Genomic DNA, 57671 nt, shown 5'->3' with positions numbered 1-57671 from the left:
CAATTTCTGCCATCGCCGTCCTCGCCCCGGCAATCTCGGGACGACGCGAGCGCCGCCTTCTGGCTGCCGCGATCGCGGCGGCCGTCGAACAAGACCGAGCCCGACGACGGCGGTGCTCGCCGTCCGCCGCGGAACTCGTCCATGCCGTCGGCTCAACCGCTTTCACCTCAGGAAATCATGGGCGAAAGCAGTCGACGCTGCCAAGAACCTATACAACGCAAGGGAGGTCGGAGAGCGGCGGTGTCTGGCTCCGGCTCGGAACGGCCCCGCAGCACGCCCGGATTGCACTCGATCCACCGGACCCAAACTTCCAGCCACCGCAGTTGGGTCCGGGCCCGGTAGTTCTGGATCCCTCGATCCAGACCGCCACCTTCGCCGGACCGGAAGCCAAAGTCCATGGAATGTTCAGATTCCTGCTCATGCAGCTGGCGGTCTTTCCCAATGCAATCAACCACCGTGTCCTCATACACGGACCGATCACTCTCTTGCCGTTGAGCGCCCGGTTCCTCCCCCGCGTCACGTTGACCACGGACACCTCTGCAGCCGCGGCTGTTCTTTCCGCGCTCACGGACGGACCGGGAGCGCTGTTTCTCCTCGGGTATGAGCGTGATCCCGCCGTCGCCTCCCTGCGGCGGGCGGCGGTCGAATCCGGCTGGCGGGTCTTCCAACGCACGGCGAGCGGAGATGAAAGCGATTCCGCAGTCGAACTTTGGAACAAACGCGCAGTCCTCCGCTCGCATCTGTCCGAAACGGAATTCGACCCTGACCTCGTCCCGTTCCCGGTGTTCGACCGCTACTGCCGCTCGCTGGCAAGCGTGCCGGGCTTGGCGACGGAAAGGGCTCCGCTTCTCCCCTCCACCTGCCGGCTGTCCGAACTGGTTCCCGCCGACCCCTCAAGCATCTCGGCCCGTTGGAGCGAATCCTTTGCGGGTGGTGGGCTGTCCGCGGTCATCGGACAAGGAGCCGACGGGCCGCGGTCCCTCGACCTCGTTTCGGACGGCCCGCATCTCCTCGTCGCTGGAACTACGGGATCGGGAAAGTCCGAGCTCCTGCGCACAATCGTTGCGTCGATCGCATTGACCCACAGCCCGGACAGGGTCAACTTCCTGTTTGTCGATTTCAAGGGAGGTTCGGGGCTCGGGCCATTGGCCGATCTTCCGCACTGCGTCGGGATGCTTACCGACCTCAACGAACACGAGCTCGAACGTAGCCTCACGTCCCTCCGTGCCGAAGTTCGGAGACGGGAAGCGATCCTTGCTAAGGCCTCTGTCCCCGATGTGCCCGCGTACTGGGCCACAGCCGGAAAAACCGCGGACTGGGCCGCGGCGGGACGAAGAAACCAATCTCCAATACTGCCCCGGCTGGTCCTTGTGATCGACGAGTTCAGGATGCTCATTGAGGACGCCCCGGACGCCCTGGCCGAATTGATGCGGATCGCCACCCTGGGCCGATCCCTGGGTATCCATCTGATCATGGCAACACAACGTCCGCAGGGCGCACTGAGTGCGGACATCCGGGCCAACGTCACCACCAGTATTGCCCTTCGCGTCCAATCGGAACTGGAATCCCGCGACATCATCAACTCGCCAGCCGCGGCATCGATTCCAGTGTCCCTTCCTGGCCGCGCCTACATGGTTCGCGGAGTGGACGATGCGGGGCCATTTCAATCAGCGACGCTCTCAAGCAGCGAAACAGCCCGGCCACCCACGAAGACCGTTACCTTGGCGAAAGTAGGCTCGCTCCGCTTCAGTGGTTGGTTTGAACCCGCGGAAGCAAAGACTCAGTGTGCCGCTGCAACCCCTGCGGAAGCGGCCCGCCCCATCATTAGGGCAATCGACCGGGTTTGGGACATCCACGGGCGTCGGCCGCTCCGAAGACCTGTTGCGCCTCCGCTCCCGGAGTCCATCTCCCTTGACAAATCCCCCGGCGTCAGCGCACTGGCAGGCAAGCACGCGGCAAGCGGAACGTCAGCAGGCCCGACGGCCCACCTTGGCTTGGCCGACCTGCCGACGCAGCAACGAGTCGCCGGACTGTGCTGGAACCCGCTCGTCCATGGGAATCTTGGACTCGTTGGCCCTCCTGGGAGCGGAGTTGAAGATACTTGTCGTGCGGCAGCGGCGCAGCTTCTTGGAAGTGCCGAGGAACTCCATCTGTACGTCCTTGACGGAGACGGTTCATTCACCGACGTGGGATCCCAAGGCCGCGTAGGGGCAATTGCTTCCCTCAGCGACATCAGAAGGGGCGTTCGCGTCCTGGAAAGGCTCGCGGCTGAAATGTCGGCGCGGCAATCCTTGGGGACGAGTGTCGGGCAAGTCCCCCTTTTGCTGGTGATTTCGAGCTGGGGTTCGTGGATTTCCGAATTGCGCACCGGGCCGCTGGCCTGGGCAGAAGACCTCGTCCATGCCATCGTCCGCGACGGACCGAAGTCAGGACTGACTGTTCTTGTGACGGGCGACCGCGAACTGGTGACGTCGCGTATGTTCCCGTCCATCACCAACCGGGCGTTCTTTCCCGCTGGGACCACCGAAGAAGGTCGGTTGGCATGGCCCCGTTTCGTGGCAATGAAGCCCGTGAAGGGCCGCGCCGTCGTGGTTGGCAACTTCATCGACGTTGACGCGTCAGTGGCCCAGCTCGTGGCGCCCGGTCCGAACGCGGCTTGGCCGTACTGTGTGCCCCCGGAACCTGCACGCCGCCCGTTCCGGGTGGATCCTTTGCCGCAATTCCTCCGGGCGACGGACCTCGCAGCGTCCGGTCGAGCCGAAGCCGCTGCAGATTCCAGCGCTCGTCCGCGGGGATCGGCGCTCCTCGGCGTCGGAGGGGACGAGAACGAACCTGCATGGATTACGCTGCCGCACTCGGCAGTCCTCCTCGCCCTCGGCACCCCCGGTTCGGGCAAGTCATCCCTCCTCACGGCATTGGCCCTGCTCAATCCCGGCCATCGGTGGCGGACACCACCCAGAGATGCCGATCCTGACGCCTATTGGGAGGAATTCCACCGCGAAGCAACCCGCAAGCGCGTGAGTACACAGGTCATCCCGCTCGTGGACGACGCCGAGCGCCTCAGCAGCGAAACGGGGATACTCCTGGCTGAACTTCCCGGCATGGGTTTCACCGTAGTGGCAACTGCCGGGTACAGTCCGGCCCTCCTGCAACGGACGCCCCTTGCTTCCCTGGCCCGAAACCATGGAAGCGGAATCCTCTTGGGCGACAGACCGCCGACCGCCGGGGATTTGTTCGGCGTCCGCGTCGACGTCGAACAAGCGGCACCGCCGGGGCGTGCCGTCCTGATCGAGAACGGACAAGCACGTTCTCTCCAAATCGCGGCTCCGAGCTAACGGGATGCGCCGCAGTTATATCCGTCAGAGCGCGGCGCGGGATCCGCCCGTTCGGGACGCGAAGGCAATGACCCGTTTGTCGAACAAGAAGAGAATCCCGGCCAGAGCCGGCACCACCATGGCCAGGCCGGCGGGAACCACCCCTCCGGTCATGGTGGGAACGCCGATCGTCAGGGCAAATAGCTGGGCAACCAATGCGGGTGCCCGGGTCCAACGGTAGCCACGGAACAGGAAGTGTCCCACGGCAAACAACAATGCAGAAAAGGCCAGCAGAAGACCCAGAGTAAATACGGCACCCCAGAAGGAGGCCACCGGAGCTCCAGTCACCAGTTCGTATATATACAGTGCCGCCGCTGCCAATAGCGCAAGGGCTTCCAGCACCACCACGATCGAAATGACAACGATTCCCACAGGACGCGTCGCTCCGCCAGAGTTGTCGTGGCCGGTCCCTTGGCCGTCGTCGCCGGGCGCCGCTGGGTCATGGTTAGGGTTCAGAGGGGGTCTTGACACACTGGCACACTACCGGACATAGTCGAATACCTGTGAGTAGCCCGCCATCCAGTGTGATGCATCGCTCACGGTTTCAAACGCTTGAACCCCTTGTTTACATGGCGTTAACATGACACGCTTGACTCAGACGACCAAGGGGGCCCAATGGGTCCCCTTTCCTATGAAGCCTCTCGTGAATATTTTCACAAAAGGCTTAACTAGTACTCACGAATGGAGTGACTGATCAGCATGGATTGGCGTAACCGCGCAGCCTGCCTTGACAAGGACCCGGAGCTTTTCTTCCCAGTAGGCAACACCGGCCCTGCGCTTCTCCAGATCGAGGAAGCGAAGAGTGTCTGCCGCCGCTGCCCCGTCGTGGACACATGCCTTCAGTGGGCCCTCGAATCGGGCCAGGACGCCGGCGTCTGGGGCGGAATGAGCGAAGACGAGCGACGCGCACTCAAGCGTCGCGCCGCCCGCGCGCGCCGCGCTTCCTAAGCATCGAGTCCTAAGCGCCTGAGGCTGACAAAGCCCGGCGCCACAGGCAAAAAGACATACGAAGATGGCCCGGACCGAAAGGTCCGGGCCATCTTCGTATGTTCAACGGTTGGCGTCAGCTTCGCACCAGGTTCAGGACGATCTCGACGGCGGTGCCACCGCCGTCGCGCGGCATCCACTGGATGCTGCCACCCAATTCGCTCGTGACAAGTGTCCGCACAATCTGAAGGCCGAGACCTTCCGTGTACGAGCCCTCGGGCAGTCCGACGCCGTCATCGGCTATCGTCACGGTCAGGAGTTCGTCGCCGCGCTCCCCCGTCGAACGATCGGCCATCAGCCATACCGTTCCGGCCCGTCCTTCGAGGCCGTGCTCCACGGCATTGGTCACGAGCTCATTGATGACCAGCGCGAGTGGCGTCGCGAAGTCGCTCGGCAATTCGCCGAACAGGCCGGCCCGCTCGGTTCGGACATGCTGCGAAGGGGACGCCACTTCCGCTGAAAGCCGGAACTGGCGTCCGATGAGTTCATCAAAATCAACGCTCTGAGTGAGCCCCTGCGAAAGCGTCTCGTGTACCAAGGCAATCGTCGCCACTCGCCGCATTGCCTGTTCCAGGCCCTGTTTCGCCTCATCGCTCACCATGCGTCGCGACTGCATGCGCAGCAAAGCAGCAACCGTCTGGAGGTTGTTCTTGACGCGGTGGTGGATTTCACGAATGGTCGCATCCTTGGTCACCAGCTCGAGCTCACGGCGTCGCAGTTCGGAGACGTCGCGGCACAGAACCAAGGCACCGAAGCGATGCTTCTCGTCGCGCAACGGAATCGCCCGCAATGACAAGCTGACTCCGCGGGACTCGATCTCGCTCCGCCATGGCATCCGGCCAGTCACGACCAGCGGCAAGGTCTCGTCCACCATCCGCCGGTCCTTGAGGAGTCCTGCGGTGACTTCCGCGAGGGACCGCCCTTCCAAGGTTTCCACCTCGCCGAGGCGGCGGAAAGCCGAGACGCCGTTCGGACTCGCATATTGGACGATGCCGTCGGCGTCGAGCCTGATCAGGCCATCACCCACGCGGGGAGCGCCGCGGCGCGAACCCGTCGGAGAAGCGAAGTCCGGCCACAGTCCCAGCGTGCCCATCCGAAGCAGGTCGTAGGCGCATTGCCTGTACGTGAGCTCCAGGCGTGAAGGCATCCGCGAGCTGGATAGGTCCATGTGCGAGGTGACGACGGCGAGGGTCCGTCCGTTCCTGACCATGGGTACCGCTTCAACCCGCAGGGCCATCTCGCTGCTCCAGCTTGTTTCGCTGGAGCGCTCGATGGAACGGCTGGACCACGCCTTGTCCACTATCGGTTGCAGATCCGAGCGGATGCCTTCCCCGACGAAGTCCGCATGAAACACCGTGTGGCTCGTTGACGGCCTGACGTGCGCAAGCGCGATGTAGCCGAATTCAGGATGCGGAAACCACAGGGCCAAGTCCGCGAACGCCAGGTCGGCGACCATCTGCCAGTCGCCGACCAGGAGGTGCAGCCATTCAGCATCTCCAGGCCCGAAATCAGCGTGCTCCCTGATGGGGTCTGTAAAGATTGCCACTGCACCTCCATATAACGCGCGGGCTTGTCCCTAGCGTCGAACGATTGACCTCAAGAGCCTCAATGCTACCGACAGAGAAGCCATGTCGTCGGCCTCCAACGCGTTGACCTCGTCGAACATGCTCTTCGCACGCCCCAACTGCTCGGCGTTGAGATCCTCCCAAGCCTCCAAACGGGCCTCGGCGTCGAGGCCTGCGTCGGTCGATTCGAGCACCGACATCGTCATGTCCGCCACCGTCGAATAGAGGTCGTCGCGCAGGGCTGCCCGGGCAAGCGCCTGCCAGCGGTCATCACGCGGGAGCGCCGTGATTCGCTCCAGCAATGAGTCCACGTGGAAGCGGTCGAACACCGTGTAGTACACGTGGCTGACCTCTTCGACACGGGCCTCGCGGCTTTGCGTGATCTTGGCGATGTCCAGGAGCACGAAACTCTCGAACAGCTCGGCCCAGCGATGGGCCAGCGTGTCGGGGAGGCCCCAAGAGCGTGCCCTTTCAAGCCAACCGGTAACCCGTTCCTTGTCGCTCCCGCGCAAGTAGTCGAGCACCCTGGCCCGCATTGGATCCATCATCGGCTTGAATTCCGCGACGATCTCCGAGATCGGCTTCGAAGCGTTGCCCTGGCTGAGCAACCAACGAACGGCACGGTCCAGAAGCCTCCGGATGTCGAGGTGAACGGTGCTCCAGTGTTCCGTGGGGAACGAGGCAGGCAGGGCATTGAGCTCGCGCACCATCGAGTCAAGTTCGTAGATCTCACGGAGGGCCACGAACGCCTTCGCGACGGCCACCTCGGTGGCCGAGGTTTCCTCCATGGTGCGGAACGCGAAGGTGATGCCACCCAGGTTGATCATGTCGTTGGCCACCACGGTTGCGATGATCTCGCGACGCAAGGGATGTGTGTCCAGTTCGGCGTCGAACCGTTCGCGGAGCTGCTCCGGGAAGTACGAGCGAATCGTCTTACGGAACCACGGATCATCCGCCAGATCGCTGTCGCGCAATGCCGAGCCCAGTTCGATCTTGGCGTACGCGGCGAGGACGGACAGTTCCGGGGACGTCAGGCCCTGGCCCTGCTCCAGCCGCTCACGAAGCGTGTCGGTGGTGGGCAGCGCTTCAAGATCCCGTTTGAGATCTGCGGACTTCTCGAGCCAGTCCATCAGGCGCTCGTAGCTCGGGCTCCATTCGGCGACGCGCGTGCGGTCGTTGAGCAACAGGATGTTCTGGTCGATGTTGTCTTCGAGCACAAGCCGCCCCACCTCGTCGGTCATGTCGGCGAGGAAGGATGTGCGCTCGGATGCGTCCAGCTTCCCTGCGGCAACCATCCGGTCCACGAAGATCTTGATGTTGACCTCATGGTCGGAGCAATCCACGCCGGCCGAGTTGTCGATCGCGTCGGTGTTGAGGATGACGCCTTGCAGTGCGGCCTCGATGCGTCCGCGCTGCGTCATTCCGAGATTGCCACCTTCGCCGACAACCTTCACGCGAAGCTCGCGGCCGTTGACGCGGATGACGTCGTTTGCCTTGTCCCCCACCTCGGCGTGGGACTCGGTGCTGGCCTTGATGTACGTTCCGATCCCGCCGTTGTACAGGAGATCGGCCGGGGCGAGGAGTATCGCACGCAGAAGTTCCGGAGGACTCAGCTGAACCGTTCCATCCGGCAGGCCGAGGGCCCTGCGGACCTCTGGCGAGATCGGGATGACCTTGGCCTGGCGGGGGTAGACCCCGCCACCAGCGCTGATGAGCGAGCGGTCGTAGTCGTCCCAGGACGAGCGGGGCAGCTCGAAGAGGCGTTGGCGTTCATCGAAGGACGAAGCAGCATTCGGCGTCGGATCCAGGAAGATGTGGCGGTGGTCGAAAGCGGCCAGCAGGCGGATGTGCTTGGAGAGCAGCATTCCGTTGCCGAAGACGTCGCCGGACATATCGCCGACACCGACCACGGTGAATTCCTCGGTCTGCGTGTCAAGGTCGAGCTCGCTGAAGTGGCGCTTGACCGACTCCCAAGCGCCACGGGCCGTGATGGCCATGGCCTTGTGGTCGTATCCGACCGATCCACCGGAGGCGAATGCGTCCCCGAGCCAGAATCCATACTCGGCGGCCAGTCCGTTCGCGGTGTCCGAGAAGGTAGCCGTGCCCTTGTCAGCTGCAACCACCAGGTACGAATCGTCGTCATCCTGACGTACAACGTCCGACGGCGGCACAATCTTCTCGCCGTCGGCCGTAGTCACGAGGTTGTCGGTGAGGTCGAGCAGGCCGCGGATGAAGGTCTTGTAGCTTTCGATACCCTCGGCCATCCAGGCGGCGCGGTCAAGTGCGGGATCCGGAAGTTGCTTCGCGAAGAACCCGCCCTTCGCACCGGTCGGCACAATCACGGCGTTCTTGACGGTCTGCGCCTTGACCAGCCCGAGGATCTCGGTCCGGAAGTCTTCACGGCGGTCCGACCACCTCAAACCGCCACGGGCCACCTTGCCGAAGCGCAGGTGCACACCTTCAACGCGCGGCGAGTACACCCAGATCTCGTACTTTGGCCGCGGGAACGGCAAGCCGTCGATCGTGGTCGGATCGAGCTTGAAGCTGACGTAGGACTTGCCTTGGAAGTAGTTCGTGCGCAACGTCGACTCGATGAGGTTGACAAACGTCCGCAGGACCCGGTCGGCGTCGAGCGTGGCCACCTGGTCGATTGCGTCGGCCAGTGTTGCTCGGGCGCTCTCCTGGCGGGCCGGACGGGCGGCGTCAGGCGAAGAAGGATCGAAGCGGGCCCCAAAGAGGTCAATCAGGCCGCGGGCCACCTCAGGGTTCGCAAGGAGCGTATCGGCGATGAACTCGAATGAGTTGGTGTTCCCCATCTGGCGCATGTACTTCGCATAGGCGCGGAGCATGACGACCTGACGCCAGTGGATGCCTTCCCGGAGCACGAGCCGGTCGAAACTGTCGGATTCCACCGACCCGGTCACCGCGGCACTGAAGGAGTCCGCCAGGAGCTGGCCGGTTGCCACGGGATCGACACCGGCGGGGTACTTCAGGCCAAGGTCATAGAGGAAGAAGTCGCGGTGGTCCGCAGTCTCGATCTCGAACGGCCGCTCATCGAGAACCTCAAGGCCAAGATTGTGGAAGTAGGGCAGGATCTGGCTCAGGCTCTTGGGTTCCAGGAGGTAGAGCTTGACGCGGGCATCCTCTTCGAGGAGTTCGCCGGCACCGTTGGGCAGGTAGACGTGCACTCCGGGGATCGCCTGGACAGCGACGGCGTCGCGATCGGTTGTGGCGGCGTACTTCTCGAAACGCTCAATGTCCTTGAGGGCGTCCTCGACTTCGTAGTCGACACGGTAGCCGGCCGGGAACGCATCCCCCCATTGGGCGGAAAGCCGCTCGGCATCCAAGCCACTGGTGTTCTCGCGGAGCACCTCTGCGATTCCCTCGGCCCACGACCGTGAAGCCCGGACAAGCCGCTCTTCGAGTTCACCGGCGTCGACGTCGCGGAGCTCAGCTTCGCGGGGCAGCCGGATACGGAAGAACACCCTCGAGAGTGCGGACTCCGTGATTCGGGCCTCGTAGTCGATGCTCTCGGCTTCGAAAGTCTCGCGAAGTTCCTGCTCAATTCGTTGCCGGACGTTGGTGGTGTAGCGGTCACGGGGCAGGTAGACCAGTGCCGACATGAACCGTCCGTAGATGTCCGGGCGCAGGAAGAGCTTCGTGCGGCGGCGCTCCTGCAGACGCTGGATGCCCAAGGCCGTTGCGGCCAGGTCCTCGGTCTCGATCTGGAAAAGCTCGTCGCGGGGGTAGGTCTCGAGAATACCGACGAGGTCCTTGCCGGAATGCGAGTCCTGCGGGAACCCGGCAGAGCGGAGCACGGCGTCGACCTTTTCCCGAACGATGGGGATGTTCCTTACGGAACCGGTGTAGGCGCTCGTGGCGAAGAGGCCGATGAAGCGGCGCTCACCGTTGACGTTGCCTGCAACGTCGAAGCTCTTGACGCCGATGTAGTCCAGGTACGCGGGGCGGTGCACGGTGGACCGCGAGTTGGCTTTGGTGATGACCAAGGCACGCTTCTCGCGAGCCTTCCTGCGTCCGGCGTCGGTGAGGTGCTGGATCTGGTGGGGATGGTCCCCCGCCCTCAAAAGTCCCAAGCCGCTCTCTTCGCGCAACTCAAGGACGTCCTCACCGCTCTCGGTGATGAGGTCGTATTCCCGGTAACCAAGGAAGGTGAAGTTTCCGTTGTCCAACCACCGCAGAAGATCCTGCGCCTGCCTGAGCTCCGCGATGTCTTCCGGGTGGGCTACCTTGTCCAGGGATGATGCCAGCTCGAGTGCCTTCGTGCGCATTTTGGGCCAGTCTTCGACGGCGGCGCGGACGTCTTTCAGGACGCGGTGGATCCCGTCCACGAGTTCCGTTTGGAAGTCGTCGGCCACCCTGTCGACCTCGACCGCGATCCACGACTCCATGTGGGAGACGTTGTCACCTTGCGAGATCAGGTGGGCGATATTGGGCATCGCCGCGGTGTCGCCGCTTGAGATGCCGATGTTCGACGGCACCCGGGCGATGTCCGACAGATCGCCCGTGACGTGATCACGCGAAACCACGAAGAGCGGGTGCATGACCAGCCGGATAGCGCAGTTCTGGCGGACGAGTTCGGCGTTCACGGAGTCCACCAGGAACGGCATGTCATCAGTGACGATGTACAGAATGCTGCGATCACCCTCGTTGGCAATCTTGACGTTTGCGGTGCCCGGCTTACGGCTCTGTCCCGCTTCCCGGTGGGCCGCCGCCCTGGAGGTCAATTGCTCGGCAGCGTATCCGCGGGCGTCCTCCTCTGCGAGATGCTCGTAGTAGTCTCCGAAGAACCCTTCCCGGACTACTGCAGGTTTAGAACGATCCTCCACGCTGGATCCTGACGACATCGACAAACGCCTCCATCACATCTCGATTGCTGCGTCCTTGCAGCCCACATGGCGAGCCTAACGCTTTAGACTTCGCCTTGCTCTGGAATAAATGACAGAGGATTTACGATTTTGCTGGACAGGTGCACAGACCATTTTTGCAATTGCGAGCCGCAAGGCAGATTCGGGCGCAGCTTCAAAGAGCACGGCGCCGGATAGCAGGGCGGAGTCGCACGCTCCAGGATCGGCCGGAAGGAATACCTCGATGCTGTGGCCCGGGCCGTAGCGCTCCCATGCTTCGCGGAGCTCCCGTTCGGGCGATCGGCCCGCGGATGCTGCCCGCACCTTGTTCAAGACCACTCTGGGAGCCGCCTGAGGGACTGCCCGTTCAAGTTCCGCGAGGCCACGCACGAGTCGCGGAACCCCGATGGCATCGGCCGCGCCCACGGCGTAAACGGTGTCCGCCAGTTCGATGCTTCGCAGGGTTGCTGCGTTGCGTCGGGGGGCCATCGTGTCGAAGCTGAGTTCCTCGTCGGCTTCAAGGCAGAAACCTGCATCGACCACCACGATGTCCGCGATCTCCTTGGCGAGTTCAAGCACCGAGGAGAGCGCGGCGGCCCGGAGCTCTGTCCACCGATCCGAGCGCGTAATGCCCGTGAGAACCCGGAAGCTGGTCCCTTTGGCGAAGACAGGCGCGGCGATCCGCTTCAGGGATTCGGCATCCAACAATCCTTGATCCGCCAGCCGACAAGCCTGCGCCAGTCCGGCAGATTCGTCGAGCAAGCCCAGCGACGCCGCGACACTTGCCCCGTAGCTGTCAGCATCGAGAAGGATCACCGACTTGCCTTCAGCCGCCAGCTCCGCGGCGATATTGACAGCCACAAGAGTCCTGCCCGGCGCCCCGGTTGGCCCCCAGACCGCGACGATCCGCCCGGCACCAGCCGGCGCGTGTTCCGGCTCTTCCGGAACATGAGCGGGACGGAGTTCTGCAGCGGTGTCCGCATAGCCGGAGTCCGGCGGTTCCGCGCGTCGCCTTCCTTGTCCGGGCAGCTGGCCTACGGCATCGGAGATCTTGGAAGCCAACGTTGCCGAGTCCACCTCCAACGACGCCGTCACGACGCCGATGCTGCGCAGGCGGCTAGCCTCCCCCGGGTCGTCGCTGAGGGCGACGATGGAGACTCCGACGGCCGCGAGCCGGTCGACCAGCGATGCCGTCAGCTCCCCCGCACCTTCGGCTATGACCGCTGCGCGCGCCAGGCCGCTTTGGCAAGCAGCCAGAAGTTCCGCGAGTTCGCCGCACCGGCGCACCACAGTCACCGGCCCGTGGAGCCGCTCGAGTCCCCCGACCAAGTCTTCCCGGGACTGCCCGACTGTGACAACGGGGATGCTCATTTGCCGGCACCGCCCGGGTTCCACACGACAGCAATCTTCGCTTTGTTCGCCTGCGCCCCAAGGAGTTTCGGCATGTGCTCATCGTTCACGAGGACCAGAACCACTTTCTCCTTGGACGCTCCAAGGGTGGATGCACCTTCCGTGACCTGGGCGATCTCCGCGCCGGGCAACAGCAATTGTGGCGTGCCGAAGCCGTTGCGCGCATCGGGGAGGGCAACCCAGACGTCAACGCGGGATCCTGCCACCGCCTGGGGAGGCAGTGATTCCTGGATCGCGATCGCCACCGGCTTGCGGTCAAGGGAGTCTGCGGCCCCCAGGCTTTCCTGCGGGACGAGTTGGTTCTTGGCAATTCTTTGGACGGCGACTCTTCCCTCAGGCAGGCCGTCCGCCAGGGTAACGTAACCGGACTCAACGTCGTCGAGCCGGACGTTGACGATCGCAAGATCGTCCTTGCTGACTCTTTGGCCCACTGCAATCGGCTCCCGCGCTGCATACACCTGTATGGTGCGGTCCGCTGTTCCAACGAGTGCGATGACTCCAGCCAGCGATGCCAAGACCAGGAGAATCCCCACCAAAAGTCGCGGATCCCTCCATGACGGTTTCCTGAGCCGCGCTCCAGCAGCCGCCGTAGTTACACCCATCTTGCTCCCCCATTTGCGTAGTTTGTCGGCGTCGACCTCCACTGGCCTTTATTCTGACCGCATTTTGATCGCTTCCGAAAGCCAAATGGCTCAAATTACGTCAACTGTGGATAACCCCGGCAAGTGGGTCGAACAGTGGCAAAATGGATGCATGCCCCGATTCCTCACTCTGGCTGATGTCGCCGAACAGCTTCAGATCAACTCTCCGCAGGCCTACGCCTTGGTGCGCAGCGGAGAACTCAAGGCCATCCAAGTGGGTGGCAGGGGCCAGTGGCGCGTCGAAGAGAAGATGCTGGAGCAGTACATCGAGGAACGCTATGCCGAGGCCAGCAGGATCATCCAAGAGGCCAAGTCCAAGTCGTCCTGATCTCCGTCCAGCCCCCAGGGTCGCGGCGGCGGGAAGTCCCGCGGGGCTATGAGTCCTGGCCCCGCAATGAACGCAGCGCGGCGAGTGACTGGAACGGAACCGTCGCCACTGACACGACATTGCCGGCCCGGCGGACTTCGCCCGGCAACATCACGGCGAGGTCAAAGTGGTCCTTGCCCACGCGATCAATGACGCCCCGCATAGTCCGCTCCTCCCGCGCCGACTCAAGCAGATGAACAGCTAGTTCCGCCCTGTCGCGGGCCAGTATTCGGAGTGCGCTGGCCAGGCCCAGCCGCTGCGACACCTTCGCCTGTCCCGCCAGTACGTGCCGGCCCAGGCCCTGATATGTCAGGGCGCCCGTTACAGGCACCAACCATTGGTGGCGTCCTTCGTCCAGGACCAACGTTTCCCGTCCGACATGGCTAAGCGTCCCGGACACCTGCGTCCCGGACCGGAGCTTCACCTCAATCTTTAGGCCGATGGCTCCCCGCAGCCTGTCGAACACCTCGATGCCGGCGATCTCCACCCGCGCCCGCTCTGAAATTTCGGATTCAAGTCCCAGTAATCGCTCGGAGGCCAGTTGCGCCTCCATGTCTTCAAACAGAGCATCCCAACGCATTGCGTCAGCGTAAGCGGGCACTCCCCTCCGGTCAATCCTTCTTCACAGTGAAGCAAACTCCTAGACAAACATCACTTATTGTGGTCAAAATAAATCAATCGCCATCAAAATGCATCAAATGACATCAAACGGGTAAGGGGAACCCATGGAACAGAGCAAAAGACTCCTTCGGAACGACGTTGCGATGGCAGTGACCATCCTGGTGCTCTCTCTTTTGCTCGCTGTCGCGGGCTTGATCTTGATAGACCGATGGCACTCCGCGGCGGAACGACTCCAGGCACCCATGTTCGACGACTTCCTGGGATTCATCGCAATTGCCGCCGGACTGGGAATCGGGGGTTGGTGGATCGCGACATTCCTTCTGGCAATGGCCGCCGCGCTCCTCCGGCAATCAGGCAAGGATCGTTGCGCCGGCGTCGCCGCCAAACTCAGTCCGGCCTTCATGCGCAGACTGGCCGTTGCGATTCTGGGCCTGAATCTCTCGGGGATTCCGTTGGCGAGTGCGTCACCCACGGCTCAGCTCGAACCGGAGTGGAGCCCGACACACGACTCCGCGACGTCCAGCAGCATCCCTGCCCAATGGATGCCTGCCCAATCGACTCCCGCCCGCGGCCTCTCTGCCCATCTCTCAGCCGTTCCCTTGAGTGAGTCCGGATCATCCGAGATCGACCCCCATTGGCAGCCACGGCCACCCGTCGCCGACCCGGGCCTTCTGGGAACCAGGCCACAGCGGGCAGCCGAACAGCATGCCTCACCGGATCGAGGCGAAGTGGTGGTGAAGCGGGGAGATTCGTTGTGGTCGATTGCCGCCCGGCAGCTCGGCCCCATGGCCAGCGACGTCGACATTGCCCTCCACTGGCCGAAATGGCACGCCGCGAACCGGAACGTCATCGGAGGCGACCCGGGTCTCCTTATCCCGGGCCAGATCCTGCAACCGCCACCCAGGTAGCCGGCCAGCCGAACCACCGCCATCCGCCACAGACCAGCGATTCGCAACCGAGGAAGCCCATGAGTGCATCACCAGCCATCTACACCGAGCCGCATGCAGACCGACTGGCAGTTTCGCCACCCGTCGCCTCCGGTTCGACAGTGGTTTCGCCTCGTGCAAAGGCCGGGGTGGGCGGGCCTTCCGATCAGGGGCCATCATCTACCAGCAAAGCGGCTCGGATCCTTAGCCTCGACGGGGAAATCCGGGCACTGGCCCGCACCATCGCCCAAGCGGCGGTCGAAGTCCTTGCCGGTACCCGGCCGGTGCAACAGCTCTCACGGACCCTGGATCCGGGCTGCCTCGCCGCATTGCAGCACCGGGCCGCACTGACGAGGGCCCATGCCGCCAGTGCCCAGGGCGGGCAATCCAGGCTTCACCGAAGTCCGATGGTCCGCTCCGTGCACCTCTGCGCGGTGACGGACGGAGTGTATGAGGCCAGCTTGGTCGTCTCGGAAGAACTCCGCTCCCGCGCCGTAGCCATGAGGCTTGAAGGGAACAACGGCGCGTGGAAGGTCACCGCCCTCGAAATCGGCTGACAGCGGGGTTCAAAGCAGCAAACGGAGAGGGACCAGAACTCGTGTTCTGGTCCCTCTCCGTTTTCGCTGCGGTATTAGCGGCGCTTCCTCTTGTTGGATCCACGCTGCTTGTCGTCGGCGGCGGCTTTGGCCGGGTTGCCGGAGCGTCCCGAGGTCCGCCCCTCAACGCGGGTCTGGCTCGCGCCGTCTTCACCAGGTGCCGTGTATTGCAGCTGGACAGGCTTCTCCGGAGCTTCGAGGCCGGCCGCGCGGATCTGCGGATCGTGATGTTCGACGTGACCGCCTTCGGGGCTGCCGTCCACCACCACCACGTCTTCGGCGGGCGTTACTTCCACTTCCAGGTTGTAGAGGAAACCGACGCTCTCCTCGCGGATGGCCTCCATCATGCTCTGGAACATCGTGAATCCCTCACGCTGGTACTCGACCAGCGGATCCCTTTGGGCCATGGCGCGCAGGCCGATGCCCTCTTTGAGATAGTCCATCTCATAGAGGTGTTCCTGCCACTTGCGTCCAAGGACCGAGAGGACAACCCTGCGCTCGAGCTCGCGCATGTTCTCGGCGCCGATGGCTTCTTCCCGTTCCTTGTAAACGAGCTGCGCGTCCGAAAGGATCTCGTTTTTCAGGAATTCAACGGAGACGCGGGCCTTGCCGCCGGCTTCGTCAATGATCTCCTGGGCCGTCACGGTTACCGGGTACAGCGTCTTGAGGTTGGTCCAGAGTTGGTGGAAGTCCCAATCATCGCCGGTTCCCTCCGCCGTGGCGGCATCGATCAGGGCGTTGATGGTGTCCTCCAGGAAGAACTGGACCTTCTCGTGCAGGTCGTCGCCCTCCAGGATCCGCCGGCGGTCGCCGTAAATGGCTTCGCGCTGGCGGTTCAGGACGTCGTCGTACTTGAGGACGTTCTTGCGCTGCTCGGCGTTGCGCCCTTCAACCTGGCCCTGGGCCGAGGCAATTGCGCGGGACACGAGCTTGGATTCGAGGGCAACGTCGTCCGGCACCGAGCTGTTCATCAGCCGCTCGGCTGCACCCGAGTTGAAGAGCCTCATGAGGTCATCGGTCAGCGAGAGGTAGAAGCGGGACTCCCCCGGGTCACCCTGGCGCCCGGAGCGGCCACGGAGCTGGTTGTCGATTCGACGGGATTCGTGGCGTTCCGTGCCCAGGACATACAGGCCGCCAAGCTCAAGCACTTCCTCATGCTCGTCCTTGACTGCCTGCTTGGCCGCTTCGAGTGCTTCCGGCCACGCGGCCTCGTACTCCTCGGAGTTTTCTTCAGGATCCAGGCCGCGCTTTGCCAGTTCGGCGATGGCCGTGAACTCGGCGTTACCGCCCAACATGATATCAGTACCACGGCCGGCCATATTGGTAGCGACGGTGACGGCGCCCTTGCGTCCCGCTTGCGCGACAATCGCGGCCTCCCGCGCGTGGTTCTTCGCGTTCAGGACCTCGTGCCGGATGCCGTCCTTGGCCAACAGTTTGGCAAGGTATTCGCTTTTCTCAACGCTCGTGGTGCCGACGAGCACGGGTTGGCCCTTTTCGTGCCGTTCCGCGATGTCCTTTACCACAGCTTCGAACTTCACGATTTCGTTCTTGTACACGAGGTCCGACTGGTCGATGCGCTGCATGTCCCGGTTGGTGGGAATGGGCACTACGCCAAGCTTGTAGGTGCTCATGAACTCCGCGGCTTCGGTTTCGGCCGTGCCGGTCATGCCCGAGAGCTTGGAGTACATGCGGAAGTAGTTCTGCAGGGTCACCGTGGCGAGAGTCTGGTTCTCGGCCTTGATCTCGACGTTTTCCTTGGCTTCGATCGCCTGGTGCATGCCTTCGTTGTAACGCCTTCCGGCAAGGATGCGGCCGGTGTGTTCGTCGACAATGAGGACTTCGCCGTCCAGGATGACGTAGTCCTTGTCCCGCTTGAAGAGCTCTTTGGCCTTGATGGCATTGTTCAAGAACCCGATGAGCGGGGTGTTGGCGGATTCGTAGAGGTTCTGGATGCCGAGGTAGTCCTCGACCTTCTCGATGCCGGCTTCGAGAACACCGACAGTGCGCTTCTTTTCGTCGACCTCGTAGTCGGTTTCAGCCTGGAGACGCTGCACGACCTTGGCGAATTCGCTGTACCAGCGGTTGGTGTCGCCCTGGGCCGGACCGGAAATAATGAGCGGGGTACGGGCCTCGTCGATGAGAATGGAGTCCACTTCGTCGACAATCGCGAAGTGGTGGCCGCGCTGCACGAGCTCGGACTTGTCCCACGCCATGTTGTCGCGCAAGTAGTCGAAGCCGAATTCGTTGTTCGTGCCGTAGGTGATGTCCGCCGCGTACATCTGGCGGCGCACTTCGGGATCCTGGTTGGACAGGATGCAACCGCTGCTGAGGCCAAGGAAGCGGTAGACGCGGCCCATGAGTTCGGACTGGTATTCGGCGAGGTAGTCGTTGACTGTGACGACGTGAACGCCTTTGCCGGTCAGCGCGTTGAGGAAGGCCGGAGCCGTGGCCACGAGGGTCTTTCCTTCACCGGTCTTCATTTCGGCGATATTGCCGAGGTGAAGAGCGGCCCCGCCCATGAGCTGGACATCGAAGTGGCGCATCCCCAAGGTGCGGGAGGAAGCTTCACGCACGGCCGCGAAAGCCTCCGGCAAGAGATCGTCCAGCTGCTCGCCGTCCTCGTGACGGGCGCGCAGCCTGTCCGTCTCCTCGCGCAATTCGGCGTCTGAGAAGGTCTTGAAAGAGTCTTCGAGGGCGTTGATGGAATCGGCATAGGTCCGCAGTTGCCTCAGGGTTTTTTTGTCACCCGTGCGGAGAAGTTTTTCGATAAGTGATGCCACGTAAAGTTGCTCCCAGTCTCAAGCTGCCGAATTCTGGCGGTTTCAGTCTACGGGAGAGACCAGCACCACGCGGCCCCGTTTCCCTGAGAGCGGAGCGCGGGCGCAGGACAGGCCGCTGCCGGCCCCTCCGGATCTCAGCCGCGGGCCAGTTCCGAGGCGAGCGCCGGCGAGAGATCGCCCATCGGTGACACGACGACGTCGTCCAGCCCCAGCCACTCGGCCATCAGCCGCAGCTCGGCGGAAAGCTCGACGGCGGTGTCCGCCGGGGCGTCCGGCTCGGCATGGGCGGCACGCACCAGAAGCTGCTTCGCCGCGCGGTCCGCCTTGAGATCCACGCGTGCGACGACGGCGTCCCGGAGGAGGAAAGGCAGCACGTAGTAACCGAACTTTCGCTTCTCCGCAGGTGTGTAGATCTCGATCCGGTAATGGAAACCGAACAGTTCCTCGAGCCTTCTGCGCTCAAAGACGAGGGAATCAAACGGGCTGAGCAGTGCGCGGCCCGTGGCCGCCCGCGGAAGCCTGGCGTCCACATGCCGGTACAAGGCCCGGTCCCAGCCACGCACGGTGACCGGCTCCAGACGCCCGGCGGCAACGAGCCTGTCGATCGATGCCGCAGCCGCCTTCACCGGAGTCCGGAAATAATCGGCGAAGCAACGGATTGTTCCGATGCCGTGGGCCTGGGCCGCGGCATCGATCAGCCGGTCCATGGCCGCTACCGACAGAGCGGAGTCCCCGTCCGGGAGCGATCCCGCGCGGGCGGTGACTGCAGGCAGTCCCGGAGGCAGAACCCTCGAGGTCAGCGTGTATCGGCGCTCGAACTGCTCCGTCCTCGACGCAGCCGTCACGAGTCCTTCTTCAAACAAGTGCTCCAAGACCCTTTTGACGAGGTTCCAGTTCCAACCCCAGTTATCGTGCTGCCGATCTTCCTGGTGCCCCAGGTGCGCGGTCAATTGGGCGGCAGTCATGGGACGCCCTGAGGCGAGCGCGCCGAGAATCCGGTCGGCCATGTCCTCCCGGATTCCGCGTTCCAGGTGGGCAGCGCCCACCCAGGCACGGTTTTGCCAAAGAAGCAGATCTTGAAAGTGTTCCGGGCGGATGAAGCTGGCCTCATGCGCCCAATACTCCATCATGCGCCGGGGACTTCGCCCGGCCATGGCGTGAAGGATGCTTCGGTCGTAATTGCCAAGCCTTGAGAAGAACGGAAGGTAGTGACTGCGGGAGAGGACATTGACGGAGTCGATCTGCACCACCTGGAGGCGGGCAAAGGTGCGGCCCACCGCCCGTGAAGTCACGGGGCCGGTGGGCCGTTCCTTGTCCAGTCCTTGGGCTGCCAATGCAATCCGCCGTGCCTGCAACAGGCTCAGCGAAGCGGCCATGCCAGTCCTTTCATGGGAATACGAATGCGGCCTAGGCCGTGGCGGCCTGGTCCTTCGAACGGTAAGCGTGGATCTTTTCCTCCACGGGTTCGTCTCCTGGTTCGCATGTGGAGTCCAGAGTGATTACTCCATATGTCCAGCCACGGCGACGGTAGACAACCGACGGCGTGTTGGTTTCCTTGTCCACGAACAGGTAGAAATTGTGGCCCACCAATTCCATGTTGTCCACCGCGTCATCAAGGGTGAGCGAAGCGGCGGGGAAAACCTTGCGACGAATCAGGACCGGGGAATCACCGGCCGGAATGTCGTTGTCGACGTCGTAGGGCGAACTCTCCACCGGTGGCGTCGTTGGCTCCTGGTGGTTGCTGGCCTCTACATAGATGGGTTCGCTTGCGCTGGCAGGCTCAAGCGTCGCAGTAGCCTCACGAACGGCTTTGGGGGTGTGGCGGCCGTGGTGGACCTTCTTGCGGTCCTTGGCCCTGCGGAGTCTTTCCAGCAGCTTGCTGTAGGCGAGATCAAAGGCGGCAAACTTGTCAGCGGCGCTCGCTTCGGCCCGGATCACAGGGCCCCGGCCCAGAACTGTCACTTCCACCGTGAGCTGGCCCGGTGTCTGGCGCGGGTTGGTTTCCTTTGAAACCTTCGCGTCGACCCTCTGGACCTTGTCCCCAAGCGATTCAATCTTTGAAATCTTCTCGCCGGCATACTCGCGGAAGCGATCCGAAACGGTCAGATTACGGCCGCTGATCATGAACTCCATGGTGCCCTCCAAACAACTCAGGTGACACGATAAGGGCGCTTCTCGGGGCTGATCTGACGGACAGTCGAGCCCCTTTCCGAGCCGCTATCGACAGGTACATCTGTTCTTGGTACCCATAACCGACGTTAGTTCATCGCCACGGGTAATTCATCCTTTCGTCACTTATTTTTTGTTTGAGTCGGTTCGCGCAGGGTGTCGGCTCCGCCTGTAGGAAGGTCGCTTCCGGCCGGTGGCCGGGTGGCTGCAAGGACCACAGCGCCACACACCACCCCTCCAGCCGCTGACACTGCCCGGGCGGCTTCGGCGAGGGTGGCACCGGTGGTGAGGACGTCGTCGACGATGACGCAAGCCCGGCCCTCCAGGGAACCTTTTTGGAGCGGCCGAACCGTCATGGAGCCGCGGACACGACGCGCACGCTCTCCGCGGCCCAAACCCTTTTGCCCGTTTCCCGGTCCGGGCGCCTTCTTCAACGCATCCGCCAGATGCATGCCCGGCAAGGCGTCCAGGCGCCGCAGGCGGCCGAGCAGGAGATGGACCGGGCTGAATCCGCGACGCCGGAAGGCCGCATTGCTGCTGGGGACAGGGACAAGGCAGATGCCTAACCCGTCTCCCACGGCAGACCGGATGGCCTTGCCCAGTGCGGGCGCGAGCACCGAGGCAAGCCGTCCCTGGCCCAGATGCTTGAAGGAGAGGAGAGCCTGGGCCAATTCATCCCGATAGTGTCCGCCCGCGACAACGGGCAGGAGCACGGTTCCATCCACTGTGAGCAAGGCCGGGGCTTGGCCTTCAGCGCGGAATGGACGGGAGCACAGAAGACGCAACTGCCGTGCACAGGCGCCGCAGAGCGCCGAATCCTCGGAACCGCAGCACACACATTCCACCGGGGCCAGAACGGCCAGCAACTCGGCGAAGGCGTCCCCGACGCCCTGAGCGAACCTCGCCAATCGGGCATGATGGACTCCCCGATGACGCGCGCCGTCACCCGAAACGGCGGCAAGGTCGGGGTCGCGCTCCCGGCGCCGGCTGTCAGTTCCCATGCCCCAAGCATCCGGCTCATCGCCGACGGCAAACACTCCCCAAGCGGGCTATGTGGAGAACCGCGAGTCGAAAGACGGCGTCTAGCCCGGGAAGGAGGGGTCTATCGGGCCTTTGAGTTGCAGTTCCCAGCCGTTGCCCACTCGTTGGAACACGCCGGCCCCGGACTGTCCGAAAATCTGCTCAGGTCCGTTGCCCGCGCTGATGGTCGTCAGGTTCGGCCATGCAGGCAACAGCTGCGGCTGGCCCGACGTCAAGGACAACAGTTCGGGAACCACGTTGTCGGTTGACGAGGCTTTCATCACCGCGACCGTCGTGGAATTGACCCAGACCCCTTGATCAACAGGGGTGGAGGAGAACAAGGTTGTGGGTGCCGTCAGATCCTTGGGGGTGCCGTCGGGATTGCGGAGAATACCGGTCACCTGCACCGACGACTTGCCGTTCATCTCGGAGATGACGAGTGCGCGGGTCCCTTCGCGGGATATCCGGAAGTCCCTCACCACGCGCCCTGCCAGCCATGGCGGCGTCATCGTCACCGTGGGGACGGGCTGGCCTTGCGGAACGTTGGACGGTTTGAACGCCACCACCTCAGTGGCACCGTTGCCCCCGGGACCTGCCGTCCAGACCCAGTCCTGCGGGCTGAATGAGGGATGGCTCAGGGTGGTCCTGGTTGTCAATTGCCGGGCGGGTTGGCCCGGAATCATCGAATAGAGAACCGTGCCGGCCCCGTTGAGGAAGGCCACGGCCTGTGATGTCGGAGACTCGGCGGGAGCGCTCGGGTTCAGTCCGGCCACCGGCTGCATGTCCGGAAGGGCGGAGACCCTGTTGTTCTCGTAACGCACCAGTTCGTTGTTGCTGATGGCGATTTGGCGCGCGGGAGCGTTCTTTTCCAGCACCGGCGGCAGGACCGAGCCGTTGTCCTCCACCCGGACAAGGTCCTGGTCTGCCCGCAGCTGGACGTTCACCACGTCAGGCTGGCTGCGGAACGTCAGGGTCAATTGGTTTTGCATGCGCTGCCGGTCCTCGGCGGAGGCATCCACAAGTTCCTTCGCGGAAAGGTCCACTTGCGCTGCTCCCGAGACCACAGGCACCGACTCCCTCGCCAGCTTCATGCCGGAAGGAAAAGCACTGACGACCGCACCTTGGAGGTAGGGCGCAGGACCGTCGAGCAAGGCGCTGGTCATCGCCTTGACGGTGTTCTTCTTGATGAACCACCGGACGTCCGGAACCGCATACGCAAACGTCGGGTCGTAGAAATAGATGGGTTGCGCCGCATAGATGACTTTGAAGGTCTCTTCGGGGATCGCGGTGCCGTCCGGGACCGCGGAGATCCGCCACTCGCCGTCGACCTGTTCCAGGGTCACCGGAATTGTTTCGGTGGTTCCTTCCGGGAACTGGGTCGCAACGCCGTCGGCGTCGACCGAGTAGGCGAGGTCCAGCTGGTACTTGAACTCGTTCTCCACCCCGGTCTTGACGACGGTCGCCTTGCGGAAAACGAGCGTGCGCTTGTCGGATTTCCAGCTGACGGACAGCGCCTGCGTGAGGTATTGCCTGGCCACCGCGTAGTCGCCTTCGTAACCGCTGCCAGCACCGTAGAAGTCTTCAATGATGGACTCCGGGGTGGCTCCGGGGTGCGGCGGCGGCGGGAAGAACACGGGGGCGTTCGGGTTGCCCGCGCTTTCGTCCTTGCTTTTTCCCACCGGCCCGGACCGCGGAATCTGCGCGCAGGAACTGAGGACCACCATGAGGACAGCCAGTACGGCAATCACGGCCCTGAGCAGGTACGGGCGCCCGGACAGGCGGGTGCGTCGGAAAGTCACGGTGCGGTCCCCCCTTGGTCATTGTCGGCGTCGTTGTCGGGCGCCGCAGGCAGTTCGGGCGGCACTGACGGATCGTCCGCCGGGCCGGTATCCACAGCGGAACCCCGCTCAGGGGGCGGATCGCCGGCTTCCAAAACGAGCATGTGGCGCTCCGGAGCTGCGCCCGGCAAATGGATGTCCGCGGGTTCAAGCTGCAAAGGCGATTTCACGATGGTGCCACCCTTTTTGAGAGGCAGCGTCAGCCGGAAGTTGGAACCGGAACCCTCGCGACCCCAGACCTGCAACCAACCATTGTGGAGCTTGGTGTCCTCCGCGGCGATGGATAGTCCCAGTCCGCTGCCGCCTGTGGTCCGGGCGCGGGCGGGATCCGCGCGCCAGAAACGGTCGAAGACCCGCGCGGCTTCTGCCGGGGTCATCCCGATGCCGAAGTCACGCACAGAAACTGCCACGGCATCGTGGTTGGCGGCAACGGAAACGTGGACAGGCTTCCCCTCGCCGTGTTCGACGGCGTTGAGTAGCAGGTTCCGCAGGATGCGGTCGATCCTGCGCGCGTCCATCTCCACGATGATGCGCTTGTGGCGCGAGGTAAGGCGCACGTCGGAGCCGTACTCAGCGGCGACGGGCGATGCGCCGTCGATGACGTGGGAGACGACCTGGAAGATGTCGGTTGGCTCGGCGTCGAGTACCGCGGCTCCGGCATCGAAGCGCGAAATCTCCAGGAGGTCCGAGAGCAGGGACTGGAAACGCTCCACCTGGTTGTAGAGCAGTTCCGCGGAGCGCTTGTTGATGGGGTCGAAGTCGTCCCGGGCATCGAACAACACTTCCGCCGCCATCCGGACGGTGGTGAGCGGTGTCCGCAGTTCATGGGACACATCGGAGACGAACCGCTGCTGCATCTGGGACAACGTGGCCAACTGCGTAATCTGTTCCTGCAGGCTCGCGGCCATGTGGTTGAAGGAGGCGCCCAGCCTGGCGACTTCGTCTTCGCCTTTGACCACCATTCGCTCCTGCAACTGGCCTGCGGCCAGCTTCTCGGACACGACGGCGGCGTGGCTCACGGGACTGACGACGTTCCTGGTCACGTACCAGGCAATGCCGCCGATCATCAGGATGAGCGCGGCCCCGCCGGCCCACAGCACGTTCTGGATTTCGTCGAGGGTTTGCTGGGCGGTATCCAGGTCATACAGGAGATAGAGCTCGTAGACCGTGCCGTTGAAGGTGACCTTGTTGCCGACGGCGATGCCGGGGTGGTCCTGGTTGCCGACGGGGAACTCAGTGGATGCCCAGTACTGGTCCTTGCCCGATTCCTGCACGGACTTGCGAAGTGCGGGAGGAATGACGCGCACCGTCAATTGATCCGAGGCCCGCGATTCCACCCACCGGTTGCGCGGCTTGGTTTGTTCGGGCATCGCTTCGAAGACGTAACGCCGCTGAATGACCGAGCCGTTGCCCTCCACTGCTTTGAGCGTGTCGTAGACGAGGGTGATGACGCTTGACTGGTCGTTGGCCTGTGAACCGTCGAAGGTGTCCTGGACTTGCTTGACGTAGTAGCGGCTCTCGGATTCCGCTTGCTTCAAACGCTCCTGGAACAGGTTGTTCGCGATTTGGTTTGAGAGGTACGCGCCGACTACCGCAAAAGACACCATCGACAGCACGATCGTCACCGCGACGGTCCTGAATTCGAGGGAACGGCGCCAACGGCGCAGCAGGGCGCGCCACAAGTACCGGATTCCCGGCCGGATGTGGCGAAGTCCGGTCACCACGAGGCGGGAGACACGCAGTGCCAGGATGAGGGCGCGGCGCGTCCATATGCGGGCGCGCTCGAGGATCCAGGCGAGATTCAATGCGCGCGCGTCCGTGTGTTCCGGCACAGGATGTCCTGGAACGGGATGTTTGACCTTGGCCTCCGGGGCCTCGTGGTCAGTGCCGGGCTCGCCGGTGGAAGACTCAGACGCCTGCTTTATATCCGACACCACGAACCGTCAATACAACTTCGGGAGCTTCCGGGTCACGCTCGATCTTGGACCGGAGGCGCTGGACATGGACATTGACCAGCCGGGTGTCGGCGGCATGGCGGTAGCCCCATACCTGCTCAAGGAGCAGTTCGCGGGTGAAGACCTGCCAGGGCTTGCGCGCCAGCGCGACCAACAGATCGAATTCCAGCGGCGTCAGCGAAATCCGCTCTCCGCCGCGGGTCACCAAGTGGCCCGCCACGTCGATGGTGACGTCGGCGATCCGCAGTGTCTCGGGCGCCTTCTGGTCTCCCGGGCGCAGCCGGGCGCGGACCCGGGCGACGAGCTCGGCCGGCTTGAAAGGCTTGGGCACGTAGTCGTCAGCACCCGATTCAAGGCCGCGGACGACGTCGGAGGTATCCGATTTGGCGGTGAGCATGACGATGGGAACGTCCGACTCCCCGCGGATCTGGCGGCACACTTCGATGCCATCCGATCCCGGCAGCATCAGGTCAAGCAGTACCAGATCTGGCTTTGAGGAACGGAAGACCTCCAGCGCTTGCCCGCCGTCCGCGCAAAAAACCGGGTCGAAGCCGTCGTTCCGCAGCACGATGCCGATCATTTCGGCCAGCGCTTCGTCGTCGTCTACTACCAGGATGCGTGCCTTCATAGTTATATATTCCCTTATCACCAAGCCTTTGTCCCGTTGAGCCCGATCACGGCATGGCGCACTGCAGCCCGCAAGCGAATGGGCTATGAGGCGCGACGGCGGAACTATAGGCTGGTGCGAACGGCCCCTTCCGGGGTCGGTGCACTGCTGCGGACGCATCTTTTGGGGAGGAAAACGTGTCACAGCCAGACCCGGGATACCGGCCTGACCAGGGACCCCAACCGCCGTGGGGCGCTCCCCCGCCCGGCGCACAGCCGCAGTGGGGCGCACAGCCGCAGTGGGGCGCGCCGCAGTATCCGGGGCAAGCGTGGGGCGCTCCGGCCGATCCGCGTTGGCCGGCCGGCGGTCCGCCTCCCTATGGCCAGCCACGCTACGTGGCTCCCCCGAAACCTGGAATCGTGCCCCTCCGCCCTCTCTTCTTCGGTGAGATCATGGACGGCGCCTTCCAGACCATCCGCCGGAACGCGAAGACCATGTTCGGGTCCGCCCTTATTGTCCAAGCCATCATCGGGGTATTGAGCGGGGTCGCCACCCTGGGCATGCTCGGAATGGGCCAGCCTCCCGTAGGAGGTTTCACTTCGCAGGCCCAAGCGATGAACTACCTGGGTCCGGTCCTCGGTTTTACTGCCGGGATCATGGGCATTTCATTGCTCACCATGGTGCTCACCTCAATCCTTCAGGGCGTTATGGCAATCCCCGTGGCCAGGTCGGCGCTAAACCGCCCGACCGGGTTCAAGCAAATGTGGTCCCTTGCCCGCTCACGAATCTGGCCGCTCGTTGGCCTTGCTTTCCTCCTGCTTGCCGGATCATTCCTGTTCGTCGTGGCGGTGTCCGTGCTTGCCGTCCTCATCCTGAGCGCGACGGGACCCGTCGGGCTGCTTCTGGTCCTTCCTTTGGGATTCGGTGCCTTGGTCGTGTTCATCTGGATTTACATCAAGGTGCTGGTGGCTCCGGCCGCGGTGACCGTAGAAGAGCTTGGCGTCTTCGCCGGTCTTCGGCGTTCCTGGGCCCTTACAACCAGCAGCTGGTGGCGGATCCTTGGAATCACGCTACTGGTGGCCTTCATGGTGGGTATCATCGGGTCGGTCATCCAGATTCCCCTGAGCTTGGCGTCCGGCGGATTAACGGCCGTCTTTTCGCCCCATGCCAGCACCCAGCAAGTGACCACGACAACCGTGGTCCTGCTGGTGGTTTCGCAGGTCGTAGGGGTCCTCATAAGTGCAGTCGGCTTCGCTTTCCAAACCTCGGTAGCGGCCCTGATCTACATGGACCTGAGGATGCGGCGCGACGGACTGGACGTGGAGCTCCTGCGGCTTCTGGAGACCGGGGAAGATCCCGACGGCGTTCCCGGCCGTCGCGGGCAACGTCAAGCCGGTGCGCAGCCGTGGCCGCCGACCACCGGTCAGGGCTTCCCCACAGGATGAACCCGGCATCCGCGCCCTTCGCCCTTCTTTTCGCCACGTCCGAACCTCCCGTTGATCCCGACCGCGCGGAAGCGCAACGGTGGGCGGTTGAGGAACTGTCCAAACCGCAGTACGCAGCGGCAAAACCCAGTTGGATCGATCAGTTATGGACCCAGTTCATCGACTGGCTCCGCTCCTTGAACGGCGGCTCCATCAGCGGGCCGAATATCGGAGTGCCGTTGATCGCCGCCCTGGCCGTGGTCCTCATTGTGGTCGCCGTGATAGTTGTCAGGCCAAGGCTCAACGCCCGAAAGAAGACGTCGGCGGAAGTCTTCGACGGCGAGGCAACAGTTGACGCCGACGCATTCCGCGCTCGGGCAGCTGTTGCGGCAAGCCGCGGGGACTGGCAAACAGCCGTCGTCGAACAATTCCGAGCCGTGGTCCGCTCTGCGGAGGACCGGGCAATCATTGATGTCCAGGCTGGCCGGACCGCGGACGAGGCGGCTGCTCAATTGGGACGCGCATTCTGGGAAGCCAGTTCGCGGCTCGAGGAAGCGGCCCGCATTTTCGATGGCGTGAAGTACGGGAAAGCAACTGCCACGGCTTCCGATCACGCCGCAGTGCAGGGCTTGGACACCGGACTGTCGGGCATGAAACCTGACTACACCGGCCAACCCGCCAACGGTTTGGCAGTGCCGCGATGACCACGGACACCCAGAGGCTCCGATGGCCGGCGCAGTTGCGGGGCTGGTCGCGCCGCCACGTGGCCTGGATCATCATCGGTGCCATCGTCGCGGTACTGGGCGTTGTCACGGTGACGCAATCCCCCGCGAACCCGGACAGCGCGCCCCTCTCCGCCGGCAATCCGGCCCCGGATGGCGCGATGGCCGCCGCCGAAATCCTCCGGCGGCACGGGGTCACGGTCACGGAATCCGATTCGTTCGCCACGACCACCTCGCTGCTATCGAAGGACCCGGGCGCCACCGTCTTCCTGTATGACCGCAATGGCTATCTCGATTCCGGCCAGTTGCGCAGCTTGCTGCAAGCGGCCGCGCGCGTGGTGGTCGTGGCCCCCGGCCTCCGAACCCTCACCGGGCTGGGCAGCGGGATCCACAGCGCCGGGGTGGTGCCCGACGGTACGTCGACGTTGCAAGCGGGATGCGGTCAGGCCGATCCAGTGGCAGCAGGGAGTGTCTCCGCGAAGGGCGCGTTCCTTTACACAGGCGCCGAAGCCATTTGCTACCGGCCGAGCAGCAAGGACGGCGGCATGTACGCGGCCAGTGCGGACGGGCGGCTGGTGGTACTCGGCAGCACAGCCCTGCTCAGCAATGATCTCCTCCAAGTGGAAGGCAATGCCGCGTTGGCACTCCGAACCCTCGGGCCTGCGCCGGATCTCGTCTGGTATCTGCCCGGACTTGGAGACGTACCGCATGACGGCAGGCCGCCTACGCTGAACGACTTGGCGCCACCGTGGGTTGGCTTCCTGGGATTGTGGTTGGCGGTGATCGCGGTGCTCTCCGTGCTGTGGCGGGGCAGGCGGCTTGGTCCGCTGGTGTTCGAGCCGCTGCCGGTGGTGGTCAAGGCCGTGGAGACCGCGGAAGGCCGCGCGCGCCTGTACCAGGATTCCCGCGCCGTGGGCCGGGCAGCCGATAATCTCCGGGCCGGCACGTTGACCAGGCTCGCCAAGCACTTCCGACTCGGTCCTGAGGCCGGCGCACACGCCGTCCTCGATGCCGTGTCCGGGAAGGTCAACCGGCCGGCACAGGAACTGCGGGTGGTACTGCTGGACCACAGGCCACGCACCGAATCGGAACTGGTCCACTGGGCACAAAGCATCGAAAAACTCGAGCAGGAGGCAACCGCCCCATGAGTAACCAAGCAATGAGCAATCAAGCGAACAGCTTCACCGACGGCGACCATGGCTACTCGGGAGGCCCGGCGTCGCAGGGGCAACCAGCGCCGGCCCCTGCCCCGTCCGATCCTGCCCGCAAAGCCTTGCTGGACGTCCGTCACGAGGTAGGCAAGGCCGTCGTCGGGCAGGACGCAACGGTAACGGGCATGCTCATCGCGCTGCTCTGCGGGGGCCACGTACTGCTTGAGGGTGTTCCGGGCGTTGCCAAAACCCTGCTGGTGCGGGCTTTGTCAACGGCGCTGAGCCTGGACACGAAGCGCGTCCAATTCACGCCGGACCTCATGCCCGGCGATGTCACGGGCTCGCTCGTTTACGACTCGCACACCTCGGAATTCACTTTCCGCGAAGGCCCGGTGTTCACCAACATCATGCTGGCGGACGAAATCAACCGAACGCCTCCCAAGACCCAGGCTTCGCTGCTGGAAGCCATGGAGGAGCGACAGGTATCGGTGGACGGACTCTCCCGGCCGCTGCCGTCGCCCTTCATTGTGGCCGCGACGCAGAACCCGGTGGAGTACGAGGGCACGTACCCCCTGCCCGAGGCACAGCTGGACCGCTTCCTCCTCAAGCTCTCCATGCCGTTGCCTGGACGTGCAGAAGAGATCGAAGTGGTCCGAAGGCATGCGGAAGGCTTTGATCCACGCAATTTGCTCGCGGCGGGAGTCCGGCCCGTAGCGGGGGCCGCCGAACTCCAAAATGCCCGCGACGCGGTGGCCGGAGTGACAGTTGCCCCCGAGATCCTCGGCTATATCGTGGACGTCGTGCGGGCGACGCGGGCGGCGCCGTCGTTCCAGCTGGGTGTCTCCCCGCGTGGCGCCACGGCGTTGCTGAACACCTCGCGTGCCTGGGCGTGGTTGTCCGGACGCAACTTCGTCACCCCCGACGACGTCAAAGCACTCTCCCTCCCATGTTTGAGGCACCGTGTCGGGCTTCGTCCCGAGGCCCAAATGGATGGTGTAAACATAGACGATGTCCTCGGCAGCATCCTGGCTTCTGTTCCCGTGCCGCGTTGAGAGGCCGCGCCTCATGACTGTCCGAGCCATGACCATCCAGGGGTATTGAATGGCGATCACAGGCCGCTTCGTGCTGCTGGTTTTCGCCGCGTTGGCCCCCTTGGTACTGTTTCCCGCCTGGAGTACGGTCCTTCTGACCACCGCCGTCTTGCTCGCGCTGTTGTTGTGCGACGTCGTGCTGGCCGCATCGCCCGCGAAAATCGTCCTCCAGCGCAAGGACCCGGGGAATGTCACCCTGCATTCGGAAACGGAGTCCGTTCTGACGCTGGAGAACGGCAACCAGCGGACCTTCCGCGGGCTGGTACGGGACGCCTGGCAGCCGTCCGCCGGGACCGTCGCCGCGGTTCAGCGCGCCGATATCCCGGCTGGTGAGCGGCGGCGAGTGACGGTACGCCTGAGGCCCACGCGGCGCGGCGAGCTGACCGCACCGCACGTTACGCTGCGTTCCTTCGGCCCGCTTGGCTTGGCCGCCAGGCAACGTACCGTGGCCCTCCCCGGCGGTCTGCGCGTCCTGCCGCCATTCCATTCCAAGCGGCATTTGCCGTCCAAGCTGCGGAAACTGCGGGAGCTCGACGGCAAGGCGGCCGTGCAGATCCGCGGAGCCGGCACGGAGTTCGATTCCCTCCGCGACTACGTCCGCGGTGACGATGTGCGCTCCATCGACTGGCGGGCCACCGCCCGGCGCACCGCCGTCGTCGTCCGGACTTGGCGGCCGGAACGGGACCGCCGCATCGTGATTATGCTCGACACCTCGCGCACGGCGGCAGCCCGGATCGACGACGAGCCACGACTGGACACAGGGATGGAAGCGGCGCTCTTGCTGGCAGTGCTGGCTGAGCGGGGCGGGGACCGCGTGGACTTCTTCGCCTTCGACAGGCGCGTCCGCGGGCGCGTCGATTCGGCGGCGAAAGGCAGTCTCCTCGGCTCCCTGGTCCAGGCGATGGCTCCGCTCGAGGCGGAACTGATCGAGATGGACTGGGCCCGGATCCCGGCCGAAATTCGGGCCATTTCGGCGCACCGTTCCCTCGTGGTCCTGTTGACCTCTCTCGACAGCGGCGCTCCAGAAGAAGGCCTCATCCCCTTGGTAGCGCAACTGGTGCGGCAGCACGTGGTGCTGATTGGATCGGTCCGGGACCCCTTGCTCGGACGGATGAAGGAGGAACGCACGACGGCGAGCCAGGTCTTCCGTGCCTCTGCCGCCGAACGTGCCCTGCTGGACCGAGAGGCGGTGAGTGCCCAATTGCGCCAGCTTGGCGCGGAGGTCGTCGACGCCGAGCCCGTGGAATTGCCGCCGCTCCTGGCGGATGCGTACATTCGGCTGAAGGCCGCGGGCCGCTTGTAGCCCGGCCAGGTGCCGAGTCCACAAAATCAATTACCCGGAATCCGAGGAAAGCACATGAGCACACCCATCTACGAGCTGGCGCTGGGCGCCAAGTTCCGGCAATTGCAGCCCGAGCTCCAGGACTATTTCTCCCTCGCGCCGGGCTCCGGATCCTACGGAATCGGCGAGGGCGTCTTCGACGTCGTCGGTTGCCGCCAGAAGTGGCTCCGGCCCCTCCTTGCCACGGTCGCAGGGGAAGAGGCCTTTTTCCCCGAATACGGGGAGCGCATCCCGTTCCGCATCGAAAATCATGCGCACTTTGATCCGTTCGGACGGTCCAGCCTCACTGCCCGGCGCGAAATCTTCTTCCCAGGGCACACCCGCTTGTTCCATGACACCACCGTTGCGGAGACCAGCAGCGACGGCACCCGCCTGGTCGACTATGTGGGCCGGTATCGCCGGCTCGCCACGGCTCTGGACCTGGATGTCACGCCGGAGGGGAGGCTTCGCGGCGTCTCGGGCGCCTCGCGTTTGTTCCTGGGTCCCCTGAGGCTCGTCCTCCCGGCTTCCCTTGATGCCAAAGCCTACGCAGAGCAATGGTGGGATGCGGCAGAAGGCAAGCATCGGATCCAGGTAAAGGTCCTCCAGCAGCATGTGGGCCTGGTCCTGGTCTACGCGGGCTCCTTCGATTACCGTTTGGCACCCTCGCTACCCGCGGCCGATGGTGCCGTGGCCGCATGGACCGCCACTGCCGCCGTCGGGCTCCCCCGCTACGCCGAGCCGGACCGGTGGGAACGGCGGGTCTAGCAGGAGCCGAACGAAAGGCTAACCGAGCGCGAGCTGGTTCAGCCCGTCGGCAAGCTGGGTCAAGCGGCTCAGGACCTCTTTGGCTCCTGACGGCGAGTACCCGGCCAGCCCGTCCGACGACGTGACACGAACGGCCCCCAGGCTCGACGCCGGCAGGCCGAGTTGGCGCCAAGGCCGCCACACACTGTCCACGAGTTCGGCGGTGCGTGGCAGGGTTGCCCGCGGATTCTCTACCGGGAGGGCGCCGGCCCACAGGGATTTGCCCGCTTCGACCGCAGTGGCAAGCTGTTCCCATTGGCGCGTGGTGAGTGCCTTGAGCGGAAGGGCGACGCCGTCGGCCCCCGCGGCGAGGATCTGCTGGATGGGTGCTTCGATCTCAGGAACCGAAACCACTGTCTCCGCGACTCCCGCGGCCCGCAGCGCGTCGATGACCAAACGCCACGCGCCCGTGGCCTCTTCGAGCGGGATGGCGCGCAGGGTGCGGTAGCCGCTCGCGGTGCGAATGGTGCCCGCCAACACGGAAGAGATGTCCGGCTCGTCGAGCTGGACCACTATCCCGGCGCCCGGCACGGCATCGCGGATCCGCGACACGTGCTCGGCGACGCCGGCCGCCAAGGATTCGGCAATGTCCCTCCTGGCACCGTAATCGAGAAGAGCGCGTTCCCCGTTGTGCAAATAGAGGCCCGCCGCGAGGCTCATGGGGCCGCGCAACTGAATCTTGAGTTCCCCGGCGGAGGTTTCTTCCGAGCCGGCAACATCGGCGAGGACGTTGATGTCCGTGGCAAGGGCGGATTTGGCGCGCCGCAGGTCTTTCCCCGGGCGGTCGACCAGGCGCCAGCCGTGGGGCTGCACATCGATGGCCAGCTCGACCAGGAGCGATGCAGTCCGGCCGAGGGCGTCCGAGCCGACACCGCGGTCCGGAAGCTCTGCAAGGAACGGCAGGTGCGGGCTGCCCAGCTCGCCACGGATCACCCGTGCCGCTTCGGCAGGATCAGTCCCGGGCCAAGGACCCAAGGCCGTGGCGGTGACCTGGTTCTGCGCGGTTTCGGCAGGCACGCGGTCAGGCCTGCGCGATGGAAGCCTGGTGGCCCTCGGCGATGGCCTCGTGGTGCCGGATGACCTCGCTGATGATGAAATTCAGGAATTTTTCGGCGAAGGCAGGATCGAGGTGCGCTTCTTCGGCGAGGCGGCGCAGCCGGGCAATCTGGGCGGACTCGCGCCCCGGGTCCCCTGCAGGGAGCTTGTGCGTCGCCTTGAGGACGCCCACTTTCTGGGTGGCCTTGAAGCGTTCGGCGAGCAGGAAGACAAGGGTGGCGTCGATGTTGTCGATGCTGGAGCGGATGGAGAGCAGCTCGTCCATGACGGCCTGGTCCACACGGCCTGCAAGGGAGCTGGCGGAAGGATCGAAGGAGTCGGCGTCGGGGAGGGCGTGGTTCTGCTCGGTCATTCCTCCAGTCTAGGGTGTGCCGGCCGGGCCTTGAGGGGCAGAATGGGCATGTCCGGCCCGATGATAAGGAGAGCACGCATGAAAATCGCAGTTCTTGGCACCGGAATGGTAGGGCATGCCCTGGCAAGCAAATTGGTGGAGGTCGGGCACGAGGTCATGATGGGTTCCCGGGAGGCCGGAAATCCCAAGGGCACGGAGTGGGCGGCGCAGGCAGGGCCGGGAGCGAGTTCCGGTTCCTTCGCCCAGGCTGCAGCCATGGCGGAAATCGTGGTCAATGCAACCCCGGGCACGGTCTCGCTCGCAGCGTTGAGCGAGGCCGGGGCCGCGAACCTGGCCGGCAAGGTCCTGGTGGACGTGTCCAATCCGCTGGACTTTTCCGCAGGGTTCCCGCCCTCGCTCTCCGTCTGCAATACCGACAGCATTGCCGAGACCATCCAGCGTTCCTTTCCCGAGGCCCGTGTGGTCAAGACCCTCAACACTTTGACCGCTCCGCTGATGGTTGATCCGCTCAGGCTGGCCGATGGTGCCCATGACGTCTTCGTGGCGGGGAACGACGACGACGCGAAAGCCACCGTCGTCGGGCTCCTGCGGGAGTTCGGTTGGATTCCGGAACACATCCACGACCTGGGCGGGCTCGACGTCGCCCGCGGCCTTGAGATGTGGATGCCGCTGTGGCTCCGGATCTTCATGCGCCAGCCGAAGGACAAACTCTTCAACATCAGCATCGTCTCCGAATAGCCGTAGCAGAACGGACATGCCCGCCCTTCGTGGAGAAGGGCGGGCATGTCCGTTCTTGCGTATGACCGCTTCGATGGCGGGCTAGATGCCCAGCAGTGCGCGGTTCTCCTCGCGGCGTCGGGCCTGTTCGTCAGGATCCGGCACCGGCAGCGAGGCAATGAGCCTGCGGGTGTAGTCGTGCTGGGGATTGCCCATGATCTGGCTGCCGATCCCTTGTTCCACGAGCTCGCCCTTGAACAACACGCCCACCCAATGGGAGAGGATGTCCACGACGGCGAGGTCGTGGCTGATGAACAGCGCGGCAAATCCGAACTCTTCCTGAATGTCCTTGAACAGTTCCAGGACCTTTGCCTGCACGGACACGTCGAGGGCCGACGTCGGCTCGTCGGCGATCAAGAGGCGCGGGTTGAGCGCGAGAGAACGCGCCAGCGAAGCACGTTGGCGCTGCCCGCCGGAGAGCTCGTGCGGGAAGCGTTCAGCATACGACGCCGGCAGCTGCACCGATTCGAGCAGCTGCGCCACGCGCAGGCGTGCTTGGGCCGGGCTCGGGTGGGTATGGATGAGCAGCGGTTCCGCCACGCACTCACCAATGGTCAGGTGCGGGTTGAACGAGGCGGCCGGGTCCTGGAAGACGAAGCCGATGTCCTTGCGCAGCGGCTTGAACGTGTGCTCCTTGAAGCCCAGCATTTCGTAGCCGAGCACCTTGAGGCTGCCGCCCGTTGCCCTGTTGAGGCCAGCGATGGCGCGGCCGATTGTGGACTTGCCCGAACCGGACTCGCCAACCAGGCCGAAGACCTCGTTCTCGGAGACCGTGAAGCTGACGTTGTCCACGGCCTTGAATCCGGGCTTGCCGAGGCGGCCTGGATACTCGATGGTGAGGTTCTTTGCCTCAACCAGGACCTTTCCGCCTTGGTGCAGGCGCTCGGTGGCCCCTTCGGACGCCGAGTTGCGGCCGAGGTGCGGCACGGCGGCCAGCAGCTTCTTGGTGTAGTCCTGCTTGGGCTCCGCGAAGAGGACCCTGGAAGTAGCCTCTTCCACGACGTCGCCTTGATACATGACCACGACGCGGTCCGCCAGGTCGGCCACGACACCCATGTTGTGGGTGATGAGGACAATCGAGGTGCCGTACTTGTCGCGCAGGTCCCGGAGCAACTGAAGGATTTCGGCCTGGACCGTGACGTCCAGGGCCGTCGTCGGCTCGTCCGCCACGATCAAACCCGGGTTCAAGGCAAGCGCGGCCGCGATGACCACGCGTTGCTTCTGGCCACCGGAAAGCTGGTGGGGATAGTAGTTGACGCGGGTTTCGGGATCAGGGATGCCCACCTTGCGCAGGGCTTCGGTGGCCCGCTTCTTGGCTTCCCTGGCCGAGATGCGGTGTCCGTCCGAGGCGTGGGCCCGGATGCCTTCGGCGATCTGCCAGCCGACCGTGAACACCGGGTTCAGGGCCGTTGACGGTTCCTGGAAGACCATGGCCACATCGCGGCCGCGGATCTTGCGCAGTTTGGACGCGCTGACGCTGATGACGTTGTTGCCGTTGATCAGCACGGCTCCGGAGCTGATGGCTGTCTCCGGGAGCAGGCCGAGGATGGTCTTGGCCGTGACAGTCTTGCCGGAACCCGACTCCCCCACGATCGCCAGGACTTCGCCGGCTTTGACCTCGAGGCTGACGTCCTTGACCGCGTAGACGTCTCCGCTGTCCGTGGCAAAGGTGACCTTGAGCCGTTCGATGTCCAGGACCGGCTGGCCGGATTGCAGCGGCTGGTCCGAAATGTTGCCGATGTTGGTGGTCATGCCTTACCTGCTTCTGGTTCAGGGGCGGTGGTGGCCCCTGTGTTCTTGCCGTCGGTACCTGCCGTGGCCTTCGAGCGGGAGGCCTTGCCTCCAGCACGCTTGCGACCGCGTAGCCGGGGATCGTTGAGATCGTTGATGCTCTCGCCGACCAGGGTCAGCCCCAGCACCGTGAGGACGATCGCGATACCCGGGAAGACGCCCGTCCACCAAATGCCGGAGGAGGCGTCTGCCATGGCCTTGTTGAGGTCGAAGCCCCACTCCGCGGCCGAGGACGGTTCGATGCCGAAGCCCAGGAAGCCGAGGCCGGCCAGGGTCAGGATCGCTTCGGAGGCGTTCAAGGTGAACATCAGTGGAAGCGTCCGGGTGGCGTTCTTGAAGATGTGCCGGGTGATGATCCGGAAGCTGGAAGCGCCCAGGACCATGGCCGATTCCACGAACGGCTCGGCCTTGAGCCTGATGGTCTCGGCCCGGATCACGCGGAAATACTGCGGGACGAACACCACGGTGATCGAGAAGGCGCAGGCGAGGATGCCGCCCCAGAAGCTCGACTGGCCACGGCTGATGACGATCGACATGACGATCGCCAGGAGCAGGGAAGGAAAGGCGTAGATGGCATCGGCGATGACTACCAGCACGCGGTCCAGCCAGCCGCCGAAGTAACCGCTGAGCAGGCCCAGTGCCACGCCGAGGAAGATGGACATCGCCACGGCGACGACGATCACGGTCACCGCGGTCTGTGAACCCCACAGGACGCGGGAAAGAACGTCGTAGCCGCCCACCGTTGTGCCGAGCAGGTGCTTGCTGCTGGGGGCCTCCTGGGTGGGGAACGAGCCGGAAGCGTCACTCAGTTGGGAATAGCCGTACGGTGCGATGAACGGCGCAAGCACGGTCGAGAGAAGGAAGAGCCCGGTCAGCACCAGCCCTGTGATGAGCATGCCCCTCTGGAGGCCAACGCTCTTGTTGACGTGGGAAATGACGGGAAGTCCGGACAGGAAGGACTTCTTCCGTCCTGAAATTGTTGCAGTGCTCATGTCAGTACCTCACTCGCGGGTCGATCAGCGCGGCGACGACGTCCACGACGAAGTTGGTAAATGCGACGATGACGGCCAGCAGCACCACGATGCCCTGGACCGCGACGAAGTCCCTCGCATTCAGGTATTGGACCAGCTGGTAGCCAAGGCCCTTCCATTCGAAGGTGGTCTCGGTGAGCACGGCTCCGCCGAGCATCAGTGCGATCTGCAGGCCCATGACGGTGATGATGGGGATCAACGCCGGCTTGTAGGCGTGCTTGGTCACGAGCCGGAACTCGCTGACGCCACGGGAACGGCCGGCCTCGACGTAGTCCTTGCCCAGCGTGCCGATGACGTTGGTCCGGACGAGGCGCAGGAAGACACCGGCGGTCAGGAGACCGAGCGCAATGGCGGGAAGCACTGCGTGCGACACGACGTCGCCGAGTGCGTTGAAATTGCCGCTGCGGAGGGCGTCGAGCCAATAGATGCCGGTGGGGGCGGCCAATTGGCCCATGGCCAGCTCTGTACGGGTGGACACACGCCCGGCCACCGGGAGCCAGCCGAGCCAAACGGAGAACGTCAGCTTGAGCAGGAGTCCGGAGAAGAACACCGGGGTGGCGTAGCAGAGGATGGCAAAGCAGCGCAGGAAGGCGTCCGTCGCCCTGTCGCGCCTTTGGGCGGCGATCATGCCCAGCGGGATGCCGACCGCGAGCGCCACGATCAGCGCGTTGATCGACAGCTCAAGGGTGGCCGCGCCGAAGGTCGACAGCATTTCGACGACGGGGCGCCGGTCGGTGATGGTGGTGCCGAAGTTGCCTGTGACCAGCTGGCCAAGGTATTCGAAGTACTGGATGATGATCGGCCGGTCGTAACCGGCGTCGTGGATTCTCTGTGCCAGGACATCCGGGGGAAGCCGGCCGCCCTGCGCCGCGGTGATGGGGTCTCCGATGACCCGCATGAGGAAGAAAACCAGCGTCACGAGGATGAAGATCGTGGGAATGATCAGGAAGAACCTGACCACGATGTACCTGCCGAGACCCCCGCCCGCTGATTTACTCTTGGGAGCGACCGCGTCCGGTTCGACGTCGGGCACCTCTATAAGTGTTGTCATTGCTACCTAAAGTTCATTGCCCGCGGATCGCGCGGGGTTTTGCTCAAAATGTGAGGCAATCAGCAATAAGGGGAGGCAAAGCACCTGTTGGCACCCGCCTCCCCCTACCGGCTGCTTACTTTGAAATAGTTCCCAATCGGAACTTGAAGGAAGCGTCAAGCGTCTTGTCGACGCCGTTCACGCCCTTCGCCGAGATGGCAACCTGGGCACCCTGGAGCAGCGGCAAAGTGGAAATGTCCTTTGCCAGAGCGTTCTGGGCATCCTTGATGGTGGATTCGCGAGCCGACTTGTCCGTGGTGGTCAGCTGCTTGTTGATCAGGTCGGTCACGGCCTGGTCGTTGAAGTGGTTCTTCAAGAAGCCACCGTTCGGGAAGAACGGGGTCAGGTAGTTGTCCGGGTCGCTGAAGTCAGGGAACCAGCCGAACTGGAACAGCGGGTACTCGTCGGCACGGCTGGCCTTGCTGTAGGTCACCCATTCGGTGGACTGCAGGTTGACCTTGAAGAGGCCCGACTTCTCCAGCTGGTCCTTGATCATGGCGTACTCGTCGCCCGAGGACTTGCCGTAGTGGTCCGGGTTGTACTGGAGGTTCAAGGTGACGACGTCCTTGACGCCGGCATCGGAGAGGACCTTCTTGGCTTTGTCCAAGCTCGGCTTTCCGTTATCGCCGTAAGCATCCTTGAACGACTCGTTGGCGCCCAGGAAGCCGCTCGGGACGTTGGAGTACAGCGGCAGGTAGGTGCCCTTGTAGACCTGGTCCGCGATGGCCTGGCGGTCAACGAGGTTGGCGATCGCCTGGCGCACGGCAAGTGCCTTGGCCGGGTCGGCACCGGGTGCCTTGGCGCCGAACGGCATGGTGTTGAAGTTGAACGTGATGTAGCGGATCTCGCCGCCGGGGCCAACGTTGACCTTGACCTTCGAGTCCTTCTTGAGGTCGTCGACGTCGGTGGCGCTGAGGCTTCGGTTTGCAACGTCGATGTTGCCCTGCTGGATGTCCAGCTTCATGTTGGTCGGCTCAGCGTAGTACTTGATCGTGGCGGCGTCATTGGCCGGCTTGCCCAGTACACCCTGGTAGTCAGGGTATGCCTTGAGGCTGATGAGCTCGTTCTTCTTGTAGCTGTCGATCGTGTACTGGCCATAGAACGCCTTGGCCTTGATGATGTCGTCATCGGAAAGCAGCTTGTCGGCCGGGAAGACCTGGTGGTCCACAATCGGCGCGGCCGGGCTGCTGAGGATCTGCGGGAACGTCTGGTCGTTGGCGAGCTTCAGCTTGAAAACGACAGTGCTGGGGTCAGGGGCGCTGACGCTGTCCAGGTTTTCGAGCAGGCTTGCGGGACCAGCGGGGTCGTTGATCTTGAGCTGCCGGTCGAAGGAGAACTTGACGTCGGTGGAGTCCAGCGTGTGGCCGTTGGCCCACTTCAGTCCGGGCTTCATCTTGACGGTGTACTCGGTGGGCGACGTGAACGACGCCGACGCGGCCAGGTCCGGAACGGGGTCGGCGCTTCCTGGCTTCGAGTTGAGGAGGAAGGAATAGACCTGGTTCATCACCATGAAGGAACCGTTGTCATACGAGCCTGCGGGGTCGAGCGCGGTCACCTTGTCGGTGGTGCCATAAGCGATCGGGCCGCTTGCAGCTGAAGATGCTGAACCGCCGCCGCCCGCCGGGCCCGTGCAGGCCGTCAGAGCGAATACGGAGATGCCCGCGAACGCGATAACGCTGCGCAAGGCTTTTTTGTTCAATGCCATCAGTGAACTTTCTGTTCGATGGATACGGCGAACCGCCGTGGGTAATTTTCTCGGAGCACATGCTCCTGACTCCACGATTCAATCAGAAGCATTATTGGTGAAACGTTTGATTTTGTGAGTTGAGACACAAAATTTACTTTTCTTTTGGCTCGAAGTCGGCTACGCGGACCACACCACGACCCTTCTGGCATCGGAGAGAGGATTTTGTTAGCGCTAACAATGTTGCCGCACACTTCCCACGGGGAGGTGTACGGAAATTCGCGGTCCTAGAGTTCCGCGCGCTGCAAGGACCGGGCGGCGTCGATGGTTGCCTGGCCGAGAACACGGGTGCCTTGGTACAGCACGATGGTCTGCCCGGGCGCGACCCCGCGCAGGGGCTCGACAAGAGTCACCACGAGGCCTTCGCGCTCGACGCCGGCGTCGTCGGCGTGGCGGACGACCGAAGCCTTGGCAGGAACGGGATCACCGTGGGCGCGGACCTGGGCGTGGCAGTCGAACTCGGCGCCCGTGGAAACCTCAGCGATGGGCAGGCCTGCCCAGGACACCTTGATTCCGCGGATTTCGTCGATCGCCAGAAGGGCTTCGGGCCCGACGATCACCTTGTTTTCCTTGGGCCGGATTTCCAGCACGAAGCGCGGCTTGCCGTCGGCGGCAGGGGTGCCGAGCTTGAGGCCGCGGCGCTGGCCTACGGTGAAGGCGTTGGCCCCGGGGTGTTCCCCCACCTTGGTTCCGGCCTCGTCCACGATGTCGCCCGTGGTCATGTCGATCTTCTCGGCGAGCCAGCCGGCGGTATCGCCGTCCGGGATGAAGCAGATGTCATGGCTGTCCGGCTTGTTCGCCACGGACAGGCCGCGGCGCTCAGCCTCGGCGCGGACCTCGGCCTTGGAGGGCGTCTCCGCCAGCGGGAACATGGAGTGCTTGAGCTGCTCATGGGTCAGGACGCCGAGGACATAGCTTTGATCCTTGGCCCAATCGGCCGCACGGTGGAGTTCGGGATTGCCGTCCGCGTCCTGGATGACCTTGGCGTAGTGGCCGGTACAGACCGCGTCGAATCCCAGGGCGACGGCCTTCTCCAACAGGGCGGCGAACTTGATCCGCTCGTTGCAGCGCATGCAGGGATTGGGAGTGCGGCCGGCAGCGTATTCATCGATGAAGTCCTGGACGACGTCTTCCTTGAAGCGTTCCGAGAAGTCCCAGACATAGTACGGAATCCCCAGGACGTCGCACGCGCGCCAGGCATCGCGGGAGTCTTCGATGGTGCAGCAGCCGCGGCTGCCGGTGCGCAGCGTTCCGGGCATGCGGGACAGCGCCAAGTGGACGCCAACGACGTCGTGTCCCGCCTCGACGGCGCGGGCGGCGGCAACGGCGGAGTCGACTCCGCCGCTCATGGCTGCAAGAACTCGCATGCTGGCTTTCTGTTGATGTTGGGGGGGGAAGTTTGCGCGGAAGAGACCAAGCGCGCCCAACTATTCTAGCGCCCGCAGGAATCCGCCCCAAAAATGCCTTGACCACCGTCGCGAACGATTCTAAAGTCAAAATAAACAGTTTTAGATTCCGGCCGCACGCGCATTCACCCGCACGCAGCCTGGCCACGCGAACCGCCCACGCCCCGCGAATCGAGTCACCATGGACACTGAACACATCCTTATCGCAGGCGGCGGACTGGCCGGCGCCACGGCGGCCAAGACCCTGCGCTCCGAAGGTTTCCAGGGCCGCATCACCGTGGTCTGCGCCGAGAATGAGTTGCCCTATCTGCGCCCTCCCCTCTCCAAGGAATTTCTCCTGGGCAAGGCTGACGAGGATACCGTCCCGGTGCTGGGGGCCGGCTGGTACCGGGAGAACGACGTCGAACTCCTCCTTGGCGAGGAGGTCGCGGCTGCCGATCCGGCCGCCCACACGGTGAAGCTGGGATCCGGAACCGAGATTCAGTTCAGCAAGCTGCTGATCGCCACGGGTGCGCAGCCGCGCCGGATTCCGCTTCCCGGTTCCGATCTTGCGGGCGTCATGACGTTCCGGACCTTCAATGATTCCCGGCGGCTCAAGGAAGAACTGTCCGGCGGAGGCCGGAGTGTGGTGATGATCGGCTCAGGTTGGATCGGCATGGAGCTTGCCGCAGCCGCGAGCAGCTACGGCAACAGCGTGACCCTGCTGGGGCTTGAAGACGTCCCGCTCAGCATGGCCATCGGTCCCGAACTGGGCGGCTTCTTCCGCAGCGTGCACGAAAAGCACGGCGTGCAGTTCCGGCTCCCTGCGAGCGCAGCGGAAATCACCGGCACCGGGGGCAGGGCAAGCGCCGTTGTCACCAACTCCGGCGAAGTGCTTCCTGCCGACCTCGTGGTAGTGGCGGTCGGCCTAGTTCCGGATACGACCCTGGCCGAAGCCGCCGGGCTGGACATCCGCAACGGTATCGTGGTGGATTCTTCGCTCCGGACCAGCAGCCCGGACGTCTTCGCGGCCGGAGACGTCGCCAACGCCCTCCACCCCTTCACCGGCGATCACCACCGAAGCGAGCACTGGTCCAACGCCCTCAACGGCGGCAAGGTCGCAGCCAAGGCGATGCTGGGACAGGACGCGATGCTGGACGTCGTCCCGTATTTCTACACGGACCAGTTCGACGTCTCGATGGAGTACTGGGGATATCCCACCCTCGCGGCAGGGTCCGTTCCCGTCATCCGCGGCGCGTTGGAGGAGAACAGTTTCCTCGCCTTTTGGCTACGGGACGGTGCGGTGGTGGCGGGCATGAGTGTCAACCAGCAGCGGGTACAGAAGCCCGTGAAGGCGCTCATTTCGGGGCGCATCCCGGTGGATGCGGACCGCCTGGCTGATCCTGCCGTTCCGCTGGATCAGCTGCTGCCCGGAAACTGATCGCCGGCGGGGACGCTGCCGTGGCTCCGGGCCACGGTGGCTGCGGTTTGGATACTGGACTCGTGACCGGCCATTCCCGCAAGCTTCGCCCGGGCATACGCGTCCGGCAGGGCCTTGAGCAGGGCGTCGACGTCGGCGTCGTTCGAAGAGTGCCCCAGGCTGAATCGTTGCGCCCCGCGGGCGGTGTCCTCGTCCAACCCCATGGCAAGCAAGACGTGCGAGGGCCTGGGGACCCCCGCGGTGCAGGCGGAGCCGGTGGAGGATTCGATTCCAGCGAGGTCCAGGAGGAACAGCAGGGAATCGCCTTCACAGCCCGGGAACGTGAAGTGCGCGTTGCCGGGAAGCCGCGCGTCGCCGGTCGCGCCGCGGAGCACCGCCTCGGGAATGGCGACCTTCACGCCGTCGATGATCCGGTCACGGAAGGCGCCGATCCGCGCGCGCTCTGCCACCAGGTTGTGGGAAACAGACTCGGCCGCGGCGGCGAACGCCGCGATGGAGGCCGTATCCAGGGTCCCCGAGCGCACGTCGCGCTCCTGCCCGCCTCCGTGCTGGACGGGAACGACCTTGGTGGAACGCCCCAGGAAGAGGGCCCCGACGCCGACGGGTCCGCCGATTTTGTGGCTGGAGACCGACATCGCGGCGAGCCCGGATTCGCGGAAGCTCAGGGGAATCGAGCCGAACGCCTGGACTGCGTCCGAGTGCACGGGTATGCCGTGGGCGGCGGCGATGTCCACGATCTCCTTGACAGGCTGGATGCTACCCACCTCGTTGTTTGCCCACATGACAGTGATCAGGGCCACCGATCCCGGGTCGCGTTCGATCTCCGCCCGCACAGCATCGAGCCGCACCACGCCCTGGGAATCGACGGGGAGCCAGACCGCTTCGGCGCCTTCGTGCCGTTCAAGCCACTCGACGGTGTCCTGCACCGCATGGTGCTCGACGGCGGAGCAAAGGATCCGCTTTCGCCGGCCGTCCCCGTCGCGGCGGGACCAGTACATCCCCTTGACCGCAAGATTGTCGGCCTCGGTTCCCCCGGACGTGAAGATGAGCTCGGAAGGATGCGCCCCGGCCGCTGCCGCAATCGCCTCCCGCGCATCTTCCACGGACCGCCGGGCACGCCGTCCGGAAGCATGCAACGATGACGGGTTGCCGGTCCGTGCCAACTCGCGGGTCATGGCGGTGAGGGCTACAGCGGCGAGGGGCGTGGTGGCGGCATGGTCGAGGTAAACGGGCACTATCCAAGTCTATCGAGGCCGGCGGATCCAGGCTCCGGGCGAAGGCGCGTTGCCGCGCCACCCCCGAATCGGCAGGACTAATCGGCGGGACTAATCCGCGGGACGGATCACGATGCCGGACGGATCCTGGCGCAGCAATGGCCTTCGCGGTTGTCATCGGCGATCCGGTCCTCGGCGATTCCGCACGCGGCAGCAGCTCCGCTCAGGAAGGCGCCGTTCATGGCGCAGACGACGCTCGTATGGCTTTCGGCCAGCCGATGGAACGGGCAATTGACCAGGGAGTATCCGCCGTCGTCGTCAGCTTCCGGCCTGTAACCATAGTTCGCCAGGAGGTCCTCGAAATGCGGCTCGACGCTCCCGGCCTCGCGGCCCCGGGCGTAGGCGGTTTCGAGAAGGGCTTCGCGGGGGGAGCCACCCTGTGCCATCAAGGCCTGGATGGCCGAGGCCATCACTTCGCCGGCGAGGTCGTAGTGGCGCTCAGGCACCGAGGCGCCGACCTCTTCAATGACAGGGGCGTACAGCTTCGCAGGGCGCCCGGAACCCGGACCGACCTTGCCCCCGAGCTTGCGGAACTCGACACTCAGGAGCCCGTCACGGACCAGCCGGTCAAGGTGAAAGGACGCCGTGCTGCGCGGAAGTCCGAGGGCCATCGCGGCATCGTCGCGGCTGACCGCGTCTTTTGCGCCGCAGACGTGCTCGTACAAGCGGCGCCGATTGCCGTCGTCGAGGGATGCCAGCGCGGAAAGCCGACGCAGCCAGGGAAGTCCGGTCATGCATCCAGCTTAACTCTAAAATCAACACTCATTGCTTAATCCTTCCAAGCTTTCTAAAATCAAGTTATCCACTTTTAGAAAGAAGGCATCATGAGTACCGCATCATCCCCGGCCCAAGCGAAAACCGGATCGCTGATGTCCATGGATCCCCAGCGGCAGGCATTCCTGCTCCTCCGGACCGTGTTCACCGTGGCGCCGATCATTTTCGGACTGGACAAGTTCACCAATCTGCTCACCCACTGGACGATCTATCTGGCGCCAGTGGCCACCTCCGTGATTCCGGTCCCGGCCCAGACGTTCATGTACATCGTGGGCGTCGTGGAGATCGTGGCCGGCCTTGCAGTGGCGGTCCGCCCTCGCTTTGGTTCGCTCCTGGTGGCAGTGTGGCTTCTGGGCATCATCGTGAACCTGCTGGTGCTGGGCAACTTCTTCGACGTCGCGCTGCGGGACTTCGGATTGCTCGTGGGCGCGCTCGCGCTCAACCGCCTGGCCGTCGCCTCGCAAACTGACGGCCCTGCTTAGGCCAATACCCGCAGGGCGCCCGGAACCACGTCGATCTCCAGCGGGAGGGGACCGATCCGCTCCCCGTCGGCGTAGGCCACCACGTTCTCCGCACCAAGCCGCACCGAGCGCACCCGGCGGATTTCCACCGCCGGGTGCGAGGTGTGCCGGCCGGAAAAGACCTTCGGGAACACCGCAAGGAGGGCCAGCCGGGACAGGGGCTTGACGACAAACAGATCCAGCCACCCGTCGTCGGGCGCGGCATCCGGGACGATGCGCATCCCGCCGCCGATCGATGGGACGTTGGCCACGGAAATCAGCATGGCACCCTCCCGGGATGACGCGCCGTCGGCCGTCACGGTGTAGTTGATGGCCCGGAACGATCCGAGCTCCCGGAGCATCGCGAGGGTGTAGCGGAGCGTACCCCTGGGCCATTTCCAGGAGTTCGCCCGTTCATTGACAGCGGCGTCGAATCCCGCGGACACCGCCCCGGCAAACCACATGGTCCGTCCGCCGGAAGTTACGCGGCCCGCGTCGATCAGCCGGCCGCCGTCGGCGAGCGCCGAAACCACGCGGGCGCAGGACCCCGGGACGTCCTGCAGGGGCAGTCCAAGCATCCGGGCCATGTCGTTTCCCGTACCCACGGGAACAATCCCGAGCGGCAAGCCCGTCCCGCCGAGCGAGTTGACGCCCAAGTGGACCATGCCGTCGCCGCCCACCACCACCAAGGCATCGGGACCCGCACGCAGTGCTTCGTTTACCGCTTCCCGCAGGGCGTCCATGCTGTCGCGCCGAAGGACGACGACGTCGAGGCCTGCGGCGCGGAGGCAGCGGGCGGCTTCGTCCCCGGCAAGGGCGTGCCGGCCGAACGCTGCGGTCGGATTGACTGCCAGCACGATCCTTCGACGCGGCGGACCGCCCCGCCCCTCGGAGCCGGTGCTTGACAGGTCAAAGGGATGATCGGGGCCGGCCGGGGAGTTCACAGCATGAATCATGCCACCGGCAGGGGCGGGATCCGGGGAACTAAAGCCCCGGCCGCCGTCGTTCTCATGGTGGGCTGGCTAGACTTGCCAAGATCGCCGTTCCGGCACAGGGCGGCGGGAATCTTCAGAATCCCAGAGAAAGGCCCGTGGTTGGCTCAGGGCAGCAGTTCCCACTATCAGGTCCTCCGGGTCCCCGTCACGGCGACGGACAAGGAGATCAAAGTGGCCTACCGGAAGGCCGCGAGGAACGCCCACCCGGACCACGGCGGGGATCCCGAAGTCTTTCGACAAGTCACGCTGGCGTACGAGACCCTGATTGATCCCAAGCGGCGGGCGGAGTACGACCGCCGCTACGCGAGCGGCGTTTCGGGCAGGACAACACCGTTCCCGGCGCAAAGGCCTGACTACGCCGGCACCGGCGCTCCCGGACCGGAAACCCGGGCCGGGGTCCACCGTCCGAATGCCCCGCGCAACACCGCCGGGGACGCCCCCGTCTACGTCCCGCCCTTCGATGATCCCTTGGAGGTTCCTCTCATTTCCAAGGGCGAAGCCGCCTTGCAGGTCCATGGAATTCCCCGGAGGCGTGGAATCTTCGGCGCCGAAGCGCGCATTCAGCGCGAAATGCGGACAGTCCAGCTCATCAGCCGCCAGATCCTGCCCGCCATCCCCTCGGCACGGCTCATCAACGGGCTCCGCTCCCCCTCGGATGACAGCCACATCGATCACGCCCTGCTTGTCGGCTACCGCTTGACGCTGATCGGTTCCATGTTGTTGCCCAAGGGCGCCTATGCCTGGGACGGCGTGGCGCTCAAGCACGGTGGCCGCTCGGTGCCGCCGCCCCAACTCGAGCTCATCGTTCGCCACATGCAGGAGATCTTCCCGGAACTGAATGTGACGGGCTGGGTGGTGGTCCACAGCCCGGACGGCAATCCGCACGAGCCGGTCATCGACAACTACAGGCGCACGGACGGAGACTTCGGATCGGTGCAAATCGTCAACGCCTCCGGGCTGGCACGCGGCCTCAAGCAGTTCCTGAGTTCAGGACCCGCGCCCAACACCGTGGTTGTCCCGGTCCTTGCCCGGTTGCTGCGCGGCATGCACTGAGCAAGGTTCTCTTTTCGCTGGCTAGGATTGATACGTGTTCCGCATCCTCTTCCACACCCCTGAAATCCCAGGCAACACGGGAAACGCCATCCGGCTCGCCGCCATCACCGGCGCGGAGCTCCACCTCGTGGAGCCGTTGGGCTTCGACTTCTCCGACGCGAAGCTGCGCCGCGCGGGACTCGACTACCATGACCTCGCGGTAGTCACGGTGCACAAGGACATCGAGGCGGCATGGGCGGCGTTGCAGCCTGAACGCGTCTTCGCATTCACGTCCGACGGCGAATCCTCCTACACGGACATTGCCTACGAGGAAGGCGACGTCCTGCTGTTCGGCCCCGAGTCCGTCGGGCTTCCCGCCTGGCTGAAGCAGGATCCGCACGTCACGGCCCGCGTCCGGCTTCCCATGCTGCCGTCCCTCCGTTCGCTGAACCTTGCCAATGCAGCCTCCATCGCGGTGTACGAAGCCTGGCGTCAACACGGTTTTGCGGGCGCGAAACTCTAGCCACGCCGATCGGCCGCCTGGACAACCTCAAGCCACCTCCGCGTAGCACCCATCCAAAGCTCCCCCTGCGCCGAATACCCTATGCAGGCACAAAGCCTGGGCGGGCAGCTGGCCTGCGAAGCAAGGGGCCGGTGAAGCGGCGGCCGCGGAAGGGGCGCAGGTGACTACTCTCAAGACTCGCAGTGCTTCTGGTACTGCCAGGGTCACGAGCAATCTATGCTGGACGGTGATGGATACACCCAATGTGCGAGGCCACGAGGCCCCCAGCCTGATTGCCGGCTCGAATGCGCAGCTTGCGGAATTGCTGGGGTTGATGGCCGACGGCGACCGCGGCGCCTTCAGCGAGTTCTACCGGCTCACGGCGAGGAGGGTCTTCGGCATGGCCAAGCGCGTCTTGGTGGATGCCGGCCTGAGCGAAGACACCACCCAGGAAGTGTTCATCCAGGTCTGGCAGAACGCCGGCAAATTCAATCCCGAGGCCGGCAGCCCACTCGCGTGGCTCATGACGATCACCCACCGGCGCGCTATCGACCGCGTCCGCTCCGCTCAGTCCGCCACGGACCGCGAGGCGAAATATGGTGCCGCAAGTCAACTCCTTGACCATGATTCCGTGGAAGAAGAAGCCAGCAGCCGGCTTGAGGCCGAGTCCGTCACCCGTTGCCTCGCCACCCTGACGGAGACGCAACTGGAGTCCGTGCGGCTCGCCTACTATGGCGGGCTCACCTACCGGGAGGTCGCCGAACAACTCGGCGCCGCGATACCGACCATCAAGTCCCGCATCCGCGATGGACTTCTCCGACTCAAGAGTTGCCTGGGGGTGAGCTGACATGACCGAACACGATGACAACAACCGGAATTTCGGGAAGGAAGGCCTCCGCAGGATGTTCGCCACCGATATAGCTACTGATCTTGCCGAAGGCCGCGTCCTGGAGCTTGCCGAGATCTATGCCCTCGACGCCTTGAGCGACGCCGAGCGAGCAGAAATCGACAACTACATTGCCACCGCGCCTGAGCGCTCGGCATTCCTTGAGCGGGTCAGGCAATCACGCGAGACCCTCGCCACCTCCTTCGCCGACGAGGCCGAACCGCCTCCCGGACTCTTGCAGGACATTCTGCGGCAGCTCCCGGAACAACCTCGGGAGGCATCCGCACCTTCGCCGGTTTCCGAAGCGCCGCCCGCCGCCGCAACGCACGTTTCCCCCGACGTCGTGGACCTCGCCGCAGCTCGGAGCCGGCGGGATCGCCGACGCTTCGGAGGCGTCCGTGGTTGGGTGGCAGCAGCCGCCGCGGCCGCGGTCATCGCGCTTGGCGGTGTAGGCGTGGGCGTCTACGTGGCCGGGCAAAACGATCCCGTGAACCAAGTGCTTCAGGCCAGCGATGTCCGGCAAGCCACCGTCGACGTCAACGGCGGCGGCACCGCCACGGTGTCGATCTCCACCTCGAAGAACGCCGTGGTGGTCCGCATGAACGGAGTTCCGGCTCCCCCGGCCGGCAAGGTCTATCAGATGTGGCTTATTCCCAAGGACGGCTCCGACCCTGTATCCCAGGGACTCATGGACGCCCAGGCCTTGAGCCACCCGGCGGTTGTCTCCGGCATTTCCAGCGCGGCGGCCATCGGCATCACGGTTGAACCTGTGGGCGGCTCCAAGAAACCGACGCTTCCCACGGTTGCCGCGGCTCCTCTCGTGTAGCAGCGGTGGGCCCTGGCCCGACGGGAGTCGTTGGCGACGGGGCTTGACCTTGACGTAACGTCAACTTTTACGCTGGGTACATGAAGCAGGACAAGGCAGGTACCTGGACCATTTCAGAGCTGGCCAAGGCCAGCAAGGTTTCCTCACGGACCTTGCGCCATTATGACCAACTCGGGCTCCTGGAACCTGCCCACACGGGACACAACGGCTACCGGTACTACGGCCAGCCTGAACTGCTGCGCCTGCAGCGGATCCTCCTGCTTCGCGAACTTGGCCTTGGGCTCGAGACCATCGGCGAAGTTCTGGATGGCCAGGCCGATCCCGTGGAGGCACTTGCCGTGCACAGGAACTGGCTGCTGGCCGAGCGCGACCGACTGGACCGGATGTCCCGGACGGTCGACGCCACCATCGCAGCACTACGTCAAGGAGAAACCATGACCGCGGAGAACATCTTCAAGGATTTCGACAACAACCCCTACGAAGCCGAGGCGCGCGAGCGCTGGGGCGATCGGGCCGTCGAGGAGAGCAAGGCCCGCCACTCGGCGATGACCACGGCCCAAAAGCAGGCCTTCATGGAGGAGTACGCGGCGCTGAACCAGGATCTTGCCCGGTGCTTCGACGCCGCCCTTCCGGCGGACCACCCGGACGTCCAGGCAGCCGTCGGCAGGCACTACCGGTGGATCTGCGCCAGTTGGACTCCCAACGCAGAATCCTACGTGGGCCTCGGCCAGATGTACGTGGACGACCCCCGGTTCACTGCCAATTACGACAAGGTCCGGGTCGGCCTGGCGCCCTACCTGCTCGAAGGCATCAAGGTCTACGCGGCAGAAAAGCTCAGTTAGCGCATTCTTGCCGAAAAGTCCGACGGCGGCCCGCCCCACTGGAAACACAGGGGGCGGGCCGCCGTCGTACTGGCTGTTAGCTAGGCAGCCCCGCTAAATGATCAGCGAAAGCACCATGATGAACGCGAAGGCGACCACCGAGATGAGCGTCTCCATCACCGACCACGTCTTGAACGTCTGCCCGACCGTCAGGCCGAAGAGTTCCTTCACGAGCCAGAACCCGGCATCGTTGACGTGGGACAGGAAGAGTGAGCCGGCACCGATGGCCAAGGCAAGGAGTGCGGCATGCGTCGGGCTCAGGCTGCTCGCCAAGGGAGCAACGATGCCCGCAGCCGTCACCGTGGCAACCGTTGCAGAGCCCGTGGCCAGGCGAAGCGCCACAGCCACGATGAAGCCCAGCACCAGCACCGACATATTGGCGCCCTCGGCCCATTTCTTGACCGCGTCACCGACGCCGGCACCGATCAGGGTCTGCTTGAAGCCACCACCCGCGCCGACGATCAGCAGGATCGCGGCAATCGGTCCGAGGCTGTTGCCAAGCTTGGCGGTGATCTTGCTTCCGGTGAAGCCAACGGCGTAGCCGAAGGTCACCATGGCTGCGAGCACAGCAAGGGTCATTGCCACGAGCGGCTGCCCGACGAAGTCCAGGACGGTGCGGATCATGGGGGCGTGGGCGGCATCGGGCCAGACAATGTCCGCGATGGCCTTCAGGAGCATGAGCACCACAGGGAAAATGATGGTCAGCAAGGTGACGAGGAAGGTCGGCTGGCGCTTCACTTCGCTCAGGTCGACGGCGTGCTTGGTGTCGACGCCGCCGGCCACCGCGGGGGCATCCACGGGAACCCAGCGCGCGGCCAAACGGGAAAACAGCGGTCCGCAAATGATCACTGTGGGGACGGCCACCAGGAGCCCAAGAGCCAGGGTGGTGCCCAGCTCGGCCTTCACCGCGCTGACGGCGATGAGCGGTCCGGGGTGCGGCGGGATCAAGCCGTGCAACACGGAGAGGCCCGCGAGCGCCGGAATGGCGATGCGCATGAGCTTCATCTGCGAGCGCTGGGTGACCAGGACAATCACCGGAAGCAACAGGACGAGCCCGATCTCGAAGAACATCGGGAGGCCGATGATGACCGCAACCAGCGTGATCATCCAGACCACCCTGTTGCCCTTGGCCTTTTCAAGCAGGGTATCGACTACCCGGTTGGCGCCGCCGGAGTCCGCCAGGAGCTTGCCCAGCATGGCGCCGAGCGCAATCAGGAGGCCGACCTCCTTGAGGACACCGCCCACGCCGTCTTCGAAGTTGCTGACCACCTTGTCCAGCCCAACTCCGGAGGCAAGGCCAACGAAGGCCGAGCCCAGTACCAGGGAGAGGAAGGGGTGGACTTTGAATTTGGCGATCAGCAGCACGATCAGCGCAATGCCGATAGCCGCGACCACAAGCAGTTGGGTGTCGTGCCCGGTCCAGTTCACGCTGCATCTCCAGTTGTGTGTGCCGGCTGTGCCCCAAGGCCAAGCCGTTCGATGATTTCGTCTGCCTCTTCAGCAGGAGAAGCGGAGACGCACAGGGAGATGTGGTTCTCGTCCTCAGTGGGCGCTTCCAGTGCGTCGAACTGGGATTCCAGCAGCGAGGCCGGCATGAAGTGCCCGTGGCGCGAAGCCAGCCGGTCGGAAATCTTGTCCTTGCTCCCCTGGAGGAAGACGAACACGACGCCTTCGCCGCGCAGGACGTCCCGGTAGCGCTTCTTCAGGGCCGAGCAGGTGATGATGCCCGGCTTTCCTGCTGCGGTGCGCTCTTTGATCCAATCGGCAATGATGTCCAGCCATGGCCAACGGTCCTCATCGCTGAGTGCTTGCCCCGCCTGCATCTTTGCAACGTTCGCTTCCGGGTGGAGGTCGTCGCCTTCGGCGAGGTCCCAACCCAGCCGGCCGGCCAATACGCCGGCCACTGTCGATTTGCCGGAACCGGAGACCCCCATGATCACCAATACCGGCTGTTGTGCAGTCTTCGCCATCAAAGTCTGCCTCTCTCAATTAAATATGATTTAAACGAGACTAAGCATATGACACAGCTAACACATCAGCAATTTCAGAAACCGGCGATGGTTTGGGACCCGTTGACCTCGACCACATGGAACGCTTCGGCGCTGCGGCCGCCGGGCATTCCGGCGCGCGAGGCGTTGTCCCGGAGCATGCTCCGGACGGCCCGCTCCATGCCTTCCAGGTCGGGGTGCTGGCTCGCGTGGATCCGGATCGCCGCCAGTTTCGCGTCGATATGGTCGGTGACATCCACGAAATAGTTCTCACGGGATTCAGGACCGGCGAAGAGCCACAGCCATGGCAGCTTGTAGGCTTCGAGGCCGGCTTCCGCCAGCTCCGGGTAGGCAAAGGGGTTCTCGAGCGCGGGGTACACGGCCCGGGTCACGATCTCACCCACGGCGAGGTGGTCTGGATGGCTCTTCTGGATCCTGTCCCAGTTGCGTTCCGGGTGCATGGCAAGCACGACGTCGGGGCGGATTTCGCGGATCAGCTTCACCACTTGCTTGATCACCGCGTGCGTCGGTTCCAGGTAGCCATCGCGTTCATGGAGATAGTGCACGTCCGTCACGCCGACGAGGGCGGCGGCTTGCCTCTGCTCCTCCGCGCGCATGGAAGTGATCTCCTCGCGGTGGGCAGGATCGAAGCCGCCGGCGTCGCCGTCGGTCATGACGCAGTAGCTGACCTCGACGCCGGCAGCGGTCCAGGCGGCAATGGTGCCGGCCGCGCCGAAGTCGACGTCGTCCGGGTGGGCGGTAAAACAAAGCACCCGCTCAACTCGCTCCGTGGAGGCGTTGAACGGGCTCTTTGCTGACGTGGCGTCAGAAGACAAAGGGATCAGCCTTTCCGCTTTTTGATCTCTTCGGTGGCCTGCGGAACAACCTTGAAGAGGTCGCCGATGATGCCGAAGTCCGCGATTTCGAAGATGGGCGATTCAGCATCCTTGTTGATCGCGACGATGACCTTGGAGGTCTGCATCCCGGCCTTCTGCTGGATCGCTCCCGAAATGCCCGCCGAAATGTAGAGCTGCGGGGAAACGGTCTTGCCTGTCTGGCCAACCTGGTAGTCATGGCCGATCCAGCCTGCGTCCGTGGCGGCACGGGAAGCCCCGAGTGCACCGCCCAGGGCGTCGGCCAGTTCTTCCAACGGACCGAAGTCGCCGTCGACCCCGCGTCCGCCAGCAACCACGATCCTGGCTTCGGTGAGCTCGGGACGGCCGCTGGCCGGCTTTTCCGCCCGCCCGGTGACCCGTGCGGCATTCGCGGTGGCATCGGCCGGGACGTCGATGGTGACGGCTTCGGGCGTGTTTGCCGCGGCCGGGGCATCGACGTCAACACTGTTCGGCTTGACCGTGAGCACGGCGACGGCGGTGCGCGCCTTGGCCGTGGTGGTGTACGAGCCGGCCAGCACCGACTTATGGGCCGTGCCGTCGGCGTCGACCCCCACGACGTCGGTGATGACGCCGGCGTTGAGCTTCACGCCGAGCCGGGCCGCGATTTCCTTGCCGTCGGCCGTGTTCTCCAGCAGGACGGTCCCGGCTCCGGCTGCCTCGACTACCGCGGCAAGATAAGCGGCTTTCGGCGCAACCAGGTAGTCGTCCAGGTCCGTGGCGGACGGACGGTAGATCACCGAGGCTCCGTGCGCCCCCAAGGAGGCGGCGACGTCGTCGTGCAGTTCGCCGTTGACGGCGACCACCACTTCCCCGAGGGAACGCGCGATCGTCAGGAGTTCCAGGCTGCTCTTCTTGAGCGCCGCGCCCGGGTTGTCAATGAATACAAGTGCTTTTGCCATGTGTCGGAATCCTCTTAGAGCAGCTTCTGGGCGGCCAGGAACTCAACCAGCTTGATGCCGGCGTCGCCTTCGTCGGTGATGATGGTGCCCGCAGTGCGCGGCGGCCGCGCTTCGGCGGTCTCGACGGCGGTCAGCGAACCCGCGGCGCCCACCTGTGCGGCATCGACGCCGATGTCGGCCAGGGTGAGTGCCGCGATTTTCTTCTTCTTGGCTGCAAGGATGCCCTTGAAGTTGGGGTATCGCGGCTCGTTGATCTGGTCCGTCACGGATACCAGGGCGGGCAAGGTTGCCTCCACGGTGTCAGCGTGGGCGTCGCCGTCGCGGCGCGCGAGGACGCGGTCGCCGTCGACCTCCAAGGAGGAAGCAAAGGTGACTTGAGGGAGCCCGAGCCGCTCGGCGAGTTGCGCCGGAACCAAGGACGTTTCGCCGTCGGTCGAGGCCATACCGGTCAGGACGAGGTCCACGGGCGAGTCGGCGCCGAGATACCGGATTGCCGCGGCAAGGGCCAGCGAGGTGGCAGCGGCGTCGGAACCCGCCAAGGCGTCGTCGCTCAAATGCGCGCCTGAGGAGGCGCCGATTTGCAAGGACTTCTTGATGGCGTTCACGGCACCGGCGGGACCCATGCTCAAGGCGATGACCTCGTTGCCGGCCTTCGCGCCTCCGCGGTCCTCGCTGAGCTGCAGCGCAGCTTCAAGCGCATATTCGTCCAGTTCGGACAGAATGCTCTCGTCGCGGTCCGTGGTGTTGCCTGGGCCGGTGAGGTGTCGGTCGAACTGCGCGTCCGGGACGTGCTTGACCAGAACAACAATCTTCAATGTGTCTCCCACTGTGTTCGAGGCAGCCTTCCATGCTCGGGAATGGCCAGCAACTAGGCGCATGGCCAAGAGTGCCCAGCGTACGGGCTCGTCCTAGCTAAGCATATTGCGGGACAAGTCGGACAACGCCGAGTGTCCGCATTAACTCCTGTTTCGCGGATCGTTCCGGCTCCGAGCAGCAAAGGGCAGACGCCGACGGCGGGCGGCACCGCAAGTGGTGCCGCCCGCCGTCGTTGACTGCCAGCTGTTTGCCCGGCTGGAATCTGCTGCAACAGCGCAGCTGTTACGGAGCAGCGTCCAAGGTCACGTCGAGATCCTGCGACTGGCCGCCGCGCTGGATGGTCACCTTGACCGTTGCACCTGCCGCCTGCTGACGGACAGCCGCGGTGAGCTGCTCGGGATCGGTGATGTCCATGCCGGCGAACTTGGTGACGACGTCGCCCACCTTGAGTCCGGCCTTCTCAGCGGCGGAACCCGCTGTCACCGCTGCGACCTGCGCCCCAACCGAGAACCCGGAGCTGCTTCCAGTGGCCGACTTGGGCTGCACGCTCACGCCGAACTGCCCGTGGGTGGCCTTGCCGTTCTGGATGAGTTCCTGCGCAATACGCTTCGCGTTGTTGATGGGGATGCTGAAGCCCACGCCGATGTTGCCGCTGGACGACGACGAGGAGCTGCTGCTTCCCGCGGAAGCGATAGCCACGTTGACGCCGATGATCTCGCCCTTGGTGTTGACAAGCGCTCCGCCGGAGTTGCCCGGGTTGATCGGCGCGTCGGTCTGGATGACGTTGAGCGAAACGGTGCCCTGGCCGGCGCTGCTCTGGCTCTGGCCACCGCCTGGAGGCGCGAATTGGAATCCACCCTGGCCGCCGTTTTGTGAATTGTCGGAGCCACCGTTGGGAACAGCCGAGGACGCCACGCTGATGGTGCGGTTGAGCGTGGAGACGATGCCGTCGGTGACCGTGCCGGGCAGTCCGAGCGGAGCACCGATGGCGATGGCGTTGTCGCCGACGTTGATCTTGCTGGAATCACCCAGGGTAGCCGGCACGAGTCCGGAGGCGTTGTCCACCTTGATGATGGCGAGGTCCGAAAGCGGGTCCGTGCCCACTACCGTCGCCTTCAGGACGCGTCCATCGCTCAGCCGCACCTCAATGGCGGCATTGGCGCTGGCACCGTCAAGGGTCACCACGTGGGTGTTGGTCAGGATGTGGCCCTGGTCGTCGAGGATGATGCCCGAACCGGTACCGCCCTGGTTTCCGCTCGAGGCCATGATGGTCACGACGCTTGGCGTAGCTTTGGCTGCGGCTGCCGTGATGGCGTTGACGTTGTCCGTGTTGTTGACAATCACGGTTCCGGTCTGGCCGCTGCTGGCTGCCGCCGGGGTCCGGCTGCTCAACAATTGATCGCTGGCCGCCACCACGCCTCCGCCCACAAGACCCGCTGCCAGGATGCAGGCCACCAAGGTCCCGACGCCGAAGACCGGCTTGCGCTTCGGGCCGGCTGCCGGACCGCCCGGGTGGGCCGGGAACTGCTGCGTGGAATAGTGCTGCGCAGGGTTCGGTCCGCCATAGAAGGGCTGGTGCTGCGAATACGGGTGCTGCGGTGCCGCGCTGTGCTGGGGAGCTCCGTGTTGGGGAGCTCCGTTCTGGGGAGCGTTGTGCTGGGCCTGGATCTGCTCGGTGGGGTTTTCGGCCGGGCCCTGGGCCCAAGGAGCTGGGGCTACCGGAGCCTGCGCTGTGTATTCGGGCTTCGCCGTGAAATCCTGACCCGGCTGGTATGCCGGCAGCGGGGCCGTAGGCTGGGAATTGGCTTGCTTGTCCGCCTCCGCCTTGCCGGTGCTCTCAGGACCATGGTTCTCGGGGCCATTGTTCTCAGGCGCGGCGCCCTGTGCTGGGTTCTCCGTCATGGGACTTCCTTTCTTCCTCGTCCCCTTAACTATCGTCGCTCTTGCTGGATCAAGAGTCGACGTTCGCTGGGAGCTTGCTGAACGCCGTCGTCGGAACGGTCCTGCGTCCTCGAATGGCGCCGACTTGCCCCTCAACGCTGCAGAAGGGCAGATCTCTCCCCGTTTCGCTGGCGGCATATTTACCGCTGTGGACGCCCCAAAAGGTGCACCATAGTATCAAGTGGAATTGCCACAGCGACCTGCGGCTTGACAACCATGCGTGGGGGCGCTGATGCATTCTGTTTCGATTGTTCCGGCCCGGACCAGTCGCAGACGTGCTGAAGGGTTGCACATGCGGTCAATAGTGAAACGTGTACTCGCCGTCATTGGTTTGGCTGGAGTGCTGGTCCTCCCGGCCGCCGGAGCCTGGGCTGCCGATCCGGTGACGATCCCGTCCGGCCAGAACATCACTGACGACGCCGGCGTCCTTCGCGACAAGGGCGCGGTTCAAAGCGCCATCAAGTCCCTCTACGACAACCACCAGTTCAATCTGTATGTCGTGACCGAAAAGACCTTCACCAACCCGAGCACGCCCAGCGACTGGGGCAACGCGGTGG

The 57671-nt window shown here is 64.3% G+C and carries 49 protein-coding genes (2 of these 49 running past the window's edge); 20 read left to right on the top strand and 29 right to left on the bottom strand.

Annotation, left to right across the window (positions count from 1 at the left end; all coding sequences use genetic code 11):
* Nucleotides 1–3335, top strand: partial view of an FtsK/SpoIIIE domain-containing protein gene (locus ACSBOX_RS06920; RefSeq protein WP_442545380.1) — the 3' portion only. It extends 736 nt beyond the left edge of the window; the window shows 3335 of its 4071 coding nt (coding positions 737–4071); its start codon lies beyond the left edge, outside the window; the stop codon is at nt 3333–3335.
* 24 nt (nt 3336–3359) lie between these two features.
* Here ACSBOX_RS06920 and ACSBOX_RS06915 read toward each other — a convergent pair whose 3' ends face one another.
* The gene (locus ACSBOX_RS06915) at nt 3360–3746 is read right to left on the bottom strand and encodes a hypothetical protein (protein ID WP_370873873.1); all 387 of its coding nucleotides are present in this window, start codon (nt 3744–3746) and stop codon (nt 3360–3362) included.
* A 327-nt stretch (nt 3747–4073) separates the two neighbouring features.
* Here ACSBOX_RS06915 and ACSBOX_RS06910 point away from each other — a divergent pair, with 327 nt between their 5' ends.
* The gene (locus ACSBOX_RS06910; protein ID WP_003804966.1) at nt 4074–4322 is read left to right on the top strand and encodes a WhiB family transcriptional regulator; all 249 of its coding nucleotides are present in this window, start codon (nt 4074–4076) and stop codon (nt 4320–4322) included.
* Nucleotides 4323–4437: 115 nt separating this feature from the next.
* Here the strand turns inward: ACSBOX_RS06910 and ACSBOX_RS06905 are convergent, their stop codons facing one another.
* The 4 genes from ACSBOX_RS06905 to ACSBOX_RS06890 are packed head-to-tail and all read right to left on the bottom strand — an operon-like array spanning nt 4438 to nt 12803.
* On the bottom strand, nt 4438–5907 hold the full coding sequence (locus ACSBOX_RS06905) for a sensor histidine kinase (RefSeq protein WP_078108392.1): 1470 nt from the start codon (nt 5905–5907) through the stop codon (nt 4438–4440).
* 30 nt (nt 5908–5937) lie between these two features.
* The gene (locus ACSBOX_RS06900; RefSeq protein ID WP_442545379.1) at nt 5938–10791 is read right to left on the bottom strand and encodes an NAD-glutamate dehydrogenase; all 4854 of its coding nucleotides are present in this window, start codon (nt 10789–10791) and stop codon (nt 5938–5940) included.
* A 57-nt stretch (nt 10792–10848) separates the two neighbouring features.
* Nucleotides 10849–12162 (bottom strand): AAA family ATPase, encoded by a 1314-nt coding sequence (locus ACSBOX_RS06895; RefSeq protein WP_442545378.1) that lies wholly within the window; start codon nt 12160–12162, stop codon nt 10849–10851.
* Nucleotides 12159–12803 carry an SAF domain-containing protein gene (locus ACSBOX_RS06890; protein WP_442545976.1) on the bottom strand — a complete coding sequence of 215 codons (645 nt, stop codon included), beginning with the start codon at nt 12801–12803 and terminating at the stop codon, nt 12159–12161. Before ACSBOX_RS06890 ends, ACSBOX_RS06895 begins: the two co-directional genes overlap by 4 nt.
* Nucleotides 12804–12954: 151 nt before the next feature.
* Between ACSBOX_RS06890 and ACSBOX_RS06885 the strand changes: the two genes are divergently transcribed.
* Nucleotides 12955–13170, top strand: coding sequence for a helix-turn-helix domain-containing protein (locus ACSBOX_RS06885; protein WP_059387549.1), 216 nt, complete (start codon nt 12955–12957; stop codon nt 13168–13170).
* 46 nt (nt 13171–13216) lie between these two features.
* Here ACSBOX_RS06885 and ACSBOX_RS06880 read toward each other — a convergent pair whose 3' ends face one another.
* Nucleotides 13217–13789, bottom strand: coding sequence for a hypothetical protein (locus ACSBOX_RS06880; RefSeq protein ID WP_442545377.1), 573 nt, complete (start codon nt 13787–13789; stop codon nt 13217–13219).
* A gap of 145 nt (nt 13790–13934) precedes the next feature.
* Here ACSBOX_RS06880 and ACSBOX_RS06875 point away from each other — a divergent pair, with 145 nt between their 5' ends.
* Both ACSBOX_RS06875 and ACSBOX_RS06870 read left to right on the top strand, forming a co-directional pair.
* Nucleotides 13935–14738 (top strand): LysM peptidoglycan-binding domain-containing protein, encoded by an 804-nt coding sequence (locus ACSBOX_RS06875; protein ID WP_442545376.1) that lies wholly within the window; start codon nt 13935–13937, stop codon nt 14736–14738.
* 59 nt (nt 14739–14797) lie between these two features.
* The gene (locus ACSBOX_RS06870) at nt 14798–15313 is read left to right on the top strand and encodes an Rv3235 family protein (protein ID WP_442545375.1); all 516 of its coding nucleotides are present in this window, start codon (nt 14798–14800) and stop codon (nt 15311–15313) included.
* A 74-nt stretch (nt 15314–15387) separates the two neighbouring features.
* Here the strand turns inward: ACSBOX_RS06870 and secA are convergent, their stop codons facing one another.
* From secA to mtrA, 7 genes are all read right to left on the bottom strand, one after another.
* Nucleotides 15388–18132, bottom strand: coding sequence for a preprotein translocase subunit SecA (gene secA, locus ACSBOX_RS06865; RefSeq protein ID WP_078108387.1), 2745 nt, complete (start codon nt 18130–18132; stop codon nt 15388–15390).
* A gap of 134 nt (nt 18133–18266) precedes the next feature.
* Entirely contained in the window at nt 18267–19508 is a 1242-nt protein-coding gene (locus ACSBOX_RS06860) for a winged helix-turn-helix domain-containing protein (RefSeq protein WP_442545374.1), read from the bottom strand.
* A gap of 31 nt (nt 19509–19539) precedes the next feature.
* Complete coding sequence (gene hpf, locus ACSBOX_RS06855) at nt 19540–20265, bottom strand: ribosome hibernation-promoting factor, HPF/YfiA family (RefSeq protein ID WP_078108385.1); 726 nt, start codon at nt 20263–20265, stop codon at nt 19540–19542.
* Nucleotides 20266–20423: 158 nt separating this feature from the next.
* The gene (locus tag ACSBOX_RS06850; protein WP_442545373.1) at nt 20424–21302 is read right to left on the bottom strand and encodes a ComF family protein; all 879 of its coding nucleotides are present in this window, start codon (nt 21300–21302) and stop codon (nt 20424–20426) included.
* A gap of 81 nt (nt 21303–21383) precedes the next feature.
* Entirely contained in the window at nt 21384–23045 is a 1662-nt protein-coding gene (locus ACSBOX_RS06845; protein WP_442545975.1) for an LpqB family beta-propeller domain-containing protein, read from the bottom strand.
* A 71-nt stretch (nt 23046–23116) separates the two neighbouring features.
* Nucleotides 23117–25096 carry an MtrAB system histidine kinase MtrB gene (gene mtrB / locus ACSBOX_RS06840; RefSeq protein WP_442545372.1) on the bottom strand — a complete coding sequence of 660 codons (1980 nt, stop codon included), beginning with the start codon at nt 25094–25096 and terminating at the stop codon, nt 23117–23119.
* Nucleotides 25068–25742, bottom strand: a complete 675-nt coding sequence (gene mtrA, locus ACSBOX_RS06835) for an MtrAB system response regulator MtrA (protein WP_442545371.1) — start codon at nt 25740–25742, stop codon at nt 25068–25070. Before mtrA ends, mtrB begins: the two co-directional genes overlap by 29 nt.
* 176 nt (nt 25743–25918) lie before the next feature.
* On the opposite strand from mtrA, the gene ACSBOX_RS06830 reads away from it, so the two are divergent.
* The 6 genes from ACSBOX_RS06830 to ACSBOX_RS06805 are packed head-to-tail and all read left to right on the top strand — an operon-like array spanning nt 25919 to nt 32198.
* Nucleotides 25919–27166, top strand: coding sequence for a hypothetical protein (locus ACSBOX_RS06830; RefSeq protein WP_442545370.1), 1248 nt, complete (start codon nt 25919–25921; stop codon nt 27164–27166).
* Nucleotides 27163–27849, top strand: coding sequence for a DUF4129 domain-containing protein (locus tag ACSBOX_RS06825; RefSeq protein ID WP_442545369.1), 687 nt, complete (start codon nt 27163–27165; stop codon nt 27847–27849). The genes ACSBOX_RS06830 and ACSBOX_RS06825 overlap by 4 nt, the downstream gene beginning before the upstream one ends.
* Nucleotides 27846–29015, top strand: a complete 1170-nt coding sequence (locus ACSBOX_RS06820; RefSeq protein ID WP_442545368.1) for a DUF4350 domain-containing protein — start codon at nt 27846–27848, stop codon at nt 29013–29015. The genes ACSBOX_RS06825 and ACSBOX_RS06820 overlap by 4 nt, the downstream gene beginning before the upstream one ends.
* 11 nt (nt 29016–29026) lie before the next feature.
* Entirely contained in the window at nt 29027–30070 is a 1044-nt protein-coding gene (locus ACSBOX_RS06815; RefSeq protein ID WP_442545974.1) for an AAA family ATPase, read from the top strand.
* A gap of 49 nt (nt 30071–30119) precedes the next feature.
* On the top strand, nt 30120–31412 hold the full coding sequence (locus ACSBOX_RS06810) for a DUF58 domain-containing protein (RefSeq protein WP_442545367.1): 1293 nt from the start codon (nt 30120–30122) through the stop codon (nt 31410–31412).
* A 54-nt stretch (nt 31413–31466) separates the two neighbouring features.
* Nucleotides 31467–32198 (top strand): DUF4166 domain-containing protein, encoded by a 732-nt coding sequence (locus ACSBOX_RS06805; protein WP_442545366.1) that lies wholly within the window; start codon nt 31467–31469, stop codon nt 32196–32198.
* Nucleotides 32199–32216: 18 nt separating this feature from the next.
* Here ACSBOX_RS06805 and ACSBOX_RS06800 read toward each other — a convergent pair whose 3' ends face one another.
* Nucleotides 32217–33254 (bottom strand): hypothetical protein, encoded by a 1038-nt coding sequence (locus ACSBOX_RS06800; protein ID WP_442545365.1) that lies wholly within the window; start codon nt 33252–33254, stop codon nt 32217–32219.
* A 4-nt stretch (nt 33255–33258) separates the two neighbouring features.
* Entirely contained in the window at nt 33259–33645 is a 387-nt protein-coding gene (locus tag ACSBOX_RS06795) for a chorismate mutase (RefSeq protein WP_059387536.1), read from the bottom strand.
* A 78-nt stretch (nt 33646–33723) separates the two neighbouring features.
* On the opposite strand from ACSBOX_RS06795, the gene ACSBOX_RS06790 reads away from it, so the two are divergent.
* Nucleotides 33724–34383, top strand: a complete 660-nt coding sequence (locus ACSBOX_RS06790) for an NADPH-dependent F420 reductase (RefSeq protein WP_442545364.1) — start codon at nt 33724–33726, stop codon at nt 34381–34383.
* Between the two features lie 81 nt (nt 34384–34464).
* Here the strand turns inward: ACSBOX_RS06790 and ACSBOX_RS06785 are convergent, their stop codons facing one another.
* From ACSBOX_RS06785 to mnmA, 5 genes are all read right to left on the bottom strand, one after another.
* Nucleotides 34465–36174 (bottom strand): ABC transporter ATP-binding protein, encoded by a 1710-nt coding sequence (locus tag ACSBOX_RS06785; protein ID WP_442545363.1) that lies wholly within the window; start codon nt 36172–36174, stop codon nt 34465–34467.
* On the bottom strand, nt 36171–37205 hold the full coding sequence (locus tag ACSBOX_RS06780; RefSeq protein ID WP_442545362.1) for an ABC transporter permease: 1035 nt from the start codon (nt 37203–37205) through the stop codon (nt 36171–36173). The genes ACSBOX_RS06785 and ACSBOX_RS06780 overlap by 4 nt, the downstream gene beginning before the upstream one ends.
* A 1-nt stretch (nt 37206) precedes the next feature.
* A complete protein-coding gene (locus ACSBOX_RS06775; RefSeq protein ID WP_078108371.1) occupies nt 37207–38295 on the bottom strand; it encodes an ABC transporter permease in 1089 nt (362 codons plus the stop codon).
* A gap of 115 nt (nt 38296–38410) precedes the next feature.
* Complete coding sequence (locus ACSBOX_RS06770) at nt 38411–40039, bottom strand: ABC transporter substrate-binding protein (RefSeq protein WP_442545360.1); 1629 nt, start codon at nt 40037–40039, stop codon at nt 38411–38413.
* Nucleotides 40040–40305: 266 nt separating this feature from the next.
* Nucleotides 40306–41445 (bottom strand): tRNA 2-thiouridine(34) synthase MnmA, encoded by a 1140-nt coding sequence (gene mnmA, locus ACSBOX_RS06765; RefSeq protein WP_442545359.1) that lies wholly within the window; start codon nt 41443–41445, stop codon nt 40306–40308.
* A gap of 220 nt (nt 41446–41665) precedes the next feature.
* On the opposite strand from mnmA, the gene ACSBOX_RS06760 reads away from it, so the two are divergent.
* Nucleotides 41666–42904, top strand: coding sequence for an NAD(P)/FAD-dependent oxidoreductase (locus ACSBOX_RS06760; protein ID WP_442545358.1), 1239 nt, complete (start codon nt 41666–41668; stop codon nt 42902–42904).
* On the opposite strand, the gene ACSBOX_RS06755 is transcribed toward ACSBOX_RS06760, so the two are convergent.
* Both ACSBOX_RS06755 and ACSBOX_RS06750 read right to left on the bottom strand, forming a co-directional pair.
* Nucleotides 42883–44139, bottom strand: a complete 1257-nt coding sequence (locus tag ACSBOX_RS06755) for a cysteine desulfurase family protein (protein ID WP_442545357.1) — start codon at nt 44137–44139, stop codon at nt 42883–42885. The genes ACSBOX_RS06760 and ACSBOX_RS06755 overlap by 22 nt on opposite strands.
* Nucleotides 44140–44246: 107 nt before the next feature.
* The gene (locus tag ACSBOX_RS06750) at nt 44247–44912 is read right to left on the bottom strand and encodes a helix-turn-helix transcriptional regulator (protein WP_442545356.1); all 666 of its coding nucleotides are present in this window, start codon (nt 44910–44912) and stop codon (nt 44247–44249) included.
* Nucleotides 44913–45002: 90 nt separating this feature from the next.
* Here ACSBOX_RS06750 and ACSBOX_RS06745 point away from each other — a divergent pair, with 90 nt between their 5' ends.
* The gene (locus ACSBOX_RS06745) at nt 45003–45434 is read left to right on the top strand and encodes a hypothetical protein (protein WP_442545355.1); all 432 of its coding nucleotides are present in this window, start codon (nt 45003–45005) and stop codon (nt 45432–45434) included.
* Here the strand turns inward: ACSBOX_RS06745 and ACSBOX_RS06740 are convergent.
* Nucleotides 45431–46309 carry a diacylglycerol/lipid kinase family protein gene (locus ACSBOX_RS06740; RefSeq protein WP_442545354.1) on the bottom strand — a complete coding sequence of 293 codons (879 nt, stop codon included), beginning with the start codon at nt 46307–46309 and terminating at the stop codon, nt 45431–45433. The genes ACSBOX_RS06745 and ACSBOX_RS06740 overlap by 4 nt on opposite strands.
* Nucleotides 46310–46546: 237 nt before the next feature.
* Between ACSBOX_RS06740 and ACSBOX_RS06735 the strand changes: the two genes are divergently transcribed.
* The 5 genes from ACSBOX_RS06735 (at nt 46547) to ACSBOX_RS06715 (ending at nt 50535) form a co-directional block, all read left to right on the top strand.
* The gene (locus ACSBOX_RS06735) at nt 46547–47500 is read left to right on the top strand and encodes a J domain-containing protein (protein WP_442545353.1); all 954 of its coding nucleotides are present in this window, start codon (nt 46547–46549) and stop codon (nt 47498–47500) included.
* Nucleotides 47501–47534: 34 nt separating this feature from the next.
* Nucleotides 47535–48002: a tRNA (cytidine(34)-2'-O)-methyltransferase gene (locus ACSBOX_RS06730; protein WP_078108363.1), complete on the top strand. Its 468-nt coding sequence runs from the start codon at nt 47535–47537 to the stop codon at nt 48000–48002.
* A 229-nt stretch (nt 48003–48231) separates the two neighbouring features.
* On the top strand, nt 48232–48828 hold the full coding sequence (sigK, locus tag ACSBOX_RS06725) for an ECF RNA polymerase sigma factor SigK (protein ID WP_442545352.1): 597 nt from the start codon (nt 48232–48234) through the stop codon (nt 48826–48828).
* A 1-nt stretch (nt 48829) separates the two neighbouring features.
* Nucleotides 48830–49693, top strand: coding sequence for an anti-sigma factor (locus ACSBOX_RS06720; protein ID WP_442545351.1), 864 nt, complete (start codon nt 48830–48832; stop codon nt 49691–49693).
* 80 nt (nt 49694–49773) lie between these two features.
* Nucleotides 49774–50535: a MerR family transcriptional regulator gene (locus ACSBOX_RS06715; protein ID WP_442545350.1), complete on the top strand. Its 762-nt coding sequence runs from the start codon at nt 49774–49776 to the stop codon at nt 50533–50535.
* A gap of 93 nt (nt 50536–50628) precedes the next feature.
* On the opposite strand, the gene ACSBOX_RS06710 is transcribed toward ACSBOX_RS06715, so the two are convergent.
* From ACSBOX_RS06710 to ACSBOX_RS06685, 6 genes are all read right to left on the bottom strand, one after another.
* Nucleotides 50629–52002 carry a GntT/GntP/DsdX family permease gene (locus ACSBOX_RS06710; RefSeq protein WP_442545349.1) on the bottom strand — a complete coding sequence of 458 codons (1374 nt, stop codon included), beginning with the start codon at nt 52000–52002 and terminating at the stop codon, nt 50629–50631.
* Nucleotides 51999–52544 carry a gluconokinase gene (locus tag ACSBOX_RS06705; RefSeq protein ID WP_442545348.1) on the bottom strand — a complete coding sequence of 182 codons (546 nt, stop codon included), beginning with the start codon at nt 52542–52544 and terminating at the stop codon, nt 51999–52001. Before ACSBOX_RS06705 ends, ACSBOX_RS06710 begins: the two co-directional genes overlap by 4 nt.
* A gap of 74 nt (nt 52545–52618) precedes the next feature.
* Nucleotides 52619–53398 carry a PIG-L deacetylase family protein gene (locus tag ACSBOX_RS06700; RefSeq protein WP_442545347.1) on the bottom strand — a complete coding sequence of 260 codons (780 nt, stop codon included), beginning with the start codon at nt 53396–53398 and terminating at the stop codon, nt 52619–52621.
* Nucleotides 53399–53403: 5 nt separating this feature from the next.
* A complete protein-coding gene (locus ACSBOX_RS06695) occupies nt 53404–54357 on the bottom strand; it encodes an electron transfer flavoprotein subunit alpha/FixB family protein (RefSeq protein ID WP_442545345.1) in 954 nt (317 codons plus the stop codon).
* Between the two features lie 14 nt (nt 54358–54371).
* Nucleotides 54372–55172 carry an electron transfer flavoprotein subunit beta/FixA family protein gene (locus ACSBOX_RS06690; RefSeq protein WP_442545344.1) on the bottom strand — a complete coding sequence of 267 codons (801 nt, stop codon included), beginning with the start codon at nt 55170–55172 and terminating at the stop codon, nt 54372–54374.
* A gap of 283 nt (nt 55173–55455) precedes the next feature.
* Complete coding sequence (locus ACSBOX_RS06685) at nt 55456–57075, bottom strand: trypsin-like peptidase domain-containing protein (RefSeq protein WP_442545343.1); 1620 nt, start codon at nt 57073–57075, stop codon at nt 55456–55458.
* Nucleotides 57076–57406: 331 nt separating this feature from the next.
* On the opposite strand from ACSBOX_RS06685, the gene ACSBOX_RS06680 reads away from it, so the two are divergent.
* Nucleotides 57407–57671 carry the beginning of a TPM domain-containing protein gene (locus ACSBOX_RS06680; protein ID WP_442545342.1) on the top strand. The gene runs 1787 nt beyond the window's last position, so 265 of the gene's 2052 nt are visible here — the first part of the coding sequence; the start codon lies at nt 57407–57409; its stop codon lies beyond the right edge, outside the window.

The sequence above is a fragment of the Arthrobacter sp. KN11-1C genome, from assembly GCF_052180225.1.
In the GTDB taxonomy this organism is placed as follows: Bacteria; Actinomycetota; Actinomycetes; order Actinomycetales; family Micrococcaceae; genus Arthrobacter.
This window is presented reverse-complemented; position numbering and strand designations above follow the sequence as displayed.

Bases quoted from the DNA above. Each gene is read 5' to 3' on its own strand.
- ACSBOX_RS06910 (WP_003804966.1), top strand. From the start codon at position 4,074: ATGGATTGGCGTAACCGCGCAGCCTGCCTTGACAAGGACCCGGAGCTT.
- ACSBOX_RS06900 (WP_442545379.1), bottom strand. From the start codon at position 10,791: ATGTCGTCAGGATCCAGCGTGGAGGATCGTTCTAAACCTGCAGTAGTC.
- ACSBOX_RS06895 (WP_442545378.1), bottom strand. From the start codon at position 12,162: ATGAGCATCCCCGTTGTCACAGTCGGGCAGTCCCGGGAAGACTTGGTC.
- ACSBOX_RS06890 (WP_442545976.1), bottom strand. From the start codon at position 12,803: ATGGGTGTAACTACGGCGGCTGCTGGAGCGCGGCTCAGGAAACCGTCA.
- ACSBOX_RS06885 (WP_059387549.1), top strand. From the start codon at position 12,955: ATGCCCCGATTCCTCACTCTGGCTGATGTCGCCGAACAGCTTCAGATC.
- ACSBOX_RS06880 (WP_442545377.1), bottom strand. From the start codon at position 13,789: ATGCGTTGGGATGCTCTGTTTGAAGACATGGAGGCGCAACTGGCCTCC.
- ACSBOX_RS06875 (WP_442545376.1), top strand. From the start codon at position 13,935: ATGGAACAGAGCAAAAGACTCCTTCGGAACGACGTTGCGATGGCAGTG.
- ACSBOX_RS06870 (WP_442545375.1), top strand. From the start codon at position 14,798: ATGAGTGCATCACCAGCCATCTACACCGAGCCGCATGCAGACCGACTG.
- ACSBOX_RS06860 (WP_442545374.1), bottom strand. From the start codon at position 19,508: ATGGCCGCTTCGCTGAGCCTGTTGCAGGCACGGCGGATTGCATTGGCA.
- hpf (WP_078108385.1), bottom strand. From the start codon at position 20,265: ATGGAGTTCATGATCAGCGGCCGTAATCTGACCGTTTCGGATCGCTTC.
- ACSBOX_RS06850 (WP_442545373.1), bottom strand. From the start codon at position 21,302: ATGGGAACTGACAGCCGGCGCCGGGAGCGCGACCCCGACCTTGCCGCC.
- ACSBOX_RS06845 (WP_442545975.1), bottom strand. From the start codon at position 23,045: ATGGTGGTCCTCAGTTCCTGCGCGCAGATTCCGCGGTCCGGGCCGGTG.
- mtrA (WP_442545371.1), bottom strand. From the start codon at position 25,742: ATGAAGGCACGCATCCTGGTAGTAGACGACGACGAAGCGCTGGCCGAA.
- ACSBOX_RS06825 (WP_442545369.1), top strand. From the start codon at position 27,163: ATGAACCCGGCATCCGCGCCCTTCGCCCTTCTTTTCGCCACGTCCGAA.
- ACSBOX_RS06820 (WP_442545368.1), top strand. From the start codon at position 27,846: ATGACCACGGACACCCAGAGGCTCCGATGGCCGGCGCAGTTGCGGGGC.
- ACSBOX_RS06815 (WP_442545974.1), top strand. From the start codon at position 29,027: ATGAGCAATCAAGCGAACAGCTTCACCGACGGCGACCATGGCTACTCG.
- ACSBOX_RS06810 (WP_442545367.1), top strand. From the start codon at position 30,120: ATGGCGATCACAGGCCGCTTCGTGCTGCTGGTTTTCGCCGCGTTGGCC.
- ACSBOX_RS06805 (WP_442545366.1), top strand. From the start codon at position 31,467: ATGAGCACACCCATCTACGAGCTGGCGCTGGGCGCCAAGTTCCGGCAA.
- ACSBOX_RS06795 (WP_059387536.1), bottom strand. From the start codon at position 33,645: ATGACCGAGCAGAACCACGCCCTCCCCGACGCCGACTCCTTCGATCCT.
- ACSBOX_RS06790 (WP_442545364.1), top strand. From the start codon at position 33,724: ATGAAAATCGCAGTTCTTGGCACCGGAATGGTAGGGCATGCCCTGGCA.
- ACSBOX_RS06785 (WP_442545363.1), bottom strand. From the start codon at position 36,174: ATGACCACCAACATCGGCAACATTTCGGACCAGCCGCTGCAATCCGGC.
- ACSBOX_RS06780 (WP_442545362.1), bottom strand. From the start codon at position 37,205: ATGAGCACTGCAACAATTTCAGGACGGAAGAAGTCCTTCCTGTCCGGA.
- ACSBOX_RS06775 (WP_078108371.1), bottom strand. From the start codon at position 38,295: ATGACAACACTTATAGAGGTGCCCGACGTCGAACCGGACGCGGTCGCT.
- ACSBOX_RS06770 (WP_442545360.1), bottom strand. From the start codon at position 40,039: ATGGCATTGAACAAAAAAGCCTTGCGCAGCGTTATCGCGTTCGCGGGC.
- mnmA (WP_442545359.1), bottom strand. From the start codon at position 41,445: ATGCGAGTTCTTGCAGCCATGAGCGGCGGAGTCGACTCCGCCGTTGCC.
- ACSBOX_RS06760 (WP_442545358.1), top strand. From the start codon at position 41,666: ATGGACACTGAACACATCCTTATCGCAGGCGGCGGACTGGCCGGCGCC.
- ACSBOX_RS06750 (WP_442545356.1), bottom strand. From the start codon at position 44,912: ATGACCGGACTTCCCTGGCTGCGTCGGCTTTCCGCGCTGGCATCCCTC.
- ACSBOX_RS06745 (WP_442545355.1), top strand. From the start codon at position 45,003: ATGAGTACCGCATCATCCCCGGCCCAAGCGAAAACCGGATCGCTGATG.
- sigK (WP_442545352.1), top strand. From the start codon at position 48,232: ATGGATACACCCAATGTGCGAGGCCACGAGGCCCCCAGCCTGATTGCC.
- ACSBOX_RS06720 (WP_442545351.1), top strand. From the start codon at position 48,830: ATGACCGAACACGATGACAACAACCGGAATTTCGGGAAGGAAGGCCTC.
- ACSBOX_RS06715 (WP_442545350.1), top strand. From the start codon at position 49,774: ATGAAGCAGGACAAGGCAGGTACCTGGACCATTTCAGAGCTGGCCAAG.
- ACSBOX_RS06705 (WP_442545348.1), bottom strand. From the start codon at position 52,544: ATGGCGAAGACTGCACAACAGCCGGTATTGGTGATCATGGGGGTCTCC.
- ACSBOX_RS06695 (WP_442545345.1), bottom strand. From the start codon at position 54,357: ATGGCAAAAGCACTTGTATTCATTGACAACCCGGGCGCGGCGCTCAAG.
- ACSBOX_RS06685 (WP_442545343.1), bottom strand. From the start codon at position 57,075: ATGACGGAGAACCCAGCACAGGGCGCCGCGCCTGAGAACAATGGCCCC.